This window comes from Actinophytocola sp., assembly GCF_035634895.1.
Taxonomy (GTDB): Bacteria; Actinomycetota; Actinomycetes; order Mycobacteriales; family Pseudonocardiaceae; genus Actinophytocola.
The window spans coordinates 1-56,493 of the sequence record NZ_DASQCC010000223.1; the positions used below are offsets into that span (position 1 = coordinate 1).

The window sequence follows — 56,493 nt, forward strand, 5'->3', positions numbered from 1 at the left end:
GACTTCGCGGACTACCGGTCCTGGCTGGAGCGGCACGGGGTGGACTGCTCCGGCGTGCACGTGTCCGAGGTCGCGCACACCGCCCGGTTCGTGTGCACCACCGACGACGACATGTGCCAGATCGCGTCGTTCTACGCGGGCGCGATGTCCGAGGCCCGCAACATCGAGCTGCGGCCGATCGAGCAGAAGGTCGGCGGCTTCGACCTGGTGCTGATCAGCCCGGACGACCCGGACGGCATGCTGCGCCATGCCGAGGAGTGTCGGCAGCGCGGCTACGCGTTCGCCGCGGACCCGTCGCAGCAGCTCGCGCGCATGTCCGGGGAGCAGATCCGGTCGTTCGTCGAGGGTGCCAAGTACCTGTTCAGCAACGACTACGAGTGGGAGCTGCTGCGGCAGAAGACCGGCTGGACCGAGCAGGACGTGATGTCGCGGGTCGGCATGCGGATCACCACGCTCGGCGAGAAGGGCGTGGAGATGGTCGACGCGTCCGGCAACGCCATCCTCGTCTCCGCCGTGCCCGAGCTCATGAAGGCCGACCCGACCGGTGTCGGCGACGCGTTCCGCGCGGGTCTGCTCGCCGGGTTGGAGAAGGGCCTCGAGCTGGAGCGGGCCGCTCAGCTGGGCTCGTACATCGCGGTGCTCGTGCTCGAGACCGTCGGACCGCAGGAGTGGACGCTCGACAAGGAGCTGGCCATCACCCGCATCGGCGGCGCGTACGGGCCGGAGGCCGCCGCGGAGATCGGCGCCATCCTCCCGTAGGTACCACTTTCGTGTAATACCTGGTACTTCTGGTGACCATGCGTGCTCTCGCGGTCACCGCTGTGCTCATGCTCGTGTTTGCCGGGGTCGCGTCCGCGGACGTCGGCCCCTGGCGCACGATCGGCTCTGACGTCGCGCGCCCCCTGGACGAGAGCCAGGGGCTCGCCGTCGTCGAGCGTCCCTCCGGGACGACCGTCAAGTACACCGGGATCGGCACGGTCCCGGCGTCGGTCTCGTCGCGTGGCTGGAACCATGTGGGTGACCCGGGTGCTGGCCATGGTTACTACGTGGAGCCGTACCAAAGGGACGATCGCGGCGCGAAGCTGTTCCGCGTACAGGCGCCGGACGGGACGTGGACGGAGTACCAGCACGCCCTGGAGTCCTGGGAGGCGAACAACAACTCGTTCGCCGCGGTGTCACCGGACGGGCAGTGGATGGTGGCCGGCGAGTGGGGCACGATGACCCGGCTGCTGGTGCATCCCATGCCGGGGATCGCGTTCACGAACCCGGCCGCGAACCTCCCGTACGCGTCGGCGATCCGGCTCGACCGTCCCGTGCGGGACATCCAGGGCTGCGACTTCGTGACCGCGACCCAGCTGCTGTGCTCGTCCGACGACCCGGACGGCTCCCTGTTCGGGGTGACGAAGCCGCTGCTCCAGGTGAACCTGGCGGCCCCGGTCGGCTCGTCGGACGTCGCCGGGACGGTCACGTCCCTGGGCCAGCTCCCACTCCAGAGCGGCTGCTCGGGCACGTTCGAGGTAGAGGGCATCGACTACGACGAACGCGACGGGACCCTGCGCGTGGTCGTCATGTCCCCAAGCATCTGCATCCTGTTCGACAGCAAAACCTGGCGCTTCCACCGCTAACCCCTCGCGAGTCCCGCGTCCACCCATACCGAGTCCCGCGTTCGCGCATACCGAGTTGCGGTTTCGTGCAGGTCCCGGTGTCCCCCAGACCTTGGGGTGCACGAAACCGCAACTCGCACTGTTTGGATGCGGGACTCGCACTGTTTGGACGCGGGACTCGCACTGTTTGGGCGCGGGACTCGCGGGTCAGAGCTTGACGGGATAGTGGGGTTCTGGGACTCGGGGTTGGATGTTCTTCTCGATGAAGATGCCGTGCCAGAGCATGTAGACGAGTAGGGCCCAGATTCGTCGGCTGTGGTCCAGGGTGCCGGCGCGGTGTTCTTCCAGGAGCTTCATGACCGCGGTCTTGTCGATCTCCTCGTCGGTCTGGGAGCGGAGGATGATCTGGCGGGCCCAGTCGTACATCTCCTCCCGCAGCCACAGGCGGATGGGGACCGGGAAGCCCAGCTTGCGGCGGTTCAGCACGTGTGCCGGCACGATGTCGCGCAGAGCCTGGCGCAGTGCGTACTTGGTCGTCTCCTTGGTGATCTTCTCCTCGGACGGGATCTTCGACGCCACCTTGAAGACCTCCGCGTCCAGGAACGGGACTCGCAGCTCCAGCGAGTTCGCCATCGTGACCTTGTCGGCCTTCACCAGGATGTCGCCGCGTAGCCACGTGAACAGGTCCACGTGCTGCATGCGCGTCACGGGGTCCCAGTTCGCCGACTCCCGGTACGGGCCCGCGGTCACGTCCATGTGGCTGATCGCCGGGTCGAACGTGCGCAGCACCGACCGCAGTTGGTCGTCGCGGAAGATCCGCGCGTTGCCGTAGTACCGCTCCTCGAGCGACAGCGCGCCCCGGCGCAGGAGGTCCTTGCCGCGCCGGCCCTCCGGCAGCTTGGTCGACAGCGTGCCCATGGCCTTGCGCAGCGCGCCCGGCACCTTCTCGAACGCCGCCAGGGAGATCGGCTCCTTGTAGATGGTGTAGCCGCCGAACAGCTCGTCCGCGCCCTCACCCGACAGCACCACCTTCACGTGCCGGCGGGCCTCGCGCGCGATGAACCACAGCGGCACCAGCGCGGGGTCGGCCACCGGGTCGTCCAGGTACCAGACGATGAGCGGCAGCGCCTCCATCATCTCTTCCGGGCCCACCGTCCTGACGACGTGCTTCACCCCGATCGCGGCCGCCGACTCGGCCGCCACGTCGACCTCCGAGTAGCCCTCGCGCTCGAAGCCGGTGGTGAACGTCACGAGGTTCGGGTTGTGCTCCTTCGCCAGCGCGGCGATGGCCGTCGAGTCGATGCCGCCGGACAGGAACGACCCGACCGTGACGTCCGCGCGCATGTGCTTCGCCACCGAGTCCCGCATGACGTCGGCGATCTCGGTGTACAGCTTCTCCGGCTCGTCCTTGACCGAGGTCGGCCGGAACGTGTGGAAGAAGTAGCGGTCGGTCCGCAGCTCGCCACCCGGGGAGATCCGGAACGACGTGCCCGACTCGATGCGCCGGATCTCCTGGTGCATGCTCTCCGGCTCCGGCACGTACTGCAGCGTCAGGTAGTGCTGCAGCGCGGTCCGGTCCAGCGTCTGGCCGACGTGCAGCCGGGGGGACAGCTCCAGCAGCGCCTTCTTCTCGCTCGAGAACGCCACGCCGCCCGGCCCCGCCGAGTAGAACAGCGGCTTGATCCCGAACGGGTCACGCGCGCCGAACACCTCGCGCCGCCGCCAGTCCCAGATCAGGAACGCGAACATCCCACGCAGCTTCTGGACCGCCGCCGGGCCGAGGTAGTGGTAGAGGGCGACGATGACCTCGCTGTCGCCGTGCGTGCGCATGGTCGCGCCGTGCTCGTCGATCAGCTCCTGGCGCAGCTCCAGGTAGTTGTAGATCTCGCCGTTGAACAGCAGGGTGTAGCGCTCCTGGACGCCCTCCGGGCTCCAGTGCAGCGGCTGGTGCGAGTGGTCCACGTCGATGATCGACAGGCGGTTGAAGCCGAAGACGACCTCGTCGCCGGCCCACGTGCCGCTCTCGTCGGGGCCTCTGTGCCGCTGGCAGCGCATGGCTCTGGCGACCGCGTCCCTTGTCGCGTTGGCTTCCTGTTCGGTCGGGCACACCACACCAAGCAGTCCGCACACGGTCGGCACAACCTTCCCTGTCGAGTGCACGTCAGGGGCAAGTATGGCTGCCGCCGCCAAGCACGGCCCGGAGCGGTGTGGCCTGTGCCTCTGGGCTACGCTCCAACGCTGTGATCACCGGTCTTACTAGGAGGGATCGCGCAGTGGGTGGAACGCGGCGTTCCCGGGCATCGCGACTGACCAGCATCGCCGGGCTCGTCGGGCTGGTCGCCCTGACCGCGACCGGCTGCTCGGGCAGTGAGGTGCTGCGCTTCGGCTGGCCAGAGGGCATCACGCCGCAGTCCGAGCGGATGCGTGACTTCTGGACCTGGTCGGTCGTCGCATCCCTGATCATCGGCGTGATCGTGTGGGCGTTGATCCTGTGGCCGGTGGTGGCGCACCGCAAGAAGAGCGACAAGCTGCCCAGGCAGTTCCAGTACAACCACTTCCTCGAGGTCATCTACACCGGTGTCCCGTCGATCATCGTGGTGATTCTGTTCTACTTCACGGTGACCACGCAGAACTACGTGCTGGCCGAGGAGTCGACCGACAAGGTCGGCACGGACGTGGACGTCGTGGCCTTCCAGTGGAACTGGCAGTTCGTCTACAACTCCTACGAGAACGCCGACGGCCGCCGCGTGGTGCCGCGCACCTCCGACGGCGAGCTGGTCACCACCACCGGCAGCACCACCGAGATCCCGCTGCTGGTGCTGCCGTCGAAGACCACGATCGCCTACGACCTGCACTCCAGGGACGTCATCCACTCCTTCTTCGTGCCGGAGTTCCACTTCAAGCGGGACGTGTTCCCGTACCCGGAGAAGAACGACCAGTCCCACACCTTCCAGAACTCGATCGACAAGGAAGGCTCGTTCGTGGGCCGCTGCGCCGAGCTGTGCGGCACGTACCACTCGGGCATGAACTTCGAGGTCAGGGTGCTCGACCGGGACCGGTTCGACGACTACATGCGGCTACGCGTCTCGACCAACGACGACACGGGCAAGCCGTACACGGCCGCTGAGGCACTGGCCCAGATGGGCCGCGACGACCCGTCCTGCGGGGAGCTGTGCACGCCGCACGCGGTGACCACGTCGCCGTTCAACAGTGACCGCACCGCCCGCACCTCGTCGAAGTGATCCCGGAGGACTGAACCATGAAGGTCGAAGCCAGGCTTTTCGACATCACGACGGCTTTCTTCTTCGTGGCCGCCATCGTCTACGGGTTCTGGGCCAAGGAGCCGGTCGGCAGCGTCGGCCTCGTGCTGACCGGTGGGCTGTCGCTGATCATCGGGTCGTACTTCCACTTCGTCGCCCGGCGTGTCGCCCGCCGGCCGGAGGACAACCCGGAGGCCGAGGTCAGCGACGGCGCCGGCGAGATCGGCTTCTTCTCGGCCGGCAGCTACTGGCCGGTCGCGATCGCGGCGTCGGGTGCGCTCGCCGCGCTGTCGCTCGCCTTCTGGCAGATCTGGCTGCTGGTCGTCGCTCTCGTGTGCGTGCTGTCCGCGGTGGGTGGGTTGGTCTTCGAGTACCACACCCGCCCGAACGCGACGGAGTGAGGCAGAACGAGTGAGGCAGAACGGAAGGGCCCCTTCGCGCTGAAGGGGCCCTTCCGTGTGTGTTCAGGCCAGTTCTTGGCTGCGGGTGGTCCAGCGGTCCAGCAGCTTGGCCGCGCGGCCGGAGTCGATGGCCTCGGCCGCCGTCGCCATGCCCGCGCGGAGGTCGGCCGTCAGGTCGGCTGAGAAGCCTCTGAAGGCCGCTATCGCCCCCGCCGCGTTCAGCACGACCGTGTCGCGGATCGGACCCCTGTCGCCTGCGGTCAGGGAGCGGAGGGCCGTCGCGTTGGTGGCCGCGTCGCCGCCCTTGAGGGCCTCGGGGGCCACCGGGGCCAGGCCGAGGGCGGTCGGGTCGATCTCGGCTTCGTGGACCTGGCCCCCGGACGCCACCCAGGCCCTCGTCGTCGTGGTCGTGGTGATCTCGTCGAGGCCGTCGTCGCCGCGAACCACCAGTACCGAGAAGCCGCGGCTCGCCAGGACCTCCGCGACCACCGCGGCCAGCGGGGCGTGCGCGCAGCCCACCAGGGCCGACGTCGGCTGGGCAGGGTTGGTCAGCGGGCCCATGATGTTGAACACCGTGGGGATGCCCAGCTCCCGGCGGGTGGGGCCGGCGTGCCGGAGGGCCGGGTGGAACGACGTCGCCAGGCAGAAGCCGATGCCTACTTCGCGTACGCAGGTGGCCACCGCTTCGGGTGACAGGTCGATCACCACGCCGAGTGATTCCAGGACGTCCGCGGCACCGCACTGTGACGACTGGGCGCGGTTGCCGTGCTTCACGACCGGAATGCCGGCCGCCGCCGTCACGACCGCGCTCATCGTCGAGATGTTCACCGTGCCGGACCGGTCACCGCCGGTGCCCACGACGTCCACGGCGGGGATGTCCAGGGAGACCCGTTTGGCGTGCGCGAGCATGACCTCGGCCATGCCGGCCACCTCGGACGGCGTCTCGCCCTTCGAGCGCAGGGCGGACACGAACGCGCCGATCTGCCCGCCGGTCGCGCTGCCGGTCATGATCTGGTCCATGGCCCACGACGTGTCGTCTGCGGTCAGGTCCACACGCGCGACGAGCCGGCCCAGCAGGCCGGGCCAGGTCTGGGTCATGGGTCTCACCCCTGGTGTACGGGCAGCGACTTGTTCCGGAGCACGTCGGCGACGGTCTCCGCGGCGGCCAGCGGGTCGAGCGGGTGCACGAGCACCGCGTCGGCCTGCGACCAGGTCGCGAGCCAGCGGTCGTCCCTGCGCCGGATGGCGATCACGATCGGGGGACAGTCGTCGATCTCGTGCTTGAGCTGCCGGCACAGACCGATGCCGCCGGTCGGCTGGGCCTCGCCGTCGAGAATCGCCAGGTCGACGGTGCCGGAGTCCATCTCCATGAGCACGTCGGCGATCGTGGCGGACTCGTGGTAGGTCACGCGGCCGAGATCGGCGGCAGGACGGCGCCCGACGGCTGTGAGAATCCTCTCCCGGACCTCCGGCCGGTGGCTGAACACGAGGATCTTCAGCGGGGAGCTCATCGCAATTCCTCCGGCACGGAATCAGGCAGGTCGGGACACCTGGATGTTATCCGGCACGCCCCGCGGCCCGACAGCCGGCCGATGCTCGGTGAACGATCTCCGACACGCCCCGGACCCGATCTGCTGACCCGGGAAAGGGCAGGCAATAATGCCTGCCGTGACGACAGCAGCGCCTTCAATCAGCCAGCGTGTGCACTCGCTGAACAGGCCCAACATGGTCAGCGTCGGCACGATCGTGTGGCTGGCCAGCGAGCTGATGTTCTTCGCCGGGCTCTTCGCCATGTTCTTCACGGTCAAGGCGCAGAACAGCACCGGCCAGTGGCCCCCGCCGCCGTACCACCTCGACGTGCCGTACGCGCTCGTTGTCACGATCGTGCTGGTCGCCTCGTCCTTCACCTGCCAGATGGGTGTGTTCGCGGCGGAACGAGGTGATGTCTATGGCTTGCGACGCTGGTACCTGCTGACCCTGTTCATGGGTCTGTTCTTCGTACTCGGCCAGGCCAACGAGTACCGGAGCCTGATCGAGGAGGGCCTCACCATCCCGTCCTCGGCGTACGGCACGGTCTTCTACCTGACCACCGGCTTCCACGGGCTGCACGTGACCGGTGGCCTGATCGCCTTCGTCTACCTGCTCACCCGCACGAAGATGAGCAAGTTCACGCCGGCGCAGGCCACGTCCGCGATCGTCGTGTCGTACTACTGGCACTTCGTGGACGTCGTCTGGATCGGTCTGTTCGCCACGATCTACTTCGTCAAGTGATCCGACCGAGCCGATTCGCCGGGTCCGAGCTGACATCAGTAAGGGTTGCCGCACAATGAGGACTCTGTCCAAGAAGATGAGGGCACGCACCAAGCGCCGGCGCCGCGTCGCGGGCCTGCTGGCGCTCGCCTTCGCGCTGATGGGTGTCGGCGCGGCCTACAGCGTGCTCGTGCCCAGGCCGCAGACCGCGCAGGCGCAGCAGGACCCGGCCATCGTGCGCGAGGGCGAGCAGATCTACAGCAACACCTGCATCAGCTGCCACGGCGCGAACCTCGAAGGGGTCAAGAACCGCGGCCCGAGCCTCGTCGGCATCGGCGAGGCCAGCGTTTACTTCCAGACCTCGACCGGCCGGATGCCGGCCATGGGCCAGGGCGCCCAGGAGCCGGAGAAGCCGAGGGTGCTCACGCCGGCGCAGGTCGACGCGGTCGCGGCCTACGTCGAGGCCAACGGCGGCGGCGTCCAGATGCCGGACGAGAAGGGCGAGGCGCTACGCGGTGACGACCCGGCCCGCGGTGGCGAGCTGTTCCGGTTCAACTGCGCGTCCTGCCACAACTTCACCGGCCGCGGCGGCGCGCTGTCGTCCGGCAAGGAGGCGCCGAGCCTGGACGGCGCGACCGAGGACGAGATCTACGCGGCCATGCTGTCGGGTCCGCAGAACATGCCGCGGTTCTCCGAGCGTCAGCTGTCGCCGGAGGAGAAGAAGGACATCATCGCTTACGTCAAGTCGGTGACGGACGGCAACAACAACCCTGGCGGCGCCTCGATCGGTGGACTCGGGCCGCAGTCGGAGGGTTTCATCGCCTTCGTCGTGGGGATCGTCGCCCTGCTTGGCGTCGTGTTGTGGATCGGGGCTAAAGCATGAGTACGGACAAGCCTGAGGACCTGCCGAGCGAGGAGGAGCTCGCGCAGATGTCCCGGGAGGACCTGGTCAAGCTGGGGAGCAAGCTCGACGGCGTCGAGCTGGTCGAGTACCCGGACCCGTGGCCGGTCAAGGGCACCCGCGCGGAGCGGCGGGCGGAGCGCCAGGTCGCGTTCTGGTTCGCGCTGTCCGGCGTCGCCGGCCTCGCGTTCGTGGTCGCCTTCATCTGGTGGCCGGCCAAGTACGTCGCGCCGGACAAGGACGGGTACTTCATGTACTCGCTCTACACCCCGGTGCTCGGCCTGACGCTGGGCCTGATGATCCTGGCCCTCGGCATCGGCGTGCTGAACTACACCAGGAAGTTCATCCCGCACGAGCTCGCCGTGCAGCAGCGGCACGACGGCGGCTCGTCGGAGCTGGACAAGGCCACGGTCCTCGCGAACCTGGCCGACGCCGGCAACCGAAGCACGATCGCCCGCCGGCCGCTGATCAAGCGCTCGCTCGGGTTCGGCGGCGGCGTGCTCGGTCTCGCGCTGGTCGCGGTGCCGCTCGGCGGCATGCTGCGCAACCCGCACGCCCAGTCGGCCAACAAGGACGGCCTGCTGCACACCCCGTGGCAGCACACCAAGAAGGGCGAGAAGGTCTTCCTGCGCCGGGCCACCGGCAGCGACGACATCTCGCTGGTGCGGCCGGAGGACATGGACGCCGGCTCGATGGAGACGGTGTTCCCGTACCGGAAGACCGACACCCACGAGGACTGGGCGAAGACCATCCTGCGTGGTGACAGCCCCGTGATGCTGATCCGCCTGCGGCCACAGGACGCGGCCAGGGTGATCCAGCACGAGGGCCAGGAGGACTACCACTACGGCGACTTCTACGCGTACACGAAGATCTGCAGCCACCTCGGCTGCCCGACCTCGCTGTACGAGCAGCGGAGCAACCGCATCCTGTGCCCGTGCCACCAGTCCCAGTTCGACGCGCTGCAGTACGCCAAGCCGGTCTTCGGGCCGGCCACCCGCAAGCTGGCGCAGCTGCCGATTACCGTGGACGAGGAGACCGGCTACTTCATCTCGATCGGTGACTTCAACGAGCCGATCGGTCCCGCCTACTGGGAGCGGAAGTCATGAGTGGACTCACGACCCCCACGAAGCCAGACAACGCCGTCATGCGGGCGGCCGGTGGCGCGGCGAAGTGGGCCGACGACCGCTACCACCTGTCCGGCGGCATCCGGCGCCAGCTGAACAAGGTCTTCCCGACGCACTGGTCGTTCCTGCTCGGCGAGATCGCGATGTACAGCTTCATCGTGCTGCTGCTGTCCGGCACGTACCTGGCGCTGTTCTTCGACCCGTCGATGACCGAGGTCACCTACAACGGGTCCTTCGACAACCTGCGTGGCCTGGAGATGACCAGGGCGTACGAGTCGACGCTGTACATCACGTTCGACGTGCGCGGCGGCCTGTTCGTCCGGCAGGTGCACCACTGGGCGGCGCTGCTGTTCATGCTGGCGCTCACGATCCACATGTTCCGCACGTTCTTCACCGGCGCGTTCCGCCGGCCGCGTGAGGTCAACTGGATCATCGGCATCCTGATCTTCATGATGGGCTGTTTCGAGGGCCTCTTCGGCTACTCGCTGCCCGACGACCTGCTCTCCGGCGCAGGCCTGCGCATCACCGCAGGCCTGGTGATGTCGCTGCCGGTCATCGGCACCTGGGCCAGCTGGCTGCTGTTCGGCAGCGAGTTCCCGGGCACGGAGATCATCCCGCGCATGTACACGCTGCACATCCTGCTGATACCCGGGGTCCTGCTCGCGCTGATCGCCGTCCACGTGGGTCTCGTGTGGTACCAGAAGCACACGCAGTTCCCCGGTGTGCGGCGAAAAGAGACGAACGTCGTCGGCGTGCGCATCATGCCGGTCTTCGCGCTCAAGGCCGGTGGCTTCATGGCCGTGGTCGTGGGTGTCACGGCGCTGCTCGGCGGCCTGTTCCAGGTCAACCCGATCTGGAACTTCGGCCCGTTCTCGGCGGCGCAGGTGTCGGCGGGCACGGTGCCGGACTGGTACATGGCCTGGACGGACGGCCTGGTCCGGCTGTGGCCGGCGTGGGAGGTCTACCTCGGGAACTACACGATCCCGGCCCCGTTCTTCCCGTTCATCATGGGTCTGCCGTTGCTGACCGGGATCGCGGCGGCCTACCCGTGGCTCGAGCGGAAGTTCACCAAGGACTACGCGCACCACAACCTGCTGCAGCGGCCGCGGGACGTGCCGGTGCGCACCAGCCTCGGCGTCATGGCGATCACCTTCTTCGGGGTGTCGCTCCTGTCCGCCGCGAACGACGTGCTCGCCGAGAAGTTCGACATCTCGCTGAACGCGACGACGTGGATGGGCCGCATCGGGTTGCTGGTCCTGCCGCCGCTGGCCTACGCGATCACCTACCGCCTGTGCCTCGGCCTGCAGCGGTCGGACCGCATGGTGCTGGAGCACGGCGTGGAGACCGGCATCATCAAGCGGCTGCCGCACGGTGAGTTCATCGAGGTGCACCAGCCGCTGGCTGGCCTGGACGACCACGGCCACCCGATCGAGCTGGAGTACCAGGGCACGTCGGTGCCGAAGAAGATGAACAAGCTCGGCTCGGCAGGCGCGCCGGTGGTCGGCTCGCTGCTGCGGCCCGACCCGCCCGAGGAGACGGCGGCACTGGCCAAGGCCCGCGCCGCGCAGCACGGTCACGGTGCCGAGTTGGAGGCCGGGTCCGGCGCGACCGAGACCGGCACCTCGGTGGCCAAGACCCAGGAGGACCCGTCAAAGAAGCTGTGAGGCACCGGTTGATGGCGGTCGCCGCGCTCGTCGCGACGGCCGCCATCGGCCTGTCCGGGTGCAGCTCACCGCTGTCGTCCGCCGGCGAGGCGCCGCGGTCGAGCGGGTCGTCGGCGCACGGCCCGGTGTCCCAGCAGACCTCGGGCGCCGTGGGCCCGGCCGAGTGCGCCCAGCCGGCACCCGGCTTCGACTGTGACTTCCAGACTCGCATCGCGGCCGTCCAGACGTACCTGAAGGGCCGGCCGGGCACGACGGGCGTGGTCCTGCACGACGTGCAGACCGGCGCCGTCTGGGAGAACGACCACGCGACGGACCCCACCTGGACCGCGTCGACGATCAAGCTCGCGATGGTGGTGGACCTGTTCACCCGCGACCGCCACGGCGAGATCCACCTCACCGCCGACGACCGCGCCCTGATCGAGTCGATGCTCCACTCGTCGGACGACGACGCCGCGGACACCCTGTGGTACCGCTACGCGGGCGGCGACCACATGGGCTACAACAAGAACTTCGCCAAGTACGGGCTGACGTCTCTGGCCCCGCAGCAGGGCTTCTCGGACTTCTACCCGTACTGGGGCTTTCAGAAGTGCACCCCGGAGGACCTGGACCGCCTGATCCACTACGTCCTGACCGACCTGCCCGCCGACGAGCGCGGCTACATAGTCGGCCAGATGCGAACGGTGGCCGCGGACCAGCAGTGGGGCGTCTGGGGAGCCGGCCCGGCCGCGAAGCCCGGCAACAAGGACGGCTGGTCCAAGGAACAGGGCGGCTGGGTGATGAACACCGTGGGCTTCGTCGGCCCCGCCGAACGCTACACCCTGGCCGCCATGAACAACCTCCGCGGCGAGGGCGACTACGACACCGGCCGCGAAACCGTCACCCACATAGCGGAAATACTCTTCGCCGGCCGCTTCTAACCCCCCACCCCCGCGTCCACACCCCGCGAGTCCCGCGTTCGCGCGCACCGAGTCCCGCGTTCGCGCGCACCGAGTTGCGGTTTCGTGCATACCGGGTCCCGCGTTTGTGCACCCGAATTGCGGTTTCGTGCACACCAGAGTCGGTCCGGCACTTCAAGATCTGCACGAAACCGCAACTCGGTATGGCTGAACGCGGGACTCGGGGTGTTTGGACGCGGGACTCGCGGGGTTAGGGGTAGAAGGGGAGGCGGGGGTCTGTGTGGTTGGGGGTCCAGGTTTGGCGGATCCAGGTGTGGGCTGGGTCGTCGCTGATCAGCCATTCGCGGTTGGTGCCGGGGCCTGCCATGACGTTGAGGTAGTAGAGGTCGTAGCCCGGGGTTGCCATGGACGGGCCGTGCCAGCCGTGGGGGATCAGGACCACGTCGTCGGTGCGGACCTCCTTCAGGATGTCGATCGGGCGGTCCTCGGTGCCGTAGACGCGCTGGTAGCCCATGCCGCCGCCGGCGACCTCGAAGTAGTAGATCTCCTCCAGCTCGCACTCGCCGTCGCGGACCTCGTCGTGCTTGTGCGGGGGATAGGACGACCAGTTGCCGCCCGGTGTGAGCACCTCGCAGGCGATCAGCTTGTCGGCCTCGAACACCTCGGGCGTGCAGAAGTTGTTGACCTGCCGGCTGCACTGGCCAGCGCCACGCAGCTCCACCGGGGTGTCCGCGGCGGGGACGTACCGGACCGGCAGCCGGCGTTCGCACACCGCGGAGGGGAACGCCAGCTTCGCGCCCGCCTCGCTGGTCACCTCGGCCTCGGCGTCCCGGGGCAGGTAGACGAAGTCCGTTCGCGCCTCGAACACCGACGGGCGCCCGGCCACCTCGTACGTGGCGCCGTCCACGGTGACCGTGCAGCCGCCGGACAGGGGCAGCACCAGGGTCTCCGCGGGGCCCGTCGCCAGCGTGTGGGTCTCCCCGGCGGCGAGGGTGAGCACCATGAGACCGCTGTACGTCCAACCGGCCGAGGCCGGCGTGACCACCACGCTCACAGCAGCCCCACCGCGACGTCGACCGCCTTGGCCACGTCACCGTCCGCCGGGTACAGCAGCGAACGCCCCACCACGAGCCCGCGCACGGTCGGGTTGCGCAGCGCCCGCCGCCACCGCTCGTACGTCGCCTCCTGGTCCGTGGACACCTCACCGCCCAGCAGCAGCGTCGGCAGCGTGGTCGAGGACAGCACCTGTGCCATGGCGTCGCCGCCGTCGCCGATCACCGGGATCTTCAGCCAGGTGTACGCCGACGTGGCGCCCAGGCCCGACGCGATGGTCACCGCCGTCGACGCGGCCTCGATGGACAGGTCGTTCCACAGCTGGCCCTCCTCGGTGCGCCGCGAGATGAACGGCTCCACCATCGCGACCAGCTTCTCCTCCGCCAGCTCGGTGACCGCCTTGGCGCAGGCCGCGAGGGTCTGCTCGGTGCGCTCGTCGCTGTAGTCGATGCGCAGCAGCATCTTGCCGCCGTCGAACCCGAACCGGACGATCGAGGGCACGTCGTAGCTGGTGAAGCGGTCGTCCAGCTCGAACTTCGCGCCGGCCAGGCCGCCGCGGTTCATCGAGCCGTACACGCTGCGGTCGTTCAGCGCGCCGAGCAGGAGCAGGTCCTCCAGGATGTCCGGCGTGCCGAGCACGCCGGTCACCCCCGGCCGCGACAGCGCGACGCACAACCGCCGGAGCAGCTCGCGCCGGTTGGCCATGGCCATCGGGTACGCGCCGGCACGCAGCGCGCCGCGCGCCGGATGGTCGGCCGCGATGATCAGGTCGCGCTCGTCGTCGTCGAACGCGGAGTTGGGTTTCACCCGTTCCTGGGCCGCCTCGGCGATCTTCTCCGGGGAGCGGGCTCTGGTCGTGGTGAGTCTGGCCAACTGTCTGTCAGACAGCATCAAGGACTGCCTCCACCTCTTCGCTTGTCGGCATGGCGGCCGAACACGACAGTCGCGACGCGACGATCGCGCCCGCCGCGTTGGCGAACCGCATGGTGTCCACTGTGGACCAACCGGAAAGCAGTCCGTGGCAGAGCGCGCCCCCGAACGCGTCGCCCGCCCCGAGCCCGTTGACCACTTCGACCGGATGCGGTGGCACCTCGACCGCTCCGGTGTCGTCCACCGCGAGCACGCCGTCGGGCCCCTGCTTCACAATCGCGAGACGAACTCCCTTGTCCCGCAATGCTTTCGCGGCATCCGCCGGCACCCGCGTGCCGACCGCCGTCGCGCACTCGTCCAGGTTGCCGACCGTCACCGAGACGTGCGGCAGCGCCTCGAGCACCCACCGTCGAGCGTCCACTCTGGATGGCCAGAACATCGGCCGGTAGTCGAGGTCCAGCACCGTCAGAGACTCCGGCGACCGGGCCCGCACCGCGGCGAGCGTGGCCGAGCGGCTCGGCTCCTCGCACAGTCCGGTGACCGTGACCCACAGGATCCGCGCGGCCCGGATCGCGTCCAGGTCCAGCTCATGCTCGTGGATCACCAGATCGGGTGCTTTGGGCAACCGGTAGAAGTAGATGGGAAAGTCGTCCGGCGGAAAGATCTCGCAGAACGTGACCGGGGTCGGCAGGTCCGGCACCCCGGTGACGTACCGGTCGTCGACGCCGAAGTCACGCAGCGCGCGGTGCAGGTACTCGCCGAACGGGTCCTCGCCGGTGCGGCTCACCAGTGCCACGTCATGTCCGTGCCGCGCGACCGCGACCGCGACGTTGCCGGCGGTGCCACCCAGGTACTTCGCGAACGTCTCGACGTCCGCGAGACCCACCCCGATCTGCTGCGGGTAGATGTCGACACCCAAACGGCCCATGGCGATTACGTCGAACGCTCCGTCCACGACGGCACCTCGCCCTTTCCTCGCAGGCGCCGAGAAGGCGGGCGCTCGTCGTCGCGTCCATGGTCAGTTCCGGTCACCGCCACCTCTTTCGCCGCGTCCGCCTTCGTCAGCCAACCGCGCCAGCTCGCCGCGGAGCGTGCCGGCTCGGTCCATGGCTGTGAGCATCGAACCATTCGCGTGCCGGGGCGATCCAACCACCGCAGCACCAGGGCCACTTCCTCGGCCGGGGCACCCCGCAGCGGGCCCTCGCCGGGCAGCACGGTCTCCGCCGACGCCACCAGTGCGTCCACCACCGGCATGGGCGGCACGCCACGCCGCGCGACCCCGGCGGACGCCAGCCGCCCGTGCCGCACCACCGCGAACTCCCAGCCGTGGTCGCCGTCCGGCCGGGCCGCGACCAGCTCCGGCACGGCCGCGAGCGCCGCGAGCCGCTGCCCCCGGTCGAGCGAGCGCACCAGCACCGTCAACCGGTCGCGGTCGACGCCGGCCTGCTCGAACCGCTCGGCGGCCGAGTGCTCGTGCAGCCGGCGTTCCAGGACGTGCAACGGTTCCAGCACCTGCCCGGCGACGAGCCCGGCGAACGAAGACACCCCGGGCAGGTACTCCTCGACGGTCTGCCGCCCGGCGCACGGCGCCGCGCACCGGTGCAGCTCCGCCAGGGCACACGGCCGCGCGTTCGCCCGCTGCGCCGGGATCCGGACCGTGCACGGCCGGATGCCGGTGGCGTCCTGCAGCGCCACCATCGCGTCCTCGGCGAGGCCGCGCGAGCGGAACGGCCCCAGCGCGCCGTCCCGCGGGGTGCGGACCAGTGACAGCCGGGGGAACGGCTCGTCGGTGAGCGTCAGCCACCACGCCTGCTTCGGGTTCTTGGAGCGGCGGTTGTAGGCGGGCTTGTGCGCGGAGATCAGCCGCAGCTCCCGGACCTGTGCCTCCAGGGCGTGCGCGCACTCGACGTGGTCCACCCGCACCGCCAGCGCCACCATCTCGCGCAGCCTGCGGCGGGTCTCGCTGGCCGTGAAGTACTGCCGCACGCGGCGACGCAGGTCGACGGCCGTGCCGACGTACAGCACCTCCTCGCCGGGCCCGCGGAACAGGTACACGCCCGGCTTCGGCGGCAGGTGCGCGGCCATCGACCGCTTGCGCCGCTGTTCCGGTGTCACGTCGGGGATGTAGTCGTGCAGCTCCTCCAGGGTCTGCACGCCGATGGAGCCGACCCGTTCCAGCAGCGAGTGGAAGACGTCGACGGTCGCGCGGGCGTCGGAGAGCGCGCGGTGGTTGGGTTTCGTGGACGCGTGGAAGAGCTCCGCCAGCGCGGACAGCCGGCAGCTCGGGGCCTCCTCCCTGGTCAGCACCCGGCGCGCGAGCTGGACCGTGCACAGGGTGGCCGGCCTGGGCCAGCGGTAGCCGTGCCGCTCGCATGCCTTGCGGACGAAGTTGACGTCGAAACCAGCGTTGTGGGCCACCAGCACCGCGCCGCCGATGAACTCCATGAACGCGGGTAGCACCGCGTCCAGTCGTGGCGCTGTGTAGACCATCGCGTTGGTGATGCCCGTCAGGGCTACCACTTCCGGCGGAATTCCTCGGCCGGGGTCCACGAGCGTGGCGAACTCGCCGAGCACCTCGCCGCCGCGGACCTTCACGGCGCCGAACTCGGTGATCGTGTCCTCGTCGCTGACCCCGGTGGTCTCCAGGTCGAACACGACGAAGGTGGTGGCACGCAACGGAGTGCCCAACTCGTCGAACGCGAGCTGCTCCGGACTCGTCATAGCTCGGGAAGCTAGCGGCGACCACCGACAATGCCGGGATCCTCCGGGCCTTCCCGCGAAGCCTGGGCGATACCCGCACCTGCGCCGGAACGCAACACGCAGGTAAAAATCCCGGAGAGGCGGACTAGCCTACCCTGGTGTGATGGTGCCGTCGCTCGAGCCGGTTGATCCGGTCGACCCCGTGGAGGAGCCGGCAGGCGAGTCCACAGTCGACTGGACCGCGCTGCCCGACGCCGTCCGCACGCGCATCGCCGAGCTGGGCGCGGAGGCGCTCGGCGCGCTGCCCAAGATCGATGTGCCCCAGCAGTTGCGTGCCGTCGCCCGGTTCACCCCGGCCAAGCGGGCGCGGCTCGGCGCGGGCACGATCGTCGCGAGCCTGCGTGACTCGGTCGCCTTCCGCACCGCGGTCGTCGAGTGGTGCCGTGAGCACCGGCCCGCGGTGCTCGACCTGTCCGGCGACGACGCGGCCGTCGTGGCCGCCGCGGCGGTGCTGCTCGGTGAGGACACCGCCCCGCACTACGTCGAGCTGGTCTCCCGCCGTGCCTCCGACGCGGGCCTGCGGGCACAGCGTGACGCGGCGGTCACGCGTGCCGACAGGGCGGAGACCGAGCTGGCCAGGGTCCGTGCCGAGCTGGAGGCCATACAGGGTTCCATCGACAAGGTCCGCGCCGAGGGCGAGACGGAGCTGGAGCGCCTGCGCAAACGCCTGCGGGAGCAGGGAGTGCGGGTCCGCGCGGCCAAGGACGAGGCGTCGAGCGCGAGCGCCGAGATCGCCCGCATCCGCGGCGAGGCGGAGGCACAGGTCAAGGCGCTGACCGAGCAGCGCGACCGGGAACGGGACCGCGCCGAGTCCGAACGCACCAGGGCGGAACGCGCCGAGGCGGACGCCGAGATCGCCCGCCAGTCCGCCCGCGAGGCCCGCCAGGCCGACGAGGTCCGCCTCGCGCTGCTGGTCGACACCCTCGACGGGGCGGTCACGGGCCTGCGTCGCGAACTGGCCCTCGGCGGCTCCGGCCCACGCCCCGCCGACCTCGTCCGGGGCGCGACGGAGGCCCACGGGGCGGTCAGCCGGGTCGAGGACCCGGCGGCACTGGAGCGGCTGCTGACCCTGCCGACCGTGCATGTCGTGGTCGACGGGTACAACGTGACGAAGACCGGCTATCCCGAGCTGCCGCTGTCCGAGCAGCGGGAACGGTTGATCCGGCAGCTGGCCGCGCTCGCGGCCCGCACGTCCGCCGAGGTGACGCTGGTGTTCGACGGCGCGGGCGTGGTCGCCGTGCCGACCACCGCGCCAAGGGGTGTGCGCGTGCTGTTCAGCGACCCTGGCGTGCTGGCCGACGACGTGATCCGGGCGCTCGTCACGGCCGAGCCGGAGGGCCGCCCGGTGGTCGTGGTGACGTCGGACCGCGCGGTCGCCGACTCGGTCCGCCGCCGCGGCGCACACCCGGTGCCGTCGGCCGTCCTGCTGGCCAGGCTCGGTCGTAGCTAACGCGTGAACTCCCAGTGCCACGGCTCCTCGCGGCCGGCGCCGGGGCGGGCCCAGCCCGGGTTGACCCAGCCGAAGGCGGGTGCGTTCGCCATGAGCCACGCGTACTGGGCGGTGCCGAACGACTGGGCGCCGCCGCACAAGTCCACCGCGAGACCCCAGCCGTGGTCGCTCGTGCCGGGCACCGCCGCCAGGGCCGGTTTCTCCCCGAACAGCCGGACCTGCGCCTCGAACGTCCGGTACGAGTCCGTGACGCACACCGGCGTCCCGAACGCCCGCACATACGCCTCGTCCAACGCACCGAACGCCGCCGCCGCGTCGCAGCGCAGCACGTGTGGCCCGGTGCCGACGGAACACAGTGCGGACCGCGGGATGAACCCGTTCGGGTACCCGCCCCACACCCCCGCCGGCACCGACACGCCACCGCACCGCCATGGCAGGCCGCCGTCCGTGGCCTTCGGCACCGCACGCGCCGCCACCCGGTCGAGTGCGGGGCGCGCGTAGCCCAGCGTGTCCGGGGGGAGGTCGGTCACGACGACGCCGGCCAGGCGCGCGTCGGCCGCCAGCATGGTCCGGCCGTCCAGCACGATGCCGACGCCCTGCACGCCGTACCGCGCGGGTCCGAGGAACACCAGGTCGCCCGGTTGGGGGTCGGTGACCGGCGCGAGCACCGAGTACTGCTCGGCGATCCCGAACGGCAGGCCGTACGCGGCCCGGACCAGGCCGTCGCACGAGTACGCCACCGGACCGGTGCCGTCCTCGCCCGGCACGTACGGCCTGCCGAGCGCGTCGACCGCGTAGGTCACGGCCGCGATGGTCTCCGCCGGCAGTACCAGCATCCGTTCTCCGGACGGCAGTGTCCGGACAGCGACACCGGGCTCGGCCAGGGCCGTCAGTCCGGCCGGGAAGTGATGAGGATCACGCAGGTCTCGCGCGGCGGGCGGCGTGATGCCCGCCGCCAGCCGGTCGACGTAGGCGTGCCAGTTGGCGGCCGTCGTCCTGGCGCGGTCCTGCTGGGCCCGCTGCCGCGCGACGACCGCGGCGTTCGTGTCGGCCACGACGCCCCGCAGCTCCGACGACACGGCCGCGGCCCGGTTGCTGGCGTCCGAGTCGCGGCGGTCCAGGTCGTCCTTGCGGCGCTGGGCGGCGGACGCCATCGCCGACGCGGTGTTCTCGGCGCGCACCGCCGCGTCCTGCCGGCGGAGCGCGCCGCTCAGGCGTTCGGCCTGGTCGGCGCGTAGCTGGGCGAGCAGGCCGGTGCCGTCGAGGAAGGCGCGCGGGTCGCCGGCCGACAGCAGCGCACGCAGCTCGACGGGCTGGGCGAGGGTCTCGTAGACAGTGGAGGAGTAGGCGTCCACCTCGGCCTGCTGGGCCGACACGACCCGGTCGGCGGCCTCGCGTTCGGCTCGTGCGGCGGTCGCGGCGCCGGTGGCCGCGCCCAGGTCCCGCTCCGCGTCGTGGATCTGGCCGGCGAGGTCGGCGAGCTCCCGCTGGACGTCGGTGGCCGTGCGTTGCAGGCCGGCGACCTCGGGGCCGGCGAACGCGGCGCCGGGACGCGGGTCGGCCGGGGTGCCGCCCGGCGGACCGGGCTCCGGCTGTCCCGGCGCGGTCAACAGGGTGGCGGCGAGCACCAGCCCGGCGGCGATGCGCACGCGGTACCTCCCTGGGCCACGGTCTCTACCGCGTACAACGCCTGAGTTGATACGGAGGTGCGTGGCCCCCGGTTCACTCGTTTCCCGGCGTGCTCGGCAGGCGGTAATACAGGGGCGGCGAGCCGTGGAAGTCATTCCCGACCTGTACGAAGTCCGAAATTGTCGGTGGTCTGCCATAACGTGCGCCGCAGGAGGCCGACAGAGGACGAAGGAGCCGGGAATGATCATCGACTGCGACAGCTGCGTGGTTCGTGGGCTGGCCTGCGAGGACTGTGTGGTGAGCGTGCTGCTGGGTATGCCGGAGAACGTCGAGATCGACGCGCTGGAGCAACGTGCCATCGACGCACTCGGGAGGGCGGGCATAGTCCCCCGACTGCGTCTGGAACGGGTGAACCGGTCGGCTTGAGGGCGATTTGTCCGACACGTCCGACTGATGGTTCCCGTCGCCAAACGGTCGGTGGATGTCGCCGAACGGTGTGGTTGCGTTCCCGCAACGCGGTGAACTGAGCTGTTGCCGTGATCACAGGGTGCTGTTGGCACTGCTCCATTGGTGTTCAGCAGCGTTCTGCCGAGTTTTTTGGGCGGGCCAGGTAGACGCATCGACTCACGTTTCGTAACCTGTCCGAGATCTCGTGGCAGGCAGTGGTCCACCCCGAGGGCCCTACGCGAGATCGCCGCCGAAGCCGGTCACACGAACGGAGCTTTCACAAGCGCCGTCACGGGTGGTCGGACCGGATTCCCCCACGGTGGGTGGAGCAGACGATGGGCAGTCGCAATCGCGGTAGCTCCTTGTCAAAAACGGCTCACCCGGTCGGCGGTTCGGATGTAAGGGAGATACGCGCGACGTGGCGTCGCAAAGAACCAGGCGCGCAGCCCGTGCGGGACTGAGTGTCACCGCCGCAGCCGCGGCGGTGTTGTTCTCCGTGCCGGGCCCTGCACTCGCCGTTCCCCTCGCTTACCAGCAGCCCCCACCCCCGAACACCGCGTCGGAAGCGCTGGCCCAGTACCAGCAACTGTCGCAGCAGGTCTCGGCCGTCAACGAGCAGTTGCTCGCGGCCAAGACCGACCTCGACGCGAAGAACGCGGCACTCAACCAGGCCAACCAGGACCTCACCTCGGCCAACGCGGCGAAGCAGCAGGCCGCCGCGGACGAGGAGGCATACCGGGGCCAGGTCGACGAGCTGACCAACGCGTCCTTCCAGGGCGCTCGGTTCAACAAGCTCTCCGCGTTGCTCACGGGCGACTCGGCGGACGACTTCCTGGAGCGCGCGTCCGCGCTCGGGGTGCTCGCGTCCGACAACTCCGAGGCGCTCTCGAAGCTCTCCGCCGCGACGAACCAGGCGGCGTCGGCCGAGAAGAAGGCGAAGGACGCCCAGAAGCGCGCCACCGACGCCCAGACCGCGGCCCAGCAGCTGACCGACAAGATCACCAAGACCAAGACCGACCTCGACGCCCAGATCGACAAGGTCGAGGACGCCTACGACGAGCTGTCCGGCGCGGACAAGAGCACGTTGCGCGGCGAGCAGGACAACAGCGTCTACCTCGCCGGCCCCGGCGTGGGTGGGCAGGCGGCCGCGGCCGCCATGTCACAGCGGGGCAAGCCGTACGTGTGGGGTGCGGCCGGTCCGAGCAGCTACGACTGCTCCGGTCTGACGATGTGGGCCTACGGCCAGGTCGGCGTCTCGCTTCCCCACTCCAGCCGCGCGCAGTACGGCTACGGAAAGTCCGTGCCCTACGGCCAATGGCAGCCCGGTGACCTGCTGTTCTACGGCAGCAGCGCGGGCTCGATCCACCACGTCGCGATGTTCATCGGCAACGGCCAGCTGGTGCACGCCTCGACGACCGGTACCCCGGTCAAGACAGGCGCCGCGCCGACGGGCGGCGGCAGTGACTACCTCGGCGCCCGGCGCATCGCCGGCTGAGGACGACAAATTACGAAAAGCCTGGGGGCCGGCGCGTTCTCGCGTCGGCCCCCAGCGCTCCAAGCCAAGGGAGAAAACACGACGTGGCGTCGGAAAAAACCAGGCGTGGAGCTCGAGCGGGACTGAGCATCGCGGCCGCCATCATGGTGACGGTGCTCTCCGTCCCGGGTACGGCGCTCGCCGTGCCCTTCGCCTCCCAGCCGCCCCCGGCCACCCCGGGCACCGCGTCCGAGGCGCTGGCCCAGTACCAGCAGCTGTCGCAGCAGGCCGAGACGGTCAGCGAGCAGCTGAACGCCGCCAAGGTCGACCTCGACGCGAAGAACGCGGCGCTCAACCAGGCGAACCAGGACCTCACCGCGGCCGACGCCTCGATGAAGCAGGCGAAGGCCGACGAGGAGGCCTACCGCGGCCAGGTCGACGACCTGACCAACGCGTCCTTCCAGGGCGCCCGGTTCAACAAGCTCTCCGCGTTGCTCACCGGTGACTCGGCGGACGACTTCCTGGAGCGGGCCTCCGCGCTCGGCGTCCTCGCGTCCGACAACTCCGAGGCGCTCTCGAAGCTGTCCGCCGCGACGAACCAGGCGGCGACCGCGGAGAAGACGGCGAAGGACGCCCAGAAGCGGGCGACCGACGCCCAGGTGGCGGCCCAGCAGCTGACCGACAAGATCACCAAGACCAAGACCGACCTCGACGCCCAGGTCAGCAAGGTCAAGGACGCGTACGACGAGCTGTCCGGCGCGGACAAGACCGCGCTGCGTGGCGAGGAGGACAAGAGCGTCTACCTGGGCGGTGCCGGGCTCGGTGGGCAGGCGGCGGCCAAGGCCATGTCGCAGCGGGGCAAGCCGTACGTGTGGGGCGCGGCCGGTCCGAGCAGCTACGACTGCTCCGGTCTGACGATGTGGGCCTACGGCCAGGTCGGCATCTCGCTGCCGCACTCCAGCCGTGCGCAGTACGGCTACGGCAAGGCCGTGACCGACGGTCAGTACCAGCCCGGTGACCTGCTGTTCTACGGCAGCAGCGCGAGCTCCATCCACCACGTCGCGATGTTCGTCGGCGACGGCCTGCTGGTGCACGCCTCGACCGAAGGCGTGCCCGTCAAGACGGCCGCCGCGACGAAGGGTGCCGGTAGCGACTTCCTCGGCGCCCGGCGCATCGCCGGCTGAGAACGACCACGACCTTGGGGCCGGCGCGTTCGCGTCGGCCCCAAGCCGTGGAAACCCCTAGCATGCATCCTGTGCAGCCCAGAGCGAGGATCCGGACGTGGCTCGGCGCGGCCGTCGCCGTGGCCGTGCTCGGTGGGCTCGCCCTGGTCTCGTTCCCCGGCGGCACGGCCCCGCCCGCTTCGACCGGCGGCCCCGGCCGCCCGATGGGCGCGGTCAGCCCGGCCCCGCACGTCGACGAGGCCACCCGCACCGACGCCGTGGGCGCCCTGCTCCGCCGCCGTGCCCTCGCCGTGCGGAACCACGACGAGCCGGCGTTCCTCGCCACCCTCGACCCGAAGGCCGACCCGGTGTTCGTGGCCGGGCAGCGGCGCATGTTCACCAACCTCGCCGGCGTCCCGTTCGACGAGTGGAGCTACCGGCTGCGTGCCGACGACGCCCTCGACCTGACCGAGCTGCCGGACACGGGCCCGGCGGACGAGCTGTGGGCGCCCGCCGTCGACCTGCACTACGCGTTGCACGGCGCGGACCTCGTCCCGACCGACCGGGCCATGGGCTACCTGTTCGCCCGGCACGGCGACGCCTGGTACCTGCGGTCCGACACCGCGCTCGGCGGGCTCGGCCGCAACACGTGGCGCGGCCCGTGGGACTTCGCGCCGTGTGTGGTGGCCGCGACCCGGTACGGCATCGTGCTGAGCCATCCCGGCAGCGAGCCGATGGTGGACCGGCTGGTGCACGAGCTGGACTCGTCCGTCGAGGCGGTCAGCGCGGTCTGGCCGACGTCCTGGTCGCACCGGGTCGCGTTCCTGCTGCCGGACTCACCCGGCGAGATGCGGGCGCTGGTCGGCCCGGACTTCCCGGTCGAGTCGGTCGTCGCGGTCGCGGTCGCGGACCGGGTGGACAACAGGACCCGCACGGTGGCGGGGCAGCGCGTGGTGCTGAGCCCGTCCGGGGTCCGGACGCTGTCGGTCGCGTCGCTGCGGATCGTGCTGCGGCACGAGATCACCCACCTCGCGGCCCGCGCGGACACCGTCGACGGCTCGCCGACCTGGCTGCTGGAGGGCTTCGCGGACTACGTGGGCTACCGGGACAGCGGGGTCACCCTCGCCGAGGGCGCGCCGGACCTGGCGAAGCAGGTGCGGCACGGCGACCCGCCCACCGCGCTGCCGGAGGACCGGGCGTTCCGGTCGGGCGGCGCGGAGCTGGACCTGGCCTACCAGCAGAGCTGGTCGGTCACCCGCTACATCGCCGAGCGGTACGGCGAGCCGGCGCTGATCGCCGTGTACCGCAAGCTCGCCGGCGCCGGCCCGGTGTCCGCCCTGGAGACCGACGCGATGCTGCGTGGGCTGCTCGGCGTGGACCGCGACGGGCTCGTGGGCGGCTGGCAGTCATACCTGAAGGACACCCTCAAGTAGGGTTTACCGGTGACTCGGACCCTGCTCGTGACCAACGACTTCCCGCCGCGTCTCGGTGGGATCCAGTCCTACCTGCACGCGCTGGCCACCGGGCTGCCCGACGGCGACCTCGTCGTGTACGCCCCGAGCTGGGACGGTGCCGAGGAGTTCGACGCGGCACAGCCCTTCCCGGTCGTGCGTCACCAGGGCCTGATGCTGCCGACTCCCGCGCTTGCCCGCCGCGCCAAGGAGATCCTGCGTGCGGAGGCGTGCGACACGGTCTGGTTCGGCGCGGCGGCGCCGCTGGCGCTGCTCGGCCCGACGATGCGGGCGGCCGGCGCGCGGCGAGTGATCGCCAGCACACACGGCCACGAGGTGGGCTGGTCGATGCTGCCCGGCGCGTGGCACGCACTGCGGCGCATCGGCTCCACATCGGACGCGGTGACGTTCGTGAGCAAGTACACGAGGTCCCGCTTCGCCTCGGCGTTCGGCCGGATGGCGGCCCTGGAGTACCTGCCGTCCGGTGTGGACACCGACGTGTTCAAACCGGACTTCCACGCCCGCAAGGAGATCCGCACCCGCTACGGCCTCGGCGACCGGCCGACGGCGGTGTGCGTGTCCCGCCTGTGGCCCCGTAAGGGCCAGGACATGCTGATCAGGGCGCTGCCGGCCATCCGTGAGCGGGTGCCGGAGGCGGCGCTGCTGCTGGTGGGCGGCGGCCCGTACGAGGACCGCCTGCGCGCGCTGGTGGCGCAGCTGGACCTGTCGTCCCACGTGGTCTTCACCGGACGGGTGCCGTCGGCGGAGCTGCCGGCGCACTACGTGGCCGGCGACGTGTTCGCGATGCCCTGCCGCACCCACGGCCGCGGCCTGGACGTGGAGGGCCTCGGCATCGTCTACCTGGAGGCGTCCGCGTCCGGGCTGCCTGTGGTGGCGGGGAACTCCGGGGGCGCCCCGGAAGCCGTCCTGGACGGGGTCACCGGCAACGTCGTGGACGGGCGGGACGTCCCGGCCATCGCGAAGTCCGTCGCCGACCTGCTCGCCGACCCCACCATGGCGACGGAGATGGGCGACGCCGGCCGCCGCTGGGTCTCGAAGCGGTGGCGCTGGGCGGACATGGCGACGCGCCTGACCAACCTGCTGTCGGGCAAGGCCTTCTGACTACCCTTGCGGCCCCAGGGCGTGCACCTCGATGCCGATGCCGCGGTAGAAGTTGACCCGTCCGGGGTCGAGTGCCTCCCCGGACGTGAACGCCGCGACGCACCGGCCGCCGAAGGACGCCCGCAGCTTCGGGTAGACGACCCGTGCGGCGACGGCATGCTTCACCCGCAGGGCGAGCGGGGCCGCGCCGGTCTTCGCCCCGTAGGACATGGCCACTGACTCGGCGGTGTCGAACACCATCATGTTCCCGTCCGCGTAGGCCTTCGCGCGCGCCGCGTCGTGGAACCGCCCCAGCAGCACCGCATCCGCCACGATCACGCGTGGCCGGAACACCCCCAGGTCGGTGAAGAGGTCGTCGGTGTCCGGCACGTGGCCCAGGGTCGTCCGCGTGTACACGCAGGCCAGCGCCGCGATCCGGCACGGCAGGTCGGCCAGCTGCAGCAGCACCAGCAGCGAGCTCCCGGCCCGCAGCAGCCCGGCATGCGCGCCGATCACCGCGCGCACGTCGGCAAGCAGCTCACCGTGCGTCAGCTCTGCCCGCTTCGGGTGATCCCCGTCCGGGTACACGACGGTCGCGACATCATCGGCCCGCACCATGAGCCGCCGCTCGTGGGCGCGGTCGTCGTAGATCTGCGTCCCCAGCGAGGTCAGCTCGGTCACCGCGGACGGCACCTCGTCGTCGCCGTCGAGCTGCCACACCCACACGACCTCGGGCAGCCGGTCCACCACGCGCCGCACCGTCTCCCGGTGCTCGACGGTCTCCACGACCACCCCGCACGCCCCGGAGTCGGACAGGATCCATTCGACCTCGGCGGGCGTCGCGGACGCCTCGATCGGCACCGTCACACACCCGACCGACCAGCAGGCGAAGTCGAGCAGCGACCACTCGTACCGCGGGCCCGACAGCAGCGCGATCCGGTCACCCGGCCGGAGCCCCGCCGCGATCAGCCCCTTCGCCAGGTCCAGCACCTGGCCGGCGAACTCGCGCGTCGTCACGTCCACCCACGAGCCGCCGAGCCGCCGGCGGAACCCGATGGTCGCACCGAACCGCTCCGCATTGGCCCAGACCATGTCGGTGAGGCTCTCGTCGCCGTGGGTCACACAAGGAAAGTAGCGCGCCGGGTCGTGCGACGGGTTTCGACCCCGTGACATGCTGCTGGTCGTGAGCGGAGCCTGCGGAGCGAACCATCGAACACCCACGCCGAACAACGACCGCACCGAGCCCACGAGGAAAGGTGGTGACCGGCGTGCCCACTGTTGACGTCATGGACGAGACGTTCCTGGCCGTGCCGCCGTCGTCGGTGGCCGCCGCGTTCGCCGACCCGCGTTCGTGGCGCCGGTTCTGGCCCGACCTCGAGCTCGCGGTGTACGCCGACCGCGGCGACGAGGGGGTGCGCTGGACCGTGCGCGGCGCGCTGGTCGGGACGATGGAGGTCTGGCTGGAGCCCGTGCTCGACGGCACCGTGCTGCACTACTTCCTGCGTGCCGACCTCCCGGCGGGGGGCGAGGGCAGGAGGCCGGTCAAGGAGGCGCAGCGGCGGCAGCGGGCGGCCAAGGCCGTCGCGCTCGACCTCAAGTTCGTGCTCGAGGACGGCAGGCCGCCCGGCATCGCGCCCGCGAGTGGTTGACTCGTGTCCATGCGGGTTCACGTGGTGTCCGACGTCCACGGCAACGCGGAGGCGCTCGCGCGGGCCGGTGACGGCGCGGACGCGCTGATCGTGCTCGGCGACCTGATCGACTTCGTGGACTACCACGACCACGGCGGCGGGATCCTCGGCACGGTGTTCGGCGCCGAGGCGGTCGGCGAGTTCGCCCGGCTGCGGCGCGAGCGGCCGGCCGAGCTGCCCGCGTTCGCGCGTGCCCTGTGGGGCTCGGTCGGCGACGCGGCGGCGGTCGTCGAGGAGGCGGTGCGGACGCAGTACGCCAGCCTGTTCGCGGCGATGACCGCGCCGACCTACGCCACGCCGGGCAACGTCGACACGCCCGACCTGTGGCCGGAGTTCGCCGGGGACGGCGTGCGGATCCTCGACGGCGAGGTCGCGGAGATCGGCGGCCTGCGGTTCGGGTTCGTCGGCGGCGGGCTCCTCCCGCCAGGCGTGGTGGCCCGCGGGCCCGGCGTCTTCCGGCCGTACCTGCGGACCGAGGACGACTTCGCGGCGGGGATCGCGCGGCTCGCCGACGTGGACGTGGTCTGCACGCACATCCCGCCGGACGTGCCGGAGCTGACCTACGACGTGCTCGCGCGGCGGTTCGAGCGCGGCTCGCCCTCACTGCTCGACATGATCATGAAGCAGCAGCCGCGCTGGGCCGTCTTCGGGCACGTGCACCAGCCGCTCGCGCCGCGGATGCGGGTCGCGTACACCGAGTGCGCGAACGTCGGTCACTTCCAGCGGACCCAGCGGCCCTACGTGCTGCGCTGGTAGGGCCTACGCTCGGGTAGCCTCCCCGCTATGGCCGACGAGTCCACCCAGTCCATCGTGGTCGACGCACCACCTGAGGACGTCATGGCGGTGATCGCGGACTTCCCGGCGTACCCGGAGTGGGCGAACGCCGTGAAGAGCACCGAGGTCCTCGACGAGATCGAGGACGGCAGGGCCCGCGAGGTGAAGTTCACCCTCGACGCCGGGCCGTTCAAGGACGTGTACACGCTCGCGTACGACTGGGCGTCCGACGGGCTGTGCGTGGACTGGCACCTGGTCAAGGGGCAGATGCAGAAGGCCCAGGAGGGCCAGTACCTGCTCACCCCGGAGGGTGACAAGACGAGGGTGACCTACACACTGTCCGTGCAGCTGGCCGTGCCGATGATCGGCCTCTTCCGCCGCAAGGCCGAGAAGATGATCATGGACATCGCGCTCAAGGAGCTGAAGCGCCGCGTCGAGGGCGGCTGAGCGCGGCTTGCGAAGCGAGTCATCGACATGAGTTCCTCGGCGAGCCCGGCGCGGTTGCTGCTGTTCACCGGCAAGGGGGGTGTCGGCAAGACCACCCTCGCCGCGGCGACGGCCGCCCGTCTCGCCGTCGGCGGGCACAAGGCGCTGGTCGTCTCGGCCGACCCGGCGCACTCGCTCGGTGACGTGTTCGGCGTGCCGGTCGCCGCCGAGCCGTCCGAAGTGGACACCTGCCTGTACGCGGCGCACGTGGACGCCCGGGGCCTCGCGGACCGTTCCTGGCAGGCGATCCGGCGCGAGGTGCGGGGTTTCTTCCCGGGACTGTCCGATGTGGACGCGGCGGAGCTGACCGTGCTGCCCGGTGTCGACGAGCTGCTGGCGCTGACCGAGGTCGCCCGGCTCGCCGCGGCGGGCCCGTGGGAGGTCGTGGTCGTGGACTGCGGCCCGACCGCGGAGACGTTGCGGCTGCTGGCTCTGCCCGAGGCGGTCGGTGGCTACCTGACGCGGTTGTCGTTGGGGCGGCACGTGTCCGGGCTGGCCCGGCAGGTCGCCGAACTGCGGGACGTGCTGGTCGACCCGGCGCGGACGTCCGTGCGGCTGGTGCTCACGCCGGAGCGGCTGGTCGTCGCGGAGACGCGCCGAACCCTTGCGGCGCTTGCGTTGCGTGCCATCCAGGTCGACTCGCTGATCGCGAACCGGCTGGTGCCGCCCGCGAGGCGGTGGCAGGGTCCGGCGGCGAGCTGGCTGCGGACCAGGCGTGCCGAGCAGGAGGCCGTGCTGTCCGAACTGGACGCCTCGATGACCCTGCCGATGCGGCGTGTCGAGCACCTGGCGGCGGAACCCGTTGGGGTGCCGGCGTTGCTGGGGCTGGCGGAGGACCTGTACGGCGTGGACGATCCACTGGAGACGGTCGGGCCGTACGCGATCCCGCTGCTGTCGGTAGGGTCGGTCGAGGGCGGCTACGAGCTGACGGTGGCGCTGCCGCTCACCGGTGAGTCCACTGTGGATCTCAAGAGGATCGGCGACGAGCTGGCGATCACCGTGGACGGCGTGCGCCGCCTGGTCGCCCTGCCGGTCCTGCTGCGCCGCCACCACGTGACCGACGCCGCGACCGGACCGGACGGCCTGGTCCTGCGCTTCGAGGCGGGAGAACCGACATGAACCCGCGAGTCCCGCGTTCACACATACCGAGTCGCGTTTTCGTGCCGATCTTGGGTGTGCACGAAAACGCGACTCGGTGTGTTTCAACGCGCGACTCGCGATGGTTGAGGGTGGGAGGGTTGGTGTGAGCGCTGAGCCGGGGAGCCGGCTGGTCGAGGAGCTGCGGCTGCTGGTCGAGGCGGTCGCCGAGCGGGCCGGGCCCTCGCTGGACCGGCTCGCCGCCGAGCCACCGGACAGCTCGTGCTCGTGGTGTCCGCTGTGCGCCGCCTTCGCGGTGGTGCGGGGCGAGCCCCACGCGCTGGCCGGGCGCGGGCTGGACGCCGCCGCGGACGTGGTCGCCCTGCTGCGGGCGGTGCTCGCCGACCGGTGGGAGCCGGGTGTCCCGCACATGCCCGGGTTCACGCCGGACGAGAAACCGTCGCCGAAGGTGCAGCACATCCCCGTCCGGCGGGAGCCCCGTTGAGGGCCAGGGCCACGATCGGCGTGGACATCGGCGGGACGAGCGTGCGGGCCGGGGTCGTGGACCGGCACGGCAACGTCCTCGACACCGCGCGTGCGCCGACCCCCGCCGGCGAGACCGCGCTGGAGGACGCGATCGTCGCGGCCGTGTCCGGGCTCGCGGTCCGGCACCGGGTGTGCGGCGTCGGCCTGGCGGTGGCGGGTTTCGTCGCCAACGACCGCCGCACGGTCATGTTCGCGCCGCACCTGGCCTGGCGGGACGCGCCAGTGGCCGAGCGCATCTCCCAGCGGCTGAAGCTGCCCGTGGTCCTGGAGCACGACGCGAACGCGGCCGTGCTCGGCGAGCACCGGTTCGGCGCGGCGACGGGCGCGAGGGTGGCCCTGCTGGTCGCGATCGGCACCGGCATCGGCGGCGGGCTGCTGCTGGACGGCGAGCTGTTCCGCGGCGCGTACGGCGTCGCACCGGAGCTGGGGCACCTGCGGCTGGTGCCGGGCGGCCGGGCGTGCCCGTGCGGCAAGCAGGGGTGCTGGGAGCGGTACTGCAGCGGCACGGCCCTGAGTGCGACGGCGGTGGAGCTGCTGGCGCGGCATCCGGGCCGCTCGACGGTCCTGCTCCGCGACGCCATGGACGCTCGCGCGATCACCGGCCGGAAGGTGGCTGCGGCGGCGCGGGACGGCGACCCGCTGGCCCAGCGCGCGATGTCCGAGCTGGCCCGCTGGCTGGGCGAGGGTCTGGCCCTGGCGGCCGACATCTACGACCCGGAGGTCGTCGTCATCGCGGGCGGCGTGTCCGAGTCGGCCCCCCTGTTCCTGGACGACGCCCGCGACCACTACAAGAAGATGATCACCGGCGCGGGCTATCGCCCCCTCGCCCGCATCCGCACGGCCCAACTAGGCGACGACGCGGCCCTCGTAGGCGCCGCCGCCCTGGCCGCCGACTCCTGCTAACCCCTCACGACCCCCGCACCCAAACACCGCGAGTCCCGCGTTCAAACATGCCGAGTCCCGCGTTCAGGCATGGTGAGTTGCGGTTTCGTGCACCTGCCCAGGCCAAGACTGCACGAAACCGCAGGTCGGTGTGGGCGAACGCGGGACTCGCGGTGTTTGAACGCGGGACTCGCGGGTTAGATTTGGGCGCCGTCGTCTCGGGCGCCGGGGTCTCGGGGGTTCTGGCGGACGCGGAGCAGCAGCATGGCGCCGCCGCAGGTGACCGACAGGAGGGCGATCGGGATGGCGACGTGGGTGCTCAGGCCGATCAGGGACGGGATGATCAGCAGGACGACGCCGATCACGATCAGGACCAGGGCCACGATCGTCAGGGGGCGGAGCCTGGGGAGCGGGGGTGGCTCCGGCGGGACGTAGTGGTCCTCGTCGGTGCCCCAGGACCAGTCCCACTCCGCGTTGTGGCCGCGCCATGAGGTCGGTTGGTCCTGGACGGTCCGGGGCCGGTCCATGGTGGGCGACGGCGTGCCGGCCGGCGGCGTACCGTCCGGGTCGTCGGCGATCGGGAGCTCGGACGTGTCCGTGAGGTCGTCCAGGTCCGGAATCGTCGTTCCGACCCCCTCGCGCCGCAGATCCGCGACGATCTCCGCGAACGCGGCGTCCACGTCGTCAGGCCGGTCGGACACCCAGGCCTCCTCGGTCCACGAGCCATGCGGGCAGATGCTCACGGTCATGGTCGCACGAACTGGGCCGTCCATGGCCGCATCTCTCACCACATGTTTACGCGTTGGGTACCGTGGTTGGTTGGGAAGGTTAGTCCTGTTACATGTTCCGACAATCGGGTACCGAAGCATTGTGCGCGTCGGTCACCCTGCCTACGCTCGACAAACGTGTCGGGCGGACACGAGAGGGAGGCGCGGGAAGCGGTGTACTTCTTGATGAAGTGGGTGTTCATAGGGCCGCTGCTCAGGCTGTTCTTCCGCCCGCAGGTCGAGGGTGTCGAGAACATCCCCGCCGACGGCGGCGCGCTGCTCGCGAGCAACCACCTCGCCGTCGCGGACTCGTTCTTCCTCCCGCTGATGCTGTCCCGTCGTGTCACCTTCCCGGCGAAGCTCGAGTACTTCACCCAGCCAGGCATCAAGGGCCGGGTCAAGAAGTGGTTCTTCACCGGCATGGGCCAGATCCCGATCGACCGGTCCGGCGGCGCCGCCGCGCAGGCCGCGCTCGACACCGGCATCCGGCTGCTCAAGGAGGGCCACCTGCTGGGCATCTACCCGGAGGGCACCCGCTCGCCGGACGGGCGGCTCTACAAGGGCAAGACCGGCCTCGCCCGCATGGTCCTGGAGGCTCGGGTCAAGGTCGTCCCGGTGGCCATGTTCGGCACCGACAAGGCCAACCCCATCGGCTCCAAGCTGTGGCGGCCGCACAAGATCCGCATCAAGATCGGCAAGCCGATGGACTTCTCCCGGTATGAAGGTCTGGCCGGTGACCGGTTCGTCGAGCGGTCCATTACCGACGAGATCATGTACGCCCTGATGGAGCTGTCCGGCCAGGAGTACGTGGACATCTACGCGGCCAAGGCCAAGGAGCTGCTCGCCGAGCAGGAGGTCGAGCTGCCCACCCAGGAGCGCCGCACGGCCCGCGAGACCGACCGCATCCCGGAGACCGAGGCGGGCTGAATAGGCTGCCTGCGTGAGGTTCTTCTACGACACCGAGTTCATCGAGGACGGAACGACCATCGACCTGGTGTCGATAGGTGTCGTGGACGAGAACGGGCGTGAGTTCTACGCCGTCTCCACGGAGTTCGACCCGGACAAGGCGGGGCAGTGGGTGCGCGAGCACGTGCTCGACAAGCTGCCGTCGCCGGCCGACCCGGCCTGGTGCGACCGCGCGACCATGCGCGACCGCCTGATGAGGTTCCTGAACCGCGGCCGGGACCGGGTCGAGCTGTGGGCGTGGTTCGCGGCCTACGACCACGTCGCGCTCGCCCAGCTGTGGGGCGACATGCCGGCGCTGCCGCGCGAGCTGCCGCGCTTCACCCGGGAGCTGCGCCAGCGGTGGGAGGACGTGGGCAAACCCGCGTTGCCGCCCCCGCCGAGCGACGCTCACGACGCGCTCGCGGACGCTCGCCACAACCTGGTCCGCTGGCGAATCATGGAGGCCGAACGGCTGAAGCGAGGTTTTCCCGTCAGTTAAGCCGGGCCGCCTTGCTGCACCGATCCAGAAGGTGGCACCCTACGGGCGAATAGACCCGGACAGGACCTCGGCTCAAGCGGTCGGTTGGAGGATCGAGCACATGCGCGTTGGATTGCTCACAGGTGGCGGTGACTGCCCAGGACTCAACGCGGTCATTCGCGCCGTGGTCCGCAAGGGCATCGAGTCCTACGGGTGGGACACCGTCGGTTTCCGCAACGGCTGGCAGGGCCCGGTCGAGGGCCTCGTCAAGCCGATCGGGCTCGACCAGGTCGAGGACATCCTGACCCGCGGCGGCACGATCCTCGGCTCGTCGCGGACCAACCCGTACAAGATCGACGGCGGCGTCGACCGGATCAGGGAGAACCTCGCCAAGTTCGAGGTCGACGCCCTGATCGCGATCGGCGGCGAGGACACCCTCGGCGTCGCGAAGAGGCTGACCGACGACGGCATCGGCGTGGTCGGTGTGCCGAAGACCATCGACAACGACCTCGGCGCCACCGACTACACCTTCGGCTTCGACACCGCGGTGCACATCGCGACCGAGGCCATCGACCGGCTGCGCACCACCGCCGAGTCGCACCACCGCGCCCTGGTCATCGAGGTCATGGGCCGCCACGCCGGCTGGATCGCGCTGCACTCCGGCCTCGCCGGCGGCGCGAACGTGATCCTGGTGCCGGAGCGGCACTTCAACGTCGACCAGGTCATCGACTGGGTCCAGCGGCGGTTCGAGCGTGAGTACGCGCCGATCATCGTGGTCGCCGAGGGCGCGCTGCCCGAGGGCGGCGAGGAGAAGCTGCTGACCGGCGAGAAGGACGCGTTCGGCCATGTCCGTCTCGGCGGCATCGGCCAGTGGCTCGCCGAGGAGATCGCGACGCGCACCGGCAAGGAGTCGCGTGCGGTCGTGCTCGGGCACGTCCAGCGTGGCGGCACCCCGACCGCGTACGACCGCGTCCTCGCCACCCGCTTCGGCCTGCACGCGGCGGACGCGGTGCAGGACGGCGACTTCGGCGTGATGGTCGCGCTGCGCGGCACCGACATCGTTCGGGTCAAGCTCGCCGAGGCGACCGCCGAGCTGAAGACCGTGCCGGGCTCGCGCCTGCAGGAGGCCGAGGTCTTCTTCGGCTAGGCCGAGCTTGCCGGAGCGACCATCGCCTACAGTGCCTCGCATGGACGTTGAGGAGCTGCTGTGGGCAGGTGCGGACGCGCAGGCCGCCGCACTGCGCGACGGTGACGTGTCCGCGCCCGACCTGCTCGAGGCCGTGCTGCGCAGGCTCGAACAGGTCGACGAGAAGCTGAACGCCTTCCGGACCGTCTGGGCGGACGGCGCCCGCGCGCAGGCGGCGGACGCCCAGCGACGGCTCGACGCGGGGGAGCGCACCCCGCTGCTCGGCGTCCCGATCGCGGTGAAGGACGACCAGGACGTGGCGGGCGACGTCACGGCCATGGGCGGCCGGCCGCAGTTCGGGCCGGCCGAGGCCGACTCGCCCGCGGTGGCGAGGCTCCGGGAGGCCGGCGCGGTGCTGGTGGGGCACACCCGCACGCCGGACCGCTGCCTGTGGCCGTTCACCGAGACGCTCACCTACGGCGCGACGCGGAACCCGTGGGACGTCGACCACACGCCGGGCGGCTCGTCGGGCGGCTCGGCCGCGGCGGTGGCGGCCGGCGTGGTCGGCGCGGCGACCGGCTCCGACGGCGGCGGGTCGGTGCGCATCCCGGCGAACTTCTGCGGTCTGTTCGGCATGAAGACCACCCGTGACCTGATCAGCATGGGCGAAGAGGAGCACTGGAACGGCCTGGCCGGCATCGGCCCGCTCGGCCGCCGGGTGGCGGACGCCGCCGCGATGCTGGACGTGATCGCCGACGAGCCGGGCGGCTACCGCGACGCGGTCGAGGGCGAGCCGGGGAAGCTGCGGATCGCGCTGTCCCTGCGCGGCCCCCTGGGCCCGACCCCGATCGAGCGAGAACGCAAGCAGGCCGTGCAGACGGTCGCCGACCGGCTGAGCGTGCTGGGGCACGAGGTGGTGCCGGCGGAGCCGCCGCTGGGGCCGATGGCGAGCCAGCAGTTCCTCGTGCGGTACTTCCGCGGGGTGGCCGACGACGTGGCGCAGCTGCCGCACCCGGAGTGGCTGGAGCCCCGCACGAGGCGCATCGCCGCGGTGGGACGCCGGGTGCCGGACGCGCTGTTCAACCGCGTACGCGCCGGCGAGGCCCGCCTGCACGAGGCCATGGCGACGTTCTTCGGGGACTTCGACGTGGTCCTGCAGCCGGGGTGGACGGGCCGTCAGCCGAGGATCGGGCGGTTCCACGGCGCGGGGGCGTCACACACGCTGGGCGTGGTGTCGATGGGCATCACGTTCTACCCGGTCTGGAACCTGCTGGGGTACCCGGTGGCCGCGCTCCCGGCGGGCTTCGACGAGGCCGGCCTGCCGATCGGCGTGCAGCTGGGCGGGCCGGCGGGCTCGGAGCGACGGCTGCTGTCGCTCGCGGGCCAGTACGAGCGTGCCCACCCGTGGGCCTCCCGGCGACCTCCGATCTAGTCGGCCGGCTGCCACGGGGGCTTCGCCCAGTCCCACGTCGGCATCTCCTCCGGGGCGGAGGTGTCCGCGCCCGGGGCCGAGAAGATGACCGCCAGCCGGCTGCCCCACTCCAGGTATCCCACGAACGACGCGCGGAACTCCGGGTCGGCCGGCAGGCCGACCTCGTCCGCGGTGTCCAGCAGCAGGGTCACCCAGCGGCGTCGCTGCTCCTCGGTGATCCCGCGGCCGAGGTGGCGGGAGATCATGTGCGGATGCCCGCCACGCTCGGCCGAGTACGTCTTCGGGCCGCCGAGCACCTCGCCCACCCAGGCCGCGACGTGCTTCGGGTGGCCCGCGCCCATGTGCGCGAAGACGGGCGCGAGCAGCGCGTCGCCGGCCACGTGCGCGTAGAACCGGTCGAACAGCTTCTCGAGTGCCGACGCCCCGCCGGCCCACTCGTACAGCGTCGGGCTGGTTGGCATGACCCCAACGAACCACTCACCGGTGAAGCGATCAAGAAGCGTCCGCCGTCGGCGTAAACGGGGGTGACAGGTCCGGCTACTCTGGTCCCGTGAACTGGACCGTTGACGTGCCGGTGGACACTCTTCCCGAACTTCCGCCGCTGCCGCCGACACTGCGTGCCCGACTCGACGACGCTCTGTCCCGACCCGCCGCTCAGCAGCCCGAGTGGCCCGACTCCGAGCAGGTGCGCCAGGTGCGCGCCCTCCTGGAGAGCGTGCCACCGGTCACCGTGCCGAGCGAGATCGACCGGCTGCGTGACCGGCTTGCCGAGGTGGCTCGCGGCGAGGCGTTCCTGCTGCAGGGCGGGGACTGCGCCGAGACCTTCGTGGACAACACCGAGCCGCACATCCGCGGCAACATCCGCACGCTGCTGCAGATGGCCGTCGTGCTCACCTACGGCGCCAGCATGCCGGTCGTCAAGGTCGGCCGTATCGCCGGCCAGTACGCCAAGCCGCGCTCCAACGGCATCGACGCGCTCGGCCTGCCCGTCTACCGCGGCGACATCATCAACTCGCTCGCCAAGACGCCCGAGGCCCGCGTGCCCGACCCGGGCCGCATGATCCGGGCCTACGCCAACGCTGGCGCGGCCATGAACCTCGTGCGTGCCCTCACCGCGGCCGGCATGGCGGACCTGTCGAAGGTCCACGAGTGGAACAAGGACTTCGTCAGCAACTCGGCGGCCGGCGAGCGGTACGAGGCGCTGGCCACCGAGATCGACCGTGGGCTGCGGTTCATGCAGGCCTGCGGCGTCGAGGACTCCTCGCTGCACTCCACGGAGATCTTCGCGAGCCACGAGGCCCTGCTGCTCGACTACGAGCGCTCGATGCTCCGCCTGGACACCCGCGAGCCCGACCCCCGGCTGTACAACCTGTCCGCGCACTTCCTGTGGGTCGGCGAGCGGACCCGCCAGCTCGACGGCGCGCACATCGCGTTCGCGGAGCTGCTGTCCAACCCGATCGGGCTCAAGATCGGCCCGACGACCACGCCGGAGATGGCGGTCGAGTACGTCGAGCGGCTCGACCCGCACAACACGGCGGGCCGGCTCACGCTGATCAGCCGCATGGGCAACGGCAAGGTCCGGGAGGCGCTGCCGCCGATCGTCGAGAAGGTCGAGGCGTCCGGGCACAAGGTCATCTGGCAGTGCGACCCGATGCACGGCAACACCCACGAGTCGCCGTCCGGCTACAAGACCCGCCACTTCGACCGGATCGTCGACGAGGTCCAGGGCTTCTTCGAGGTGCACCGCCGCCTCGGCACCCACCCCGGCGGCATCCACGTCGAGCTGACCGGCGAGGACGTCACGGAGTGCCTGGGCGGCGCGCAGGACATCTCCGACGCGGACCTGAACAGCCGGTACGAGACCGCCTGCGACCCGCGGCTGAACACCCAGCAGTCCCTGGAGCTGGCCTTCCTGGTCGCGGAGATGCTCCGGTCCTGACCCCGAAAAGAGGCCGGCCCGCGAGGCCGGCCTCTCTCGTGCCCGTAGAAAAACGAACGTTCATTCATCTATGTTGAGGCGCATGCGCACCGCCAGCCGGACCGCCGAGCACGTCGCCCTCTTCCGCGCGCTGGAGAGCCGCCGCGGGGACGGGCTCTTCACCGACGCCTACGCCACCCGCTTCCTCCCGACCCGCTACCGCTGGCTGGTCCGCGCCGCCGCGCTGCCACCCGTCGGCCACGGCATCGCCCGCCTCATCGACCACCGCTACCCGGGTGGCCCCCGGATGTCCGCCATCGCCCGCACGCGGCTCATCGACGACCTCCTGACGGCGGCCGCGCCGGAGCAGGTCCTCATCCTGGGTGCCGGCTACGACAGCCGCGCCCACCGCCTCCCGGGCATCCCCACCACCTACGAGGTGGACCACCCCGCCACCCAGGCCGCCAAGCGGCGACACATCGCCGACCGTCCGCACGTCCACTACGTCCCGGTCGACCTCGACGAGGAGAGCCTGGCGAGCGCGCTGAACCAGGCCGGCTTCCCCCACAGGCGCACGGCCGTCGTCTGGGAGGGGGTCACCAACTACCTCACCGAGCAGGCCGTCGACGCCACGCTCCGGGACGTCGTGGCCGCGACCGCAGGCGGCAGCACCGTCATCCTCACCTACGTCGACCGCGCGGCCCTCGACGACGACACCGAGTGGCACCGGTCGGTACGACGAGTCGGCGAGCCATGGACGTTCGGCCTCGACCCCCTGGCCGTCCCCGGTTACCTCGCCGAGCGCGGCCTCGACCTCAGGGGCGACCTGTCCACCAAGGACGCCGCCGCCCGCTACCACCGGGACGAGCCGGCCGCCGAGTTCTACCGCGTCGCGTGGGCGGTGGTCCGGTAGTGCCCAGGGTCAGCGACGAGCACCTGGCCAACCGCAGGCGCCAGATCCTCGACGCCGCCGCGAACTGCTTCGCCCGCAACGGTTTCCACCGCACGTCCATGCAGGACATCGTCAGGGAGTCCGGGCTGTCGGCCGGTCTCATCTACCGGTACTTCACCGGCAAGGACGACATGATCATCGCGATCGTCGAGGACTGGCACGGGAACCGCGCCGGGCTGGCGAGGGCCGCCGACCCGCTCGCCGGCTACCTCGACGTCCTCCGCGCGATCGCCGCGCCGCGCGCCGAACATCAGCGCAGCCTCAGCATGCAGGCCTGGGCCGAGACCGTCCGCGAGCCCAGGATCCGTGACCTGGCCCGCCAGGGCGTCGACGACCAGCGTGCGGCGTTCGCGGACGCCGCACCGGACGGTCTGGTCCGGGTGCTCGTCGCCATCTACCAGGGCCTGCTGCTCCAGTCCTCGTGGGACGAGGACCTGGACGTCGACGCGTTCGTCGACTCAGTCCGCCAGCTCGTGGAGGGTCGCGCATGACTTGCCGATCGCCGAGGCCAGCACGTCGATGTCCGGCACGGCGTCCCGGTCGGTCTGAAGTCCGATGTGGACCGCGTCGCGGTACGGGGAGATCGCCACGCCCAGCGCGTGCCCGGGACCGAGCGGGCCGAACGGGTAGATCTCCGCCAGCGGCGCGCCGTCGATGGTGAGCGGCACGTTCGGCAGCGGCACGTTCGTGACCACCGTGTCGAACAGCAGCGGCGCCGCGATCGCCACCGGACCCGCGCAGAGCCGGTGCACGGCCGACGGCAGCCGGTTCGCCAGGATCGCGATCGTCCCGGCGCCACTCGATGGTCCGCCCGCCTTGTTGGCGTCCATCGCCAGCCGTACGGCACGCAGCCGCTCGACCGGGTCGGCCAGCCCGACCGGCAGGTCGCACAGGTACCCGGACAGCTGGTTGCCGCCCGCGCCGCCCCGCGCCCGGGTGTTCACCGGGATCAGCGCCCGCGGCGTGAGCCCGTCGACCTCGACGTCCCGCGACCGCAGCCATGAGCGCAGCCCACCCGCCAGCACCGCCAGCGCCACGTCGTTCGTGGTGCCCCCGTGCTGGCGGCGGATCTGGCGCACGTCCGCGAGGTCGAGGCGGACGAACGCCACGCGGCGCGCGGACCCGCCCGAGGCCAGCATGGCCGGCGCGGGTGGCCGGCGGACGGCCCGCGCGACGGCCCCCGCCATGGCCGCGGTCTCCCCGAGGCCGTACGACGGCGGCGTGGTCTCCCTGCTCGGCGGCATCCCGCCGTCCAGCAGGGCGCCGGCCAGCGCGACCGCGCCGGCGCCGTCCGCGAGCGAGTGGTGCAGCTTGACGAGCACGGCGAACCGGTCGTCCGGCAGCCCGGTGACCACGTGCACGTCCCACGGCGGCCTGGCCAGGTCCAGCGGCGTCGCGAGCCAGCCGGCCACGTACGCCTCGAACGTGCGCTGGTCGCTCACCGCGTAGCCGCGCACGTGCGCGGCCGGGTCGAAGTCCGACGCGGGCCACCACGACGGGAACCAGCTGCCGGCGACCCGCGACGCCGGCAGCCGGGCCGCCCGTTCCGCGAGCAGCGCCCGCAGGCGGTCGGGCGCGACCGGCCCCTGAAAGACGGCGACAGCGCCGAGATGCATCGGGCGCTCCCGCGTCTCCAGGCTCAGGAACGCCGCGTCCAGCCCACTCAGTCGACCCATGGCTCCACCCAAGCAGCGTGACGTGACCGGCGAGTTACGTGCGTGCGGAGTGTTGACGACTCGCTCCGCACGCACGCGAGGACGTCGTCGTCGACCCGTTGGCGCAGGTCAGCCCAGGATCCAGATGGTGACCCTCGAGCCGGGCTGGACCCGGCTGTTGGCACCGGGAGACTGGCCGAACACCCGGCCGCGGTCGTCGCCGGAGAACGACTGCACGTCGACCTGAAGCCCAAGGCTTTGCAGCTGCTGGATGGCATCCCTGCGGGACTTGTTGGCCAGGTCGGGCACGGTGACGGCGTTCGACAGGACCACCGTGACCTTCCGGTCGTCGCCGTCGATCTTGGTGCCGGCATCCGGGTCGGTGCTGATGACGTGCCCGCCCTCGACGTTCTGGTCGAACCTCGTCTCGCCGTCGACCGGGTCGAAGCCGTCCTGCCGCAGCTGGTCGAACGCCTCGTCGCGGGACTTGCCCTTCACGTCCGGCACCGGCTTGGGCTGGCGGCCTTTGCTGACCACGATGACGACCCGCTTGCCGATCGCCAGCTCCTCGCCCGGCTGCGGGTCGGTCGTGATGACCTTGCCCTTCTCCACGCTGTTGGAGAACTGGTTGGCGCCGTCGTCGAGGTCCGGCTTCAGGTCCGCGGCGGTGATCAGCTGCTTCGCCTCGGCCACGTCCATGCCGGCCTGCACGTTCGGCACCTTGGGCTTGCCGGACGAGACGACCAGCGTGATCTGGTCGCCCCGCAGCACCTCGGTGTCGGTGGCAGGCTTGGTCCCGATCGCCATGCCGTTGGGCACGGTGTTGCTGTACGCGGTCTCGATGTTCGGCTTGAGGTCGCTGTCCGTGAGGAGCTGCTGCGCCTCCACGGACGTCTTGCCGGTCACCGCCGGCACCGTGCGGTACCGGCCGGAGGTGAACCACCAGGTCGTGGTGCCGGCCAGGGCCAGCGCGAGCACGCCGACGATGACCCAGAGCGCGATCAACCCGCCGCCGCTCTTCTTCTTCGGCGGTGGCCCGGGGCGCCTGGGCCGCGGGCGCTGCTGCTGCGGGGGCTGCGGGGGCAGGCCGCCGGCCGGGAGGCCGGCCGGCGCCACGAAGTCCGTCGCGGCGTTGGCACGGTCCAGGTCGGTGCGCAGCATCGCGCGGGTGCCCTGCGGGCCGATCGGCCGGAAGCCGGCCGGTGCGGGGCGCACGATCGTCGCGTTCATGGTCGCGTTCATGGTGGCCGGCGCCGCGGGCACCGGTTGCCCGGTGGCGATGGTCTGCTCGGCCGGTGCCAGCTCCACGACGCTCACGCCACCGGTGGCCGACGCGGGCGGCGTCACCGGCATCGTGCGGTCGGCGACGTTCGGCGCGGGCACCGGCACGCCGACACCCTGCGCGCCGAGCAATGCACGCAGCTTCTGCACCTCGGCGAGGAACGCGGCACCGTCGGCCGGGCGCAGCGCCTGGTCGCGGCGGGTCGCGCGGACCACGAGGTCGTCCAGCTCGGGTGGGATGCCGGGCACGAGCGTCGACGGGGCCGGGACGTCGTCGTTCACGTGCCGGTAGGCGACCGAGATGGCGCTGTCGCCGGTGTAGGGGGCGGCGCCGGTGAGCGCCTCGAACAGCACGATGCCGGCCGAGTACACGTCGCCGGTCGCGGTCGCCGCGCCGGTCGTGACCTGCTCGGGGGAGAGGTAGGCGACCGTGCCGAGGATGACGCTCGCGCTCGTGGTCCCCGCGCTGTGCACGGCTCTGACGAGACCGAAGTCGCCGACCTTGACGGCGCTGCCCTGCTCGCCGGCATGCCCGATGAGCACGTTCTCCGGCTTCACGTCCCGGTGCACCAGCCCGGCGCGGTGCGCGGCGGCCAGCGCGGCGAGCACCTGTTCCATGATCGCCAGCGTGAGCGGCACGGTCAGCGCGCCGCGCTCGTTGATCAGGTCCCGCAGCGTGCCGCCGTCGACCAGCTCCATCACCAGGTACACCAGGTCGCCGCTCGGCGACCGGTCGACGCCCTGGTCGTGCACTGCCACCACGTTCGGGTGATGGATCTTCGCCGCCGACCGTGCCTCCCGCTCGAAGCGGTCGACGAACGTGCGGTCGTCCGCGAAGCGCTGGTCCATCACCTTGATCGCGACCCGCCGGTCCAGCCGGGTGTCCAGCCCGCGGTACACCGCGGACATGCCACCACGGGCGAGCAGCGCTTCGACCCGGTACCGCTGCTCCAGCAGCGCACCGATCAAGCCGACTCCCCTTTCGTCCACGCACGTGATGGTACGGAACCCTGAACCTTTGGCGCGGCGAAGCAGCCGAATTGGACGTGAGGTCTGGCCAGTAACTCAAATTGCCGTACGCGGTCACGGGTCACGTGTGGCATCGTTTGCGGTGTGAGTGCGATCCCCTCCGCCGGCGACGTGCTGGGTCCCGAGATCGAGTTGCTGCCGCTGCCCGACGTGGCCGACCACCTGGGACTACCGGTAACCAAGGTCCGACAGGCGTTGCGGGACGGTCATCTGCTCGCGGTCCGCAGGAACGGGGTGCTGAGCGTGCCCAGGCCGTTCCTCACCGCGGACGGCCAGATCGTCAAGGGTCTGCCGGGCACGATCACCGTGCTCGCCGACGCCGGCTTCGCCCCGGACGACATGCTCCGCTGGCTGTTCGAGCCGGACGAGACGCTGCCGGGTGGCACCCCCATCGAGGCGCTCCGCGCCACGGGTGGCCGCGAGGTCAAGCGCCGGGCTCAGGCACTCGCGTTCTAGCCCGCGTCCCCGGAGGCGAAGGCGCGTCGGCCCGGACCTCGCGTTCGCGTGGGATCGGGCCCGCGGCCCGTGCCGCCGCGAGGGCGTCCAGGTACCTGCGGCGCTCGGTGTCGGTGCCCGCGTGCACGAACCCCAGCAGGAACGCCAGCCGCGCCGCCAGGCGGCCGCGGCGGGTCGGGGCGGCCCGCTGGGCCAGCCGGCGGGCGACGCGTGCCGACCGCACGGGCGCGACCCGTCCACCGGCCGTCGCCGCGACCGCCATGAGCGCCAGGAAGGCCGCCGCCCAGCCGGCCGAGGCCCAGCCGAACCCGGGTGACCACCCGGCGACGGCCAGGTGGGCCGCGCCGGCCGCCAGGACGGCCGTGCGGGCCAGTTCCGCGCCGCCGGCGGGTCCCTCGGTCAGCGACGCCCAGCACCCGCACGAGGCGCCACGCCGGACGGCCGCGACCACGAACCCGAGGAACCCCAGGAACGTCGCGGCCGCGGCGATCCCGACCGCGTGCCCGCCGAGCACGACCATCGCCGCGGCGAGCAGCAGCTCCCACAGCCCGAGCGCCTGGCCGGCACGGCGGAGCGCGGCCGTCGAGACGGTGCGCCGGACGAAGACACGGCGAAGCGCCCCGGCGACATGGTCGGGGCGCCACAGCTTGGGCAGGCCGGCGCCGGCCAGTAGGACGGCCAGCGCCAGCGCCACACCTTGCGACATCACGTCACAGTTTGTCGTAGCAGTCCATGATGACCGCCATGACGGCGCCGAGGCTGGCGCCCGCGAGCACCACCGCCGCGGCGTCGGTGATCGCGATGCCGATCGCGGCCAGGGCACCGACGAGCCACTCGCCGCCCCATCTGGCCGCCACACCGAGCGCGGCCTTGGCCGTGTCGCTCAGCGAGTCCCACTTGTTCGCCAGGTCCCTGACCGTGTCCTCGCCGAGCTGGGCGAGGATCTCGCCGTCCTGACCCGCGCACGCGGCGAACTCATCCCAAGACATCTATCCGCTCCTCTCAGCTCTGGACCTGCTCGAGCGCTTCGCCGGTCGCCTGCAGCGACTCGCCGAGCGTCTTGTCGGTACCGGCGAACGCCGCGATCAGCGGGTCGCCGTCGGCGACGACCCCGACCTCGGGGTCGGCCAGGATCTGGTCGCCGCCCTGCTGCGACAGCGCGTCGAAGATCGCCTTGTCGTCGTCGCCGAGCCCGTCGTACCAGTTGCTGACGTGGTCGTAGACCTGCTTGATGTAGTCGGCGTCGGCGGCGTCGGCGGGGATGTCGAGACCCTTGTCGGCCAGCGCACCTTGCAGGTCGCCGCTTCCACCGTCACTGCCGTCGCCGTCCACCGGCTGCCACTGGCTGCCGTCCCACTTCCACTGGCCGTCGTCGCTGAGCTGGCCGACCTCGGTCTGCTCGCCGCCGTCCTCGGGCACCGGCTGCCAGTCGCTGCCGTCCCACCAATACTTGCCGTCCTCGGAGAGCTGGGCTCCGTCTGGCACCGTCATCGAGTCCTCCCACGGTGACCGGCCCACGACTACCGTGGCCCGTACCAGCGAGGATGGCCGTTTCGGGCGGTCTGGGGCAGTCGTCGTGGACCGGGTTAACGGGTGCCGCGCGGTACCCCAAAGGGCAGCGCTCTGGCCGCCGCGAGGGCAAGCCCCGGCGCGGCGATGCGCAACCGGCGGCGGGTCGGCACGACCACCCGCCGGCCCAGCACGTCGTAGTCGCACGCGACGATCTCGTCGAGGATGTGCCGGTACAGCCGCGCCGCGGTGCCGATGCACGGCCGGGACGCCTCGCGCAGCAAGGAGATCCCCGGCTCGGCGCGGCGGTAGACGGCCTGGTTGCAAGCCACGAGGTGGGCGAGCGCCCGCCGGACCCGACGGTCCGCGCGGCCCGTCCGGTGTGCGTGCTCGAGCATCGCCCGGTCCACGCCGAACGCGGCCAGCTCCTCGGCCGGCAGGTACAGCCGGCCGCGGTCGAGGTCCTCGCCGACGTCCCGCAGGAAGTTCGTGAGCTGGAACGCCTCACCCAGCGCGGCCGCGTACGGCGCGGCCTCCTCGCGCGGGCCGGTCGTGCCGAGCACCGGCAGCATCTGCAGCCCGATCACGCCGGCCGAGCCGTGCGTGTACTCGGCGAGGGCGGCGAACGTGGCGTAGCCGGTGACCGTCAGGTCCATCCGCATGGACGCGAGGAACTCGGTGAACAGCCGCTCCTCGATGCGGTAGCGCCGCACGGTGTCCGCGAGCGCGGCCAACACGGGGTGCTGGGCCGGTGTGCCGGTGACGCGGTCTCGCAGCGCCTCGTGGAGGGCCTTCTCGAGGGTGTTCAGCGCGTGCGCGGGATCGCCCGGCGCGACCGCGTTGTCGACGATCTCGTCCGCGAGCCGCGCGAAGCCGTACAGGGCATGTACCGCCGGACGACTGTCCGGAGGCAGTAGCCGGGTGGCGAGGAAGTAGGTGCGCCCGTAGCGGGCGTTGATCCGCCGGCACGCCTCGTAAGCCAGGTCGAGGTCGCTGGCCGGGCTCACTTCGGGCAGCTCGTCCACTGGCCGGCCGGGCACTTCCCCTTGTCCTTGACGTAGGCCGCGACCAGCTGGTTGACCAGCGCGTAGGCCGACACCTCGTTCTCCGAGGTGGTGACCAGCGAGTACGTGCACACCGCCTTGGTGAGGCCGAGACAGGCCCGCAGCTGCGCCTTCGCGCTGTCCCGCCAGTACTTCGCCGACGCCACCCCGTACTTCCACACGCCGGCGGAGTTGCCGATCTCGTAGACGGTGTGGCCCTTCCCGGTGTCCTGCTTCTTCTTCGGGTCCGCGGGCTTGGCCGCGCCGAGCGTCGCCAGCGCGGTCGCGTCCGGCGGGTCCGCGAGCGCGAGCGCGGTCCACACCGCGCCGTACGGGTGAGTGCCGGGCACCGAGTTGGCCCGCTGGTAGAAGCTCACCCACTGCGGTGTGGTGACCGCGCAGCTCATCGACAGCGACGCGCCGGGCGCGACCGGGTCGGAGATCTGCTCACAGCTGCCCAGGGACGCGTTGTCGCCCGTCCAGTCGGCCTTCAGGTGGATCCGCACGGCCTTCTTCGACGGGTTGGTGACGTCCACCGCGACGGTGCAGCTGGCCGCGCCGCACGCGTCGAACCGGTTGCCGCCCTGGGTGATCGAGGTGAGCGCGTCGACCGCGGTGCCCAGCTCGTTCTTCGCCAGGTTCGCGAGGTCGGTGTAGATCTGGTTGACGTTCGCCGACACGTCGGTCACCGCGACCCGCATGTCCTTGGCCTTGGCGTTCTGCGCCGTGCCGATCTCGTCGACGGCCAGGCTCACCACGCCGTGCGGCGCGTCCTTGGCCAGGTACGCCGTGCCGCCGTCGACCGGGACCTCGAGCGCGGTCACCGAGCCGACGGTCGTGGTCCGGGTGGTCAGCTCCTTGTCGGCGTCCCTGACGGCCTTGCCGGCGGTCCTGGCGACCACGTCCGGGGCGAAGATGTCGCCGAAGTCGACGCCGAGCAGCACCGACGGCAGCTTCACCCAGCGGTTGCCGAGCGCGGTGCCGTTGCCGGAGGAGACGCCGAACCGGGTGGCCAGCGCCGCCCAGAACTCGGGCGCGCCCTTGAGGTACAGGGTCTTGTCGAGCACGGCGAGCGTCGCGCCGAGGCCCTGGACGGTGACCGTGCCGAACACCTCGCCGCCGCCGGTCGCCGTCACGTCGACGGTGAGCTTGGCGCCGTCGGACGCGGTCAGGTCGCCCTGGTAGTGCACGGCGGCCGCCTCGGCGAAGCTCGACATCGCCGCCGCCGTCGCCTCCGCGGTGGTGAGCGGTCCGATGTCGACACCGCTCGCGCTGCCCGACACCTCGTTGGTGCAGGCGCTCACCGCGAGCAGACCCGCCGCTAGCACCGCGATCAGGCGCGATCTTCTGGCCATCGTGCGACTCTCCATCCAGGCACGCCCCTCGGTCCGTTCGGCGTTGCCGCGAAGGGAGTATCCCAACTCAACGGACGGCCACGTGCCGGGACGTCCGCACGGCCTGGTCGACGCCTGGTCCGACCACTCGCTCGGCCGCCAGCCGGCCCGAGATCACCACCGGCGGGATGCCGACGCCCGGGGTCGTGCCGCACCCGGCCAGCACGGTGTTCGCCACGCCGCGCACCAGGTTCCCCGGCCGGAACGGGCCGGTCTGGGCGAGCGTGTGGGCCAGCGAGAACGGGGTGCCGGCGCCGAGCCCGGCCGCCGCCCAGTCCGCCGGGGTGACGAGCCGCTCGACCTCGACGGCGCCGTCGAACCCGGTGAGCCCGCGCTCGTCGAGCACCCGCCCCAGCTCGGCGCGGTACGCCGGCCCGACCCGGGGCCAGTCGATCGGTCCGGCCTCCAGGTTCGGGCACGGCGCGAGCACGGAGACGACGTGCCGGCCCGCCGGCGCGAGGCCGGGGTCGGTCGTGGACGGTTGGGTGACCAGCAGCGACGGGTCGCTCATGAGCCTGCCCCAGCGGAGGATCTCGTCGAACGTGCGGTCCCAGTGCCGGCCGAAGAACACCGTGTGGTGTGCCAGCGACGGCCAGGTCCGGTCGACGCCGGCGTGCAGGACCACCGCCGAGGGCGACCAGCGTGGCCGCAGTGGGCGGCGCGGGGCCAGGCCGAGCAGGCGGTAGGAGACCGGCAGGTCGGGCGTGAGCACGACCGCGTCGCACGGGATCCGCTCGCCGTGCGTCGTGCGGACGGCCGCGACCCGGTCACCCCGCCGCTCCAGCCACGCGGCGGCGGTCGAGGTCCGCACGTCCGCGCCCGCGCCGACGGCCGCCGCGGCCATGGCGTCGGCGACCGCGGCCACACCGCCCCGCGGGAACCACACCCCCGCGACGGTGTCCATGTACGGGATGACGGCGTACGCGGCCAGCGCGTGCCGCGGCGCGAGGCCCGCGTACAGGGACTGGAACGAGAACAGCCGCCGCAGCCGCTCGTCGGTCAGGAACCGGCCGATCCTTGGGCCGAGCCGGCCGAACCCGCCGAGTGCGGCCAGGTGCGCGAGCCCGGGGGAGACCAGGTCGAGCGGTGAGTCGAAGTTGGCGCCGATGAACGTGTCCCGCTCGACCCGGTACAGCTCGGTGAGCCAGGCCCTGAGCCTTCGGTAACCGGCGGCTTCCGCCGGCCCGGCGACGCGGCGGACCTCCGCCGCCATCGCCTCGGCGTCGGTGTGCACGGCGATGGTGCTGCCGTCGGCGAAGTGCGCGCGGTAGGCGGGGTCCAGCCTGGTCAGCTCGACCCGCTCGGCCAGCGACGAGCCCACGGCGGCGAACGCCTCGTCCAGCAGGTCCGGCATGGTCAGGACGGACGCGCCGGTGTCGATCCGGTAGCCGCCGAGCTGGTCGCCGCCGGCCCGGCCGCCCACCCGCGGCGCGGCCTCCAGGACGGTCACCCGCCGGCCCGCGCCGAGCAGGTACAGCGTGGCGGACAGCCCGGCCAGCCCCGCGCCGACCACGACCACGTGGTCGGTCGGGCCGGTCAGCCGACGCATTCAGCGGTCCCGTCGGGTGGCGGCGATCGCGAGGTCGGCGAGCCGGGTGCGGCCGGGGTCGGTCAGCCCGGACTCCTCCAGCGCGGCCATGCCGCTGCCGGTGAGCAGCTCGATCCGCCGCTCCAGCTCGTCGACCGCCCCGACCTCGACGAGCAGCTCCCGCACGCGGTCGATGTTCGCCATGGTCAGCGCCGGGTCACCGAGCACGCCGCGCAGGTGGTCCGCGTCCGCGTGCCGCCCGGCCGCATCCGCGTACTTCAGCCCGAGCGCCACGAGCAGCGTGCGCTTGCCCTCCCGCAGGTCGTCGCCGACGGGTTTGCCGGTGACCTCGATGTCGCCGTACATGCCGAGCAGGTCGTCCCGCAGCTGGAACGCGATGCCGATGTCGGTGCCGAACCTGCGGACCGCGTCCACGGTGTCCTCGCCGGCGCCGGCGAGCGCGACCCCCATGTGCAGCGGCCGCTCCACCGTGTAGGCGGCCGTCTTGAGCCGGGCCACGCCGAACGGCCGGTCCTCCGACTCGTCGCCCTCGGCCTGGGCCAGGACGTCCAGGTACTGGCCGGCGAACATCTCGGCCCGCATGGCGAGCCAGGGAGCACGGGCCGCCCGGCGCATCTCGTCGGCCAGCGGCGCGCCGGTGAACAGGTCGTCGGCCCAGGCCAGCGCCAGGTCGCCGAGCAGGATCGCGGCGGCCGTGCCGAACCGTTCCGGCTCGCCGAGCCAGCCGCCGGCGCGGTGGGCCTCGGTGAAGCGGACGTGCACGGTCGGCTGGCCGCGGCGCAGCTCGGAGGCGTCCATGACGTCGTCGTGGACCAGGGCGCAGGTCTGGATCAGCTCGAGCGCGCTGACCGCGGTGAGCACGGCCTCGGCACGCGGCCCGGCGCCCTCGCCGCCGGCCGCCCGCCAGCCCCACCAGGCGAAGGTGGGCCGGATGCGCTTGCCGCCTCGCAACGCGAAGTCGGACAGCGTGTCCACCGCGGCGGCGAAGGTCTGGGCCAACGCCGGCAGCTCCGCACGCCGCTGCGCCAGGTAGCGCCGGAGCAGGGCCTCGACGTGCCGGTGTACCGCGGTGTCGATGTCGCCGTCGATCTCCAGGGTCACGTACCCATCCTGCGTGTTCAGCCCGTGCCACGCATCGGCGGGGTGGGCTTGAGAGGACGTTGAGCTCCACTCACTACCCTGACTTTCATGAGCGGAGCCTGCGAAGCGGATCATCAGCGCCCGGGAGCTGGCGAGGGGGCGGCATGACTACGGTGGTGGATCGCATCCCCGGTGACCGGCCGGTGTTCTCCGTCGAGTTCATGCCCCCGCGCGACGACGCGGACGAGCTGCGGCTGTGGAACGCCATCCGCTCGCTGGAGGGCCTCGACCCGGCGTTCGTATCGGTGACCTACGGCGCGGGCGGTTCCAGCCGGGACCGCACGATCCGCACCACCGGACGGGTGGTGACCGAGACCACGCTCGTCTCGATGGCCCATCTCACGGCCGTCGACCACTCGGTCGCCGAGCTGCGCAACGTCATCGGCTGGTACGCGTCGCTGGGCATCCGCAACGTGCTGGCGCTGCGTGGCGACCCGCAGGGCGACCCCAACGGCGAGTGGGTCCAGCACCCGGAAGGCCTGGCCTACGCCGAGGAGCTGGTGAGTCTCGTCCGCTCACTCGGCGACTTCTGCGTCGGCGTGTCGGCGTTCCCGTACGGCCACCCACGCTCCGCCGACCTCGACGAGGACACGAAGTACCTGGTCCGCAAGCTGCGAGCGGGCGCCGACTTCGCCATCGCCCAGCTGTTCTTCGAAGCGGACGACTTCCTGCGGCTGCGTGACCGGGTGGCCGCGGCGGGCTGCGAGACGCTCCTGCTGCCCGGCGTGATGCCGCTCACCACCCCGAAGATCCTGAGCAAGACGGTGGAGCTGTCGGGCGCTCCCGTGCCGGCCTCGCTGGCCGGCCGGCTCGACCCGCTGGCCGGCGACGCGAAGGCCTTCCGCGAGGAGGGCATGAACGTGACCACCGAGCTGTGCGCGCGCCTGCTGGCCGAAGGCGTGCCCAGCCTGCACTTCTACACGTTCAACCGCTCGAAGGCGACGAAGGAGATCGTGGTCGAGCGCCTGGGCCTGGTCCCGGGCCGCACGGCCCAGCCCGTCGGCTAGGACCGGGCCTGGGCGCGGTCCGCGCCCAGGCTGCGGCGGTGCGCGATCAGCGCCAGGAGCGTGGCCACGACCGCGGCCAGCAGGGCCGCCCCGCCGACGTACAGGGCCCAGCGGACCCATGAGTTGCCGTCGTCGCTCGAGTACTGGGCCACGGCGTCGAACTCGGTCACCGAGGTGGGCTTCGGCGACCAGCTGACCGTGCCGTTGTCCTCGTCGCCGTTCGTGCGGGTCACCGAGCCAGGGAAGGCGATCTTGATCTGGACGTCCGCACGGTCCACGGGGACCTGCGTCAGGTCGATGGAGCCGGCGAGCGTCACCAGGTCGCCCGCGCGGCGCAGCGAGAGCCGGTACTGCTTGAGCTCCGAGATGGTCTCCACCAGCTGCGCCAGGTCCACGAACCGCAGGTCGGTGAACGTCACCCGCTGCCCGACATAGTCGTCCTGGTCGTACTTCTCCGACTTCACCTGGTCGTTCAGCTCCGGCGGGATCGTCAGCGTCGGCCCGTTGTCCTGCTCGTTCAGCCGTACCGTCGCGACTATCAGCTCCCCGGAGACCTTGTCGTCCGGGGACACGGCCAGGGCCGCGTGGACACGTAAGCAGCCGGACAGCGAGCACACCAGCACGCCGAACAGCACAACCAACCCGACGACTCTGGAGGCCCTGCGCACCGCGCCATCCTGCCAGGACATGACCTCGTGGCGAAATCCCGTGCCTGCCGCGTATCCAGTGAGTAACGTCCGCGCCATGACCGTGCACCACATCGCCGACTCCTACGTGGATGACTACGTCCGCCTCGCGCCGACCACAGCCACGGCCCTCGGCATCTCCGGCCACGACGACCAGCTGCCGGATCTGTCGCCGGAGGGCTGCGCCGAGCGGGCGGAGCTGGCCCGGCGGGCCCTGCGTGCGGCCGAGGCGGCCGAGCCGGTCGACGAGCGGGAGCGCGTGGCGAGGGCGGTGTTCACCGAGCGCCTCGGCATCGAGGTCGAGACCTACGACGCGGGCCTGGTCGAGGGCGACCTCAACGTGCTGGCCAGCGCGCCGCAGGACCTGCGGGAGACGTTCGACCTGATGCCGGCGAGCACCGACGACGACTGGGCGACGATCGCGACGCGGCTGTCCCGCATGCCGGCGGCCGTCGAGAGCTACCGCGCGGGTCTCACCTACGCGGCCGGGCGCGGGCACGTCTCCGCGCGGCGGCAGGTCAGGAAGGTCGCCGACCAGTGCGCGAACTGGGGCGCCGGCTTCTTCACCGAGTTCGCCGCCGCCGGCCCGGACAGCCTGCGTGCCGAGCTGGACGCGGGCGCGGCGGCCGCCTCCCGGGCCTACACCGAGCTCGCGGAGTTCCTGCGCACCGAGCTGCTGGGAAAGGCGCCGGCGAAGGACGCGGTGGGTGAGGACGTGTACCGGCTGGCGTCCCGCCGCCACCTCGGCGCCACGCTGGACCTGCGGGAGGCCTACGAGTGGGGCTGGGCGGAGTTCCTGCGGCTCGAGGCCGAGATGCGTGACATCGCCGACCGGATCAGGCCGGGCGCCGGCCTGGCCGAGGCGGCCGAGGCGCTGGACGCGGCCCCGCGCTACCAGGTCCAGGGTGTGGCCGAGTTCCGCGACTGGATGCAGAAGCTGTCCGACCAGGCACTCACCGACCTGCGTGGCGTGCACTTCGACATCCCGGACGAGATCATGCGACTGGACTGCCGGATCGCCCCGCCCGGCGGCTCGGCCGGCGCGTACTACACCAACCCCAGCGACGACCTCTCGAGGCCCGGCGCCATGTGGTGGGCGCTGCCGCCGGAGAAGGAGTCGTTCACGACGTGGCGCGAGGTCAGCATCGTGTACCACGAGGGCGTGCCGGGCCACCACCTGCAGATCGCGACCGCGATGCACCAGGCGGACCGGCTGAACAAGTTCCAGCGGATGCTGTCGTGGGTGCCGGCCTACTCGGAGGGCTGGGCGCTGTACGCGGAGCGCCTGATGCGCGAGTTCGGCTACCTGACCGACGAGGGCAACCTGTACGGCATGCTGAACGAGAACCTGTTCCGGGCGGCCAGGGTCATCATCGACATCGGCATGCACCTCGAGCTGGGCATCCCGGCCGGGACGGGCTTCCACGAGGGCGAGCGCTGGACCCCCGAGCTCGGCCTCGAGTTCATGCTGGACCGCACGATCACCGAGCGCGAGCTGGTCGTCGACGAGGTGGACCGCTACCTGGGCTGGCCGGGCCAGGCCCCCGCGTACAAGCTGGGCGAACGCCTCTGGCTGTCGGCCCGCGACGAGGCCATGGCACGCAAGGGCGCCGGCTTCGACCTGAAGGACTTCCACATGCGGGCCCTGTACCTCGGACAGATGGGCCTCGACACCCTGCGGGAACAGCTGGCCGCCATCTAGCGGGCGTGCGAGACCAGGTGGCCTACCCCAAACGGCACAACGCTCTGACCTTTTCCAGTAGGTATTCGACCAATCAGGTGACGAAAAAATCACAGCGTGCAACTCCGTCTGGGCCCTGGAGACACGTGGGTGGTGGGTGGTCGGACGATCACCGGTATCATGGTCAACTTCTCATTACCGCAGGTGACAGACGTGTGTCACCAGGCAGGCTCGGACGTTCGAACCCTCGTGAACTGGCCCGTGTGGGCCTGTTTTGCCGCCCGTTCGGCGGGTTCGGGTGCTTGCCCGACGCGAGATAGTGGGAGGCAAATGACATGCAGTGGAGGTTGGCCATGGCAACCGACGCGGAAGTCATCGGCGTCCGCGGCGTCTTCCTCAAGTTGAGGACCCATGCCGGCCTGAGCGCGCGACGACTGCGCGACACCGAGGTGGACACCAGGGTCCTCGCGGACCTACCGGTGGTCCAGCGGGTCATCCGCGAGTCTGGGGTGCCGGTCGAGCAGGCGATCGTTGACGCGGTCGCAGGCGTGGTGGCGGAGCTGCCACCCACCGACCGGCTGATCGCCGACGTCGTCCTCGCGCTCGGCCTGTTGCAGGACCGGCTGAACGACAGTCCGGAACTGTCCGCTCGGCTCTATCGGGCCGATCTGGGGATCCGCCGTATCGCGCTGTCCGAGGGTTGGGCGGCGCTGCACGAGCTGATGGGCGTCTCGTCACCGCCACCCGCACCGACGGTGCGGGGACTGCGCGGATCAGTGGAGGAACGCACCCTGGGGGTGCTCGCCGAACGGATAGTCCGTGCGGCGGGTGGCGTCCGTCCGGTGTCGGCGGACGAACGCGCGAACGCGGTCGTGGTCGTCGGCGGCGCCGTGATGGACCTGATCTCGGTGGTGGAGAAGCTGCCGGAAAAGGGCGAGTCGGTGCAGGCGACCTCGTTCCAGATGAACCCCGGGGGAAAAGGTCTCAACCTCGCGGTGGCCGGCGCGCGAATGGGCTTCGACGTCCGGTTCGCGGCGGCCGTCGGCGACGACGAGCCCGCCACGAGACTCCTGGAGTACATGCGATCCGAAGACCTATCCACCGACTTGATCATCCGAGCACCCGGCGAGGTGACCCCGGTGGCACAGGTTATTGTGCTGCCCAACGGAGACGCCGCCACGATCGGATGGAAGAACGAGCTCCGGGTCGCACTCTCCACAAGAGACATGCGAAACCAGGCCATGAGCCAGGCCCTGGCACACGCTGACGCCGTGCTCGTGACCCTGGAAGCGCCGGTGGACGTCGTGAAGTGGACTTTGGACACCGCACGGAACCTTCCCCGGGAACCTTTGGTGCTGCTGCAGGCGTCGCCGCCCCTGGAGCGTCCACAGCAGATCTACCGGGAGCTCGGCGGAGTCGACTACGTCGTCGGGTCGGAATGGGCATTGCGTCAGCTGCTGCCTGATCGCGGTGCCAACAGGAGGATGGAAGAGGTCGCACGACAGCTGCGCACCATGGGAGTGACCACGGTGTGCGTCGTCGAGAACTTCCAGGCCATGATCAGCTCTCCTCAACTGCAGGCGACGATCAACGCACCATCGGTACCGCTCACCGACTCACCCGGCGCTCGGGAGGCTTTTTCGGCCGCCCTGTTGCACCATTTGTTGAGGATCGGTAGACGGGCCCTCACCGAAGAGACGCTCAAATGGGCGACCGCGGCGATGGCCACGAACCTGTCCATCGACATCATCACAGACGCCATGCCTAGGCCCAGCGATGTTGGGCGAACGATGGAGTCGGATCAGAGTGTGGGGTAGCCCGCGTGGGCGAAAGGAACCTGACGGAACACGAACTGAGGCACGCTGACGGGGATTTCCGTGTCGTCGTGCTCGGTGACGTCTCCGACATGCACGGCAACCAGCCGTGTGCCGCCGTGTTCGGCGAACCGACCGATGGTTGTCTCGTTCGGATTCACTCACGATGTGTGTACGGCGAGATATTCGAGTCCGTGGACTGCGACTGCCGTGACCAGTTGCGACAGTCGATGGCCATGATGCGCAAGGCCGGCTCCGGCGTGCTCATCTACCTCGACCAGGAAGGGCGAGGCGCCGGTCTGCTTGCCAAGGCGCTGGGTTACCAGCTGACACAGAGCAACCGGAACCTCGACACCTTCGAAAGTTACCGAAAGCTGGGCCTGCCGGAAGATTCCAGAACCTATGAGGATGCGGTCGCGATCCTACGTAGCCTGAATCTGAATCGGGTTCGGCTACTGACGAACAACCCGGCCAAGGTGGCGGCACTGTCCACCACGGACGTCCAGGTTGAACAGCATCCCTTCCTGGTGCGCGGTCAAAGTCCGGAGGCCCGTCGTTACCTGGCCGCGAAGGCGCGGTACGGCCACACGATTCCCTTGGCGGAGTTGGAAACTCCGTGGGATCGCGTCCGCCGTTTCGTGCGCCGGTTGGTCCCCGCACGACAACCGGCCCAGGTGGTGGAGCTCCCGGTGCACACAGTGGAACAGGCGGTGGCGGCAGCGGCCCCGACCGACATGGTCAGCTGACCGGCAGGGCCTGCTGGCCTGCTGGTCAGCTGACCAGCAGGCCTCTCACATCGGCAGAACCCGGCCCAGCACGCCGAACGGCCGGGGGTCACCGGTAAACCGGTAGTGCCGCAACACATCGGTGAAGCCGAGACGGTAGTAGAGACGCCACGCTCGGGAAGGTCCCTCCGGCGTGGACAACAGGACCTTCGAGCTGCGCACGCCCGCGAGCAGGCGGCGCAGCAGTTCCTCACCGATGCCACGTCCCTGGTTGGCGGGCCGGACATGCACCTCGGTCAGCTCGAAGTAGTCGTCGAGCCACCGTTCGGCGAGCGCCACCCCGGACCGCTCGATGATCCCGCGGCGAACCTGCTCGTGCCACCACTGCCCGGCCGCGCCCCGGTACCCGTACGCGACGCCGACCATCTGGTCGTCGGTGTCGAAGGCGGCCACACAACGCCAGTCGGCACGCAGCATGTGCGCGAGCCACATCGGTGCTCGCTGCTCGGCGGTGCCGGTCGGGTAGCGCATCGCGGTGACGTAGAGCGAGAGGGCCTCTGGCAGGCGGGCACGCAGCTCGTCGGCGCTCATCTCGACGAACCGTTCTACCCGTGGCGGAACCGCGGTCACGACGTGTGATTCTCCTCCTGGCCCGCGACGTCCGCCGCCGTGCCCCCCGTCAACGCGAGCAGCTCGGCGAAGGTCGTCGGAAACACCGACTTGGGGTGACCGGCGGCCGCCCACACCACCGCATAGCGTGCCAGGTCCGCGTCCACGATGGTGGGCACCGGCCGAGGATGCCCGACCGGCGCCACGCCGCCGATGGCCTGACCGGTGTGCTCGCGCACGAACGCCGGGTCCGCCCTGCCGACCTCGTCCGCGCCGGTCAGTGAGGCCAGCACCGCCGTGTCGGCCCGGTGCGCGCCGGAGGTGAGCGCGAGCAGCGGCCGCACCT

The 56,493-nt window shown here is 71.1% G+C and carries 56 protein-coding genes (1 of these 56 only partly in view); 33 read left to right on the forward strand and 23 right to left on the reverse strand.

The genetic code is table 11. The features are described from left to right. Together VET29_RS34050 and VET29_RS34055 are read left to right on the forward strand one after the other, a co-directional pair. Positions 1–759: carbohydrate kinase family protein (locus VET29_RS34050; protein ID WP_324928479.1), on the forward strand; the 759-nt coding region annotated here is incomplete at its 5' end. A gap of 38 nt (positions 760–797) precedes the next feature. Next, positions 798–1,625 carry a hypothetical protein gene (locus VET29_RS34055; RefSeq protein WP_414636692.1) on the forward strand — a complete coding sequence of 276 codons (828 nt, stop codon included), beginning with the start codon at positions 798–800 and terminating at the stop codon, positions 1,623–1,625. Between the two features lie 186 nt (positions 1,626–1,811). On the opposite strand, the gene asnB is transcribed toward VET29_RS34055, so the two are convergent. Then, positions 1,812–3,734, reverse strand: coding sequence for an asparagine synthase (glutamine-hydrolyzing) (gene asnB / locus VET29_RS34060; protein ID WP_324928481.1), 1,923 nt, complete (start codon positions 3,732–3,734; stop codon positions 1,812–1,814). 143 nt (positions 3,735–3,877) lie between these two features. Here asnB and VET29_RS34065 point away from each other — a divergent pair, with 143 nt between their 5' ends. Both VET29_RS34065 and VET29_RS34070 read left to right on the forward strand, forming a co-directional pair. Beyond that, the gene (locus tag VET29_RS34065) at positions 3,878–4,846 is read left to right on the forward strand and encodes a cytochrome c oxidase subunit II (protein ID WP_324928482.1); all 969 of its coding nucleotides are present in this window, start codon (positions 3,878–3,880) and stop codon (positions 4,844–4,846) included. Positions 4,847–4,863: 17 nt separating this feature from the next. Continuing rightward, a complete protein-coding gene (locus VET29_RS34070) occupies positions 4,864–5,265 on the forward strand; it encodes a cytochrome c oxidase subunit 4 (protein ID WP_324928484.1) in 402 nt (133 codons plus the stop codon). Between the two features lie 63 nt (positions 5,266–5,328). On the opposite strand, the gene trpD is transcribed toward VET29_RS34070, so the two are convergent. Together trpD and VET29_RS34080 are read right to left on the reverse strand one after the other, a co-directional pair. Further along, complete coding sequence (trpD, locus tag VET29_RS34075) at positions 5,329–6,363, reverse strand: anthranilate phosphoribosyltransferase (RefSeq protein ID WP_324928486.1); 1,035 nt, start codon at positions 6,361–6,363, stop codon at positions 5,329–5,331. 5 nt (positions 6,364–6,368) lie between these two features. Further along, positions 6,369–6,776: a hypothetical protein gene (locus VET29_RS34080; protein ID WP_324928488.1), complete on the reverse strand. Its 408-nt coding sequence runs from the start codon at positions 6,774–6,776 to the stop codon at positions 6,369–6,371. A 148-nt stretch (positions 6,777–6,924) separates the two neighbouring features. Here VET29_RS34080 and VET29_RS34085 point away from each other — a divergent pair, with 148 nt between their 5' ends. From VET29_RS34085 to VET29_RS34105, 5 genes are read left to right on the forward strand one after another with little or no spacing between them, the layout of a single operon-like run. Beyond that, on the forward strand, positions 6,925–7,536 hold the full coding sequence (locus VET29_RS34085) for a heme-copper oxidase subunit III (RefSeq protein ID WP_324928490.1): 612 nt from the start codon (positions 6,925–6,927) through the stop codon (positions 7,534–7,536). Positions 7,537–7,591: 55 nt separating this feature from the next. Further along, entirely contained in the window at positions 7,592–8,398 is an 807-nt protein-coding gene (locus VET29_RS34090; RefSeq protein WP_324928492.1) for a c-type cytochrome, read from the forward strand. Further along, entirely contained in the window at positions 8,395–9,522 is a 1,128-nt protein-coding gene (locus tag VET29_RS34095; RefSeq protein WP_324928494.1) for a ubiquinol-cytochrome c reductase iron-sulfur subunit, read from the forward strand. Before VET29_RS34090 ends, VET29_RS34095 begins: the two co-directional genes overlap by 4 nt. Beyond that, positions 9,519–11,204: a cytochrome bc complex cytochrome b subunit gene (locus tag VET29_RS34100; RefSeq protein WP_324928496.1), complete on the forward strand. Its 1,686-nt coding sequence runs from the start codon at positions 9,519–9,521 to the stop codon at positions 11,202–11,204. The genes VET29_RS34095 and VET29_RS34100 overlap by 4 nt, the downstream gene beginning before the upstream one ends. After that, positions 11,201–12,121, forward strand: a complete 921-nt coding sequence (locus VET29_RS34105) for a tat pathway signal sequence (RefSeq protein WP_324928498.1) — start codon at positions 11,201–11,203, stop codon at positions 12,119–12,121. The genes VET29_RS34100 and VET29_RS34105 overlap by 4 nt, the downstream gene beginning before the upstream one ends. A 229-nt stretch (positions 12,122–12,350) precedes the next feature. Here VET29_RS34105 and iolB read toward each other — a convergent pair whose 3' ends face one another. From iolB to VET29_RS34125, 4 genes are read right to left on the reverse strand one after another with little or no spacing between them, the layout of a single operon-like run. Beyond that, entirely contained in the window at positions 12,351–13,154 is an 804-nt protein-coding gene (gene iolB / locus VET29_RS34110; RefSeq protein WP_324928500.1) for a 5-deoxy-glucuronate isomerase, read from the reverse strand. Then, positions 13,151–14,044 carry a Cgl0159 family (beta/alpha)8-fold protein gene (locus VET29_RS34115; protein ID WP_324928502.1) on the reverse strand — a complete coding sequence of 298 codons (894 nt, stop codon included), beginning with the start codon at positions 14,042–14,044 and terminating at the stop codon, positions 13,151–13,153. Before VET29_RS34115 ends, iolB begins: the two co-directional genes overlap by 4 nt. After that, a complete protein-coding gene (gene iolC, locus VET29_RS34120) occupies positions 14,034–14,978 on the reverse strand; it encodes a 5-dehydro-2-deoxygluconokinase (protein ID WP_324928504.1) in 945 nt (314 codons plus the stop codon). Before iolC ends, VET29_RS34115 begins: the two co-directional genes overlap by 11 nt. Then, complete coding sequence (locus VET29_RS34125; RefSeq protein WP_324928506.1) at positions 14,957–16,744, reverse strand: DEDD exonuclease domain-containing protein; 1,788 nt, start codon at positions 16,742–16,744, stop codon at positions 14,957–14,959. The genes iolC and VET29_RS34125 overlap by 22 nt, the downstream gene beginning before the upstream one ends. Before the next feature lie 142 nt (positions 16,745–16,886). On the opposite strand from VET29_RS34125, the gene VET29_RS34130 reads away from it, so the two are divergent. Then, the gene (locus tag VET29_RS34130) at positions 16,887–18,233 is read left to right on the forward strand and encodes an NYN domain-containing protein (protein WP_324928508.1); all 1,347 of its coding nucleotides are present in this window, start codon (positions 16,887–16,889) and stop codon (positions 18,231–18,233) included. On the opposite strand, the gene VET29_RS34135 is transcribed toward VET29_RS34130, so the two are convergent. After that, complete coding sequence (locus VET29_RS34135; protein ID WP_324928510.1) at positions 18,230–19,882, reverse strand: D-alanyl-D-alanine carboxypeptidase family protein; 1,653 nt, start codon at positions 19,880–19,882, stop codon at positions 18,230–18,232. The genes VET29_RS34130 and VET29_RS34135 overlap by 4 nt on opposite strands. A 220-nt stretch (positions 19,883–20,102) precedes the next feature. Between VET29_RS34135 and VET29_RS34140 the strand changes: the two genes are divergently transcribed. From VET29_RS34140 to VET29_RS34160, 5 genes are all read left to right on the forward strand, one after another. Continuing rightward, positions 20,103–20,288: a hypothetical protein gene (locus tag VET29_RS34140; RefSeq protein WP_324928512.1), complete on the forward strand. Its 186-nt coding sequence runs from the start codon at positions 20,103–20,105 to the stop codon at positions 20,286–20,288. Positions 20,289–20,805: 517 nt separating this feature from the next. Beyond that, positions 20,806–21,804 (forward strand): NlpC/P60 family protein, encoded by a 999-nt coding sequence (locus VET29_RS34145; protein WP_324928514.1) that lies wholly within the window; start codon positions 20,806–20,808, stop codon positions 21,802–21,804. A gap of 152 nt (positions 21,805–21,956) precedes the next feature. After that, a complete protein-coding gene (locus VET29_RS34150) occupies positions 21,957–22,967 on the forward strand; it encodes an NlpC/P60 family protein (RefSeq protein ID WP_324928516.1) in 1,011 nt (336 codons plus the stop codon). 71 nt (positions 22,968–23,038) lie between these two features. After that, positions 23,039–24,379: a hypothetical protein gene (locus tag VET29_RS34155; RefSeq protein ID WP_324928518.1), complete on the forward strand. Its 1,341-nt coding sequence runs from the start codon at positions 23,039–23,041 to the stop codon at positions 24,377–24,379. Positions 24,380–24,388: 9 nt separating this feature from the next. Beyond that, complete coding sequence (locus tag VET29_RS34160; protein ID WP_324928521.1) at positions 24,389–25,519, forward strand: glycosyltransferase family 4 protein; 1,131 nt, start codon at positions 24,389–24,391, stop codon at positions 25,517–25,519. Here VET29_RS34160 and VET29_RS34165 read toward each other — a convergent pair whose 3' ends face one another. Further along, positions 25,520–26,620, reverse strand: coding sequence for an AMP-binding protein (locus tag VET29_RS34165; RefSeq protein ID WP_324928524.1), 1,101 nt, complete (start codon positions 26,618–26,620; stop codon positions 25,520–25,522). 164 nt (positions 26,621–26,784) lie between these two features. On the opposite strand from VET29_RS34165, the gene VET29_RS34170 reads away from it, so the two are divergent. From VET29_RS34170 to VET29_RS34195, 6 genes are all read left to right on the forward strand, one after another. Beyond that, a complete protein-coding gene (locus VET29_RS34170) occupies positions 26,785–27,147 on the forward strand; it encodes a polyketide cyclase / dehydrase and lipid transport (RefSeq protein ID WP_324928622.1) in 363 nt (120 codons plus the stop codon). Between the two features lie 9 nt (positions 27,148–27,156). Then, positions 27,157–27,942: a metallophosphoesterase family protein gene (locus VET29_RS34175; protein ID WP_324928526.1), complete on the forward strand. Its 786-nt coding sequence runs from the start codon at positions 27,157–27,159 to the stop codon at positions 27,940–27,942. Positions 27,943–27,969: 27 nt separating this feature from the next. After that, positions 27,970–28,407, forward strand: coding sequence for an SRPBCC family protein (locus tag VET29_RS34180; protein WP_324928528.1), 438 nt, complete (start codon positions 27,970–27,972; stop codon positions 28,405–28,407). Positions 28,408–28,434: 27 nt separating this feature from the next. Then, positions 28,435–29,565, forward strand: coding sequence for an ArsA family ATPase (locus VET29_RS34185; protein ID WP_324928530.1), 1,131 nt, complete (start codon positions 28,435–28,437; stop codon positions 29,563–29,565). Between the two features lie 100 nt (positions 29,566–29,665). Next, a complete protein-coding gene (locus VET29_RS34190) occupies positions 29,666–30,028 on the forward strand; it encodes a hypothetical protein (protein WP_414636690.1) in 363 nt (120 codons plus the stop codon). Positions 30,029–30,048: 20 nt separating this feature from the next. After that, positions 30,049–30,972 carry an ROK family glucokinase gene (locus tag VET29_RS34195; RefSeq protein ID WP_324928624.1) on the forward strand — a complete coding sequence of 308 codons (924 nt, stop codon included), beginning with the start codon at positions 30,049–30,051 and terminating at the stop codon, positions 30,970–30,972. 176 nt (positions 30,973–31,148) lie between these two features. Here the strand turns inward: VET29_RS34195 and VET29_RS34200 are convergent, their stop codons facing one another. Further along, complete coding sequence (locus VET29_RS34200; protein ID WP_324928537.1) at positions 31,149–31,724, reverse strand: hypothetical protein; 576 nt, start codon at positions 31,722–31,724, stop codon at positions 31,149–31,151. Positions 31,725–31,904: 180 nt separating this feature from the next. On the opposite strand from VET29_RS34200, the gene VET29_RS34205 reads away from it, so the two are divergent. From VET29_RS34205 to VET29_RS34220, 4 genes are all read left to right on the forward strand, one after another. Next, positions 31,905–32,645 carry a lysophospholipid acyltransferase family protein gene (locus VET29_RS34205; RefSeq protein WP_324928540.1) on the forward strand — a complete coding sequence of 247 codons (741 nt, stop codon included), beginning with the start codon at positions 31,905–31,907 and terminating at the stop codon, positions 32,643–32,645. 13 nt (positions 32,646–32,658) lie between these two features. After that, positions 32,659–33,162 carry a polyadenylate-specific 3'-exoribonuclease AS gene (locus VET29_RS34210; protein WP_324928543.1) on the forward strand — a complete coding sequence of 168 codons (504 nt, stop codon included), beginning with the start codon at positions 32,659–32,661 and terminating at the stop codon, positions 33,160–33,162. A 100-nt stretch (positions 33,163–33,262) separates the two neighbouring features. Further along, entirely contained in the window at positions 33,263–34,288 is a 1,026-nt protein-coding gene (locus tag VET29_RS34215) for a 6-phosphofructokinase (protein ID WP_324928546.1), read from the forward strand. A gap of 40 nt (positions 34,289–34,328) precedes the next feature. Beyond that, positions 34,329–35,699: an amidase family protein gene (locus tag VET29_RS34220; protein ID WP_324928550.1), complete on the forward strand. Its 1,371-nt coding sequence runs from the start codon at positions 34,329–34,331 to the stop codon at positions 35,697–35,699. Here the strand turns inward: VET29_RS34220 and VET29_RS34225 are convergent. Next, positions 35,696–36,160, reverse strand: a complete 465-nt coding sequence (locus VET29_RS34225) for a group II truncated hemoglobin (protein WP_324928552.1) — start codon at positions 36,158–36,160, stop codon at positions 35,696–35,698. The two genes, VET29_RS34220 and VET29_RS34225, sit on opposite strands and share 4 nt — an antisense overlap. Before the next feature lie 89 nt (positions 36,161–36,249). Between VET29_RS34225 and VET29_RS34230 the strand changes: the two genes are divergently transcribed. From VET29_RS34230 to VET29_RS34240, 3 genes are all read left to right on the forward strand, one after another. Next, entirely contained in the window at positions 36,250–37,638 is a 1,389-nt protein-coding gene (locus tag VET29_RS34230) for a class II 3-deoxy-7-phosphoheptulonate synthase (protein ID WP_324928554.1), read from the forward strand. Positions 37,639–37,720: 82 nt separating this feature from the next. Then, positions 37,721–38,530: an SAM-dependent methyltransferase gene (locus VET29_RS34235; protein ID WP_324928558.1), complete on the forward strand. Its 810-nt coding sequence runs from the start codon at positions 37,721–37,723 to the stop codon at positions 38,528–38,530. Then, positions 38,530–39,060 carry a TetR/AcrR family transcriptional regulator gene (locus VET29_RS34240; protein ID WP_324928560.1) on the forward strand — a complete coding sequence of 177 codons (531 nt, stop codon included), beginning with the start codon at positions 38,530–38,532 and terminating at the stop codon, positions 39,058–39,060. The genes VET29_RS34235 and VET29_RS34240 overlap by 1 nt, the downstream gene beginning before the upstream one ends. On the opposite strand, the gene VET29_RS34245 is transcribed toward VET29_RS34240, so the two are convergent. Continuing rightward, positions 39,028–40,245: a wax ester/triacylglycerol synthase domain-containing protein gene (locus tag VET29_RS34245; RefSeq protein WP_324928563.1), complete on the reverse strand. Its 1,218-nt coding sequence runs from the start codon at positions 40,243–40,245 to the stop codon at positions 39,028–39,030. The genes VET29_RS34240 and VET29_RS34245 overlap by 33 nt on opposite strands. Positions 40,246–40,353: 108 nt before the next feature. Next, on the reverse strand, positions 40,354–42,495 hold the full coding sequence (locus VET29_RS34250; RefSeq protein ID WP_324928567.1) for a Stk1 family PASTA domain-containing Ser/Thr kinase: 2,142 nt from the start codon (positions 42,493–42,495) through the stop codon (positions 40,354–40,356). A 123-nt stretch (positions 42,496–42,618) separates the two neighbouring features. Between VET29_RS34250 and VET29_RS34255 the strand changes: the two genes are divergently transcribed. Beyond that, a complete protein-coding gene (locus tag VET29_RS34255) occupies positions 42,619–42,990 on the forward strand; it encodes an Rv2175c family DNA-binding protein (protein ID WP_324928570.1) in 372 nt (123 codons plus the stop codon). Here VET29_RS34255 and VET29_RS34260 read toward each other — a convergent pair. The 7 genes from VET29_RS34260 to VET29_RS34290 form a co-directional block, all read right to left on the reverse strand. Continuing rightward, positions 42,959–43,696 (reverse strand): MauE/DoxX family redox-associated membrane protein, encoded by a 738-nt coding sequence (locus VET29_RS34260; RefSeq protein WP_324928573.1) that lies wholly within the window; start codon positions 43,694–43,696, stop codon positions 42,959–42,961. The two genes, VET29_RS34255 and VET29_RS34260, sit on opposite strands and share 32 nt — an antisense overlap. Positions 43,697–43,700: 4 nt before the next feature. Further along, positions 43,701–43,979, reverse strand: a complete 279-nt coding sequence (locus VET29_RS34265; protein ID WP_324928576.1) for a hypothetical protein — start codon at positions 43,977–43,979, stop codon at positions 43,701–43,703. A gap of 13 nt (positions 43,980–43,992) precedes the next feature. Next, positions 43,993–44,481 (reverse strand): hypothetical protein, encoded by a 489-nt coding sequence (locus VET29_RS34270; protein ID WP_324928579.1) that lies wholly within the window; start codon positions 44,479–44,481, stop codon positions 43,993–43,995. Between the two features lie 95 nt (positions 44,482–44,576). Next, positions 44,577–45,539, reverse strand: coding sequence for a phytoene/squalene synthase family protein (locus tag VET29_RS34275; protein ID WP_324928581.1), 963 nt, complete (start codon positions 45,537–45,539; stop codon positions 44,577–44,579). Next, complete coding sequence (locus VET29_RS34280; RefSeq protein WP_324928583.1) at positions 45,503–46,897, reverse strand: hypothetical protein; 1,395 nt, start codon at positions 46,895–46,897, stop codon at positions 45,503–45,505. Before VET29_RS34280 ends, VET29_RS34275 begins: the two co-directional genes overlap by 37 nt. A 67-nt stretch (positions 46,898–46,964) precedes the next feature. Beyond that, the gene (gene crtI, locus VET29_RS34285) at positions 46,965–48,485 is read right to left on the reverse strand and encodes a phytoene desaturase family protein (protein WP_324928585.1); all 1,521 of its coding nucleotides are present in this window, start codon (positions 48,483–48,485) and stop codon (positions 46,965–46,967) included. Continuing rightward, a complete protein-coding gene (locus tag VET29_RS34290; RefSeq protein ID WP_324928626.1) occupies positions 48,486–49,580 on the reverse strand; it encodes a polyprenyl synthetase family protein in 1,095 nt (364 codons plus the stop codon). It abuts the gene before it with no gap. A 149-nt stretch (positions 49,581–49,729) separates the two neighbouring features. Here VET29_RS34290 and VET29_RS34295 point away from each other — a divergent pair, with 149 nt between their 5' ends. After that, complete coding sequence (locus VET29_RS34295) at positions 49,730–50,632, forward strand: methylenetetrahydrofolate reductase (RefSeq protein WP_324928587.1); 903 nt, start codon at positions 49,730–49,732, stop codon at positions 50,630–50,632. Here VET29_RS34295 and VET29_RS34300 read toward each other — a convergent pair. Continuing rightward, positions 50,629–51,321 carry a DUF3153 domain-containing protein gene (locus VET29_RS34300; RefSeq protein WP_324928590.1) on the reverse strand — a complete coding sequence of 231 codons (693 nt, stop codon included), beginning with the start codon at positions 51,319–51,321 and terminating at the stop codon, positions 50,629–50,631. The genes VET29_RS34295 and VET29_RS34300 overlap by 4 nt on opposite strands. Positions 51,322–51,376: 55 nt before the next feature. Here VET29_RS34300 and VET29_RS34305 point away from each other — a divergent pair, with 55 nt between their 5' ends. From VET29_RS34305 to VET29_RS34315, 3 genes are all read left to right on the forward strand, one after another. Next, positions 51,377–53,020: a DUF885 domain-containing protein gene (locus VET29_RS34305; protein ID WP_324928592.1), complete on the forward strand. Its 1,644-nt coding sequence runs from the start codon at positions 51,377–51,379 to the stop codon at positions 53,018–53,020. A gap of 488 nt (positions 53,021–53,508) precedes the next feature. Continuing rightward, positions 53,509–54,816 carry a PfkB family carbohydrate kinase gene (locus VET29_RS34310; protein WP_324928596.1) on the forward strand — a complete coding sequence of 436 codons (1,308 nt, stop codon included), beginning with the start codon at positions 53,509–53,511 and terminating at the stop codon, positions 54,814–54,816. A gap of 5 nt (positions 54,817–54,821) precedes the next feature. After that, positions 54,822–55,559, forward strand: a complete 738-nt coding sequence (locus VET29_RS34315; protein ID WP_324928598.1) for a GTP cyclohydrolase II — start codon at positions 54,822–54,824, stop codon at positions 55,557–55,559. Between the two features lie 45 nt (positions 55,560–55,604). Here the strand turns inward: VET29_RS34315 and VET29_RS34320 are convergent, their stop codons facing one another. Beyond that, positions 55,605–56,129 (reverse strand): GNAT family N-acetyltransferase, encoded by a 525-nt coding sequence (locus VET29_RS34320; protein WP_414636693.1) that lies wholly within the window; start codon positions 56,127–56,129, stop codon positions 55,605–55,607. Between the two features lie 35 nt (positions 56,130–56,164). Continuing rightward, positions 56,165–56,493, reverse strand: partial view of a YbaK/EbsC family protein gene (locus VET29_RS34325; RefSeq protein ID WP_324928602.1) — the 3' portion only. Its footprint extends 193 nt past the window's final position; only the last 329 of its 522 coding nucleotides appear in the window; its start codon lies off the right edge, out of view — the gene reads right to left on this strand; its stop codon occupies positions 56,165–56,167.

Excerpts from the sequence above, each read along its gene's own strand:
- VET29_RS34055 (WP_414636692.1), top strand. The coding sequence starts at position 798 with ATGCGTGCTCTCGCGGTCACCGCTGTGCTCATGCTCGTGTTTGCCGGG.
- VET29_RS34070 (WP_324928484.1), top strand. The coding sequence starts at position 4,864 with ATGAAGGTCGAAGCCAGGCTTTTCGACATCACGACGGCTTTCTTCTTC.
- trpD (WP_324928486.1), bottom strand. The coding sequence starts at position 6,363 with ATGACCCAGACCTGGCCCGGCCTGCTGGGCCGGCTCGTCGCGCGTGTG.
- VET29_RS34080 (WP_324928488.1), bottom strand. The coding sequence starts at position 6,776 with ATGAGCTCCCCGCTGAAGATCCTCGTGTTCAGCCACCGGCCGGAGGTC.
- VET29_RS34085 (WP_324928490.1), top strand. The coding sequence starts at position 6,925 with ATGCCTGCCGTGACGACAGCAGCGCCTTCAATCAGCCAGCGTGTGCAC.
- VET29_RS34090 (WP_324928492.1), top strand. The coding sequence starts at position 7,592 with ATGAGGACTCTGTCCAAGAAGATGAGGGCACGCACCAAGCGCCGGCGC.
- VET29_RS34095 (WP_324928494.1), top strand. The coding sequence starts at position 8,395 with ATGAGTACGGACAAGCCTGAGGACCTGCCGAGCGAGGAGGAGCTCGCG.
- VET29_RS34100 (WP_324928496.1), top strand. The coding sequence starts at position 9,519 with ATGAGTGGACTCACGACCCCCACGAAGCCAGACAACGCCGTCATGCGG.
- VET29_RS34115 (WP_324928502.1), bottom strand. The coding sequence starts at position 14,044 with ATGCTGTCTGACAGACAGTTGGCCAGACTCACCACGACCAGAGCCCGC.
- VET29_RS34125 (WP_324928506.1), bottom strand. The coding sequence starts at position 16,744 with ATGACGAGTCCGGAGCAGCTCGCGTTCGACGAGTTGGGCACTCCGTTG.
- VET29_RS34130 (WP_324928508.1), top strand. The coding sequence starts at position 16,887 with ATGGTGCCGTCGCTCGAGCCGGTTGATCCGGTCGACCCCGTGGAGGAG.
- VET29_RS34140 (WP_324928512.1), top strand. The coding sequence starts at position 20,103 with ATGATCATCGACTGCGACAGCTGCGTGGTTCGTGGGCTGGCCTGCGAG.
- VET29_RS34170 (WP_324928622.1), top strand. The coding sequence starts at position 26,785 with ATGGACGAGACGTTCCTGGCCGTGCCGCCGTCGTCGGTGGCCGCCGCG.
- VET29_RS34175 (WP_324928526.1), top strand. The coding sequence starts at position 27,157 with ATGCGGGTTCACGTGGTGTCCGACGTCCACGGCAACGCGGAGGCGCTC.
- VET29_RS34180 (WP_324928528.1), top strand. The coding sequence starts at position 27,970 with ATGGCCGACGAGTCCACCCAGTCCATCGTGGTCGACGCACCACCTGAG.
- VET29_RS34185 (WP_324928530.1), top strand. The coding sequence starts at position 28,435 with ATGAGTTCCTCGGCGAGCCCGGCGCGGTTGCTGCTGTTCACCGGCAAG.
- VET29_RS34190 (WP_414636690.1), top strand. The coding sequence starts at position 29,666 with ATGGTTGAGGGTGGGAGGGTTGGTGTGAGCGCTGAGCCGGGGAGCCGG.
- VET29_RS34200 (WP_324928537.1), bottom strand. The coding sequence starts at position 31,724 with ATGGACGGCCCAGTTCGTGCGACCATGACCGTGAGCATCTGCCCGCAT.
- VET29_RS34205 (WP_324928540.1), top strand. The coding sequence starts at position 31,905 with ATGAAGTGGGTGTTCATAGGGCCGCTGCTCAGGCTGTTCTTCCGCCCG.
- VET29_RS34215 (WP_324928546.1), top strand. The coding sequence starts at position 33,263 with ATGCGCGTTGGATTGCTCACAGGTGGCGGTGACTGCCCAGGACTCAAC.
- VET29_RS34220 (WP_324928550.1), top strand. The coding sequence starts at position 34,329 with ATGGACGTTGAGGAGCTGCTGTGGGCAGGTGCGGACGCGCAGGCCGCC.
- VET29_RS34225 (WP_324928552.1), bottom strand. The coding sequence starts at position 36,160 with ATGCCAACCAGCCCGACGCTGTACGAGTGGGCCGGCGGGGCGTCGGCA.
- VET29_RS34235 (WP_324928558.1), top strand. The coding sequence starts at position 37,721 with ATGCGCACCGCCAGCCGGACCGCCGAGCACGTCGCCCTCTTCCGCGCG.
- VET29_RS34245 (WP_324928563.1), bottom strand. The coding sequence starts at position 40,245 with ATGGGTCGACTGAGTGGGCTGGACGCGGCGTTCCTGAGCCTGGAGACG.
- VET29_RS34260 (WP_324928573.1), bottom strand. The coding sequence starts at position 43,696 with ATGTCGCAAGGTGTGGCGCTGGCGCTGGCCGTCCTACTGGCCGGCGCC.
- VET29_RS34265 (WP_324928576.1), bottom strand. The coding sequence starts at position 43,979 with ATGTCTTGGGATGAGTTCGCCGCGTGCGCGGGTCAGGACGGCGAGATC.
- VET29_RS34270 (WP_324928579.1), bottom strand. The coding sequence starts at position 44,481 with ATGACGGTGCCAGACGGAGCCCAGCTCTCCGAGGACGGCAAGTATTGG.
- VET29_RS34280 (WP_324928583.1), bottom strand. The coding sequence starts at position 46,897 with ATGGCCAGAAGATCGCGCCTGATCGCGGTGCTAGCGGCGGGTCTGCTC.
- crtI (WP_324928585.1), bottom strand. The coding sequence starts at position 48,485 with ATGCGTCGGCTGACCGGCCCGACCGACCACGTGGTCGTGGTCGGCGCG.
- VET29_RS34295 (WP_324928587.1), top strand. The coding sequence starts at position 49,730 with ATGACTACGGTGGTGGATCGCATCCCCGGTGACCGGCCGGTGTTCTCC.
- VET29_RS34300 (WP_324928590.1), bottom strand. The coding sequence starts at position 51,321 with ATGTCCTGGCAGGATGGCGCGGTGCGCAGGGCCTCCAGAGTCGTCGGG.
- VET29_RS34305 (WP_324928592.1), top strand. The coding sequence starts at position 51,377 with ATGACCGTGCACCACATCGCCGACTCCTACGTGGATGACTACGTCCGC.
- VET29_RS34320 (WP_414636693.1), bottom strand. The coding sequence starts at position 56,129 with ATGAGCGCCGACGAGCTGCGTGCCCGCCTGCCAGAGGCCCTCTCGCTC.